This is a genomic window from Erwinia typographi (assembly GCF_000773975.1).
Classification (GTDB): domain Bacteria; phylum Pseudomonadota; class Gammaproteobacteria; order Enterobacterales; family Enterobacteriaceae; genus Erwinia; species Erwinia typographi.
Genome location: NZ_JRUQ01000014.1, coordinates 1 through 56909, shown reverse-complemented (window position 1 = coordinate 56909; position 56909 = coordinate 1). Strand labels below are relative to the sequence as shown.

The window sequence follows — 56909 nt, the reverse complement described above, 5'->3', positions numbered from 1 at the left end:
GCGCTGGCGTCCCCCTTTAAAACCCTCTCTTTTTAACGTACCGCGTCCTTCGCGGTTTTTGTGCTGGCGCTGAGCGGAAAACCGCGCATCCGGCAGGGATTCACACGCCCGTAACAGCCCTCCGGGCATCATAATGGCCATCCGAAAAAGCACCGCACCGGCGCCGTGGCCATACCTGCACAGAAAGAAAGCAGTTAAATTCGGCGCTATGGCCATACTCACACACAGGCTTCAGTTAACTTCGAAGTCCCTGCCGGTAAAAGCCCTAATTTCGAACGTTACTTCTGAACAAAACATGCCCTTTAAAAAGGGAGTACTCATGAGCCAGCCTTCGGCCTGGCATCAGGAGTAGCACCCCAGGCTTCGCCCGGGGCAAAATTATCCCTCCGGCCACCGTGCACACACTCCTGCACCGGTATGAAGTAGCTCCCCGGACGCCTCCGGGGCATCAGTCCGGCGAACATTTTAGTTACAACACTCACATGATCGCCCGATCGGAGGCTGGGTACTCTGCCGCTTATTAATCAGTACCACAGCTGAACCTCTGAGGATCTGTGGGAGTGTCGCTGTGAGAATGAAATACACGCCCGTAAGCGGCCCTGACGGCCCGCTAACGCGGAGATACGCCCCGGCTGCGGCTTCGCCTTGCCGTGACCACTCCGTCAGCGCAGATAAAGCTTCTTCGTGGCTGAAAGCGGGTCTGGCTTTGCAGGGAGTGGGCTGGGATTGGTGAAATCTATCAAGCCAGGGCGGCAAAGCCGCGTCACCGGCGACCCTTACCTTCCGGGATTCATGGAACACTTTTTGTCGCCTTCATGCGCTGACGCGCATCTCCCGGACAACAATTCCTGACGATCCAGGGGTTTGAGGCACAGTGGAACAGTAACCGCCGTTAAGCGGTCATTTTAAATAGCCAAAAATTAACCAGCCAATTTACATCGTGAATTTACAATCTTGGCTATCTCATTTGGGGTAGCCAAGTTGGCTCTACTCATCTTGGCCGTTTGCGGAGCAAAAGAGTCAGTGGGTCTCAACAGATTGATTTACCTGTTATTGACCATTCAATTGAACCGCTTAACCGTCTTTTTGGTTCCACTACTCCCCAAACCCCAAGCCGCTAAAATTTTGTGGGCTTGCCCTACGGCTCATAACAGTGGCGGGGGCGAGTTGCTCACGCATCATCTTCGCCCTTATCCTCCCTGGGGCGAAAACTATCCGGGTATTTGAATTTGAAATCACCGCTTCAGCGCTCAAAGAGCTATTGTGGATCTGTTCCACGTCCGATATTGCAAAGAATATCGGATTTTCCTCTATCAGTGGAAACTCACGCTTGATAAATGTTTTCCATCCCGACCAAAGAATAATGTTCTGTGGCGTTAAATGATCGGGTTCGACTGCTAGCAAAGTCGCCCATGCTAATAAATCCCTGCGTTCGGCATCGGTAAGCATTCCGATAAGCTGGCGAATAGTAACCGTCTGCAAGTTGTGCTTGCGTGCTGTACAAGCGTACTTATTCAAGTCTTTCATATCTTTCCCCCCGGGGCGTCAGTAAAACGTCAATTTTCACTACAAATCCAGGTTTATGGTATAGACTTTTAACGTACGGCAAGTACGTTTTTTGAGCTAAATTAATGGCTACTGATACCCGGACAGCTACACAACACCAGATATCTAAATTTTTTTCTGCTTCCCTTTTTCATTGTTTATTTTGGCTAAGGCATTGATAAAAAACATTCCAAAAATAATTAAAAAAGGACTGGACAAAAAAATCAGTAAGAGAAAATTATTACCAAAGTAATGAAATGCTAATAATCCAAATCCAATGAACAGGTTGACTACAATGAAAATGATGATTAAGTATTTTAAAATTTCTCTATCTGTCTTCATCTGAGAGCTCCTCACCAAATAAATTAAACGCACTGATAATGGAGTTTGACGCTCAACGGAACGGTTTCACACGTTAAGCCTGTTTTGTCCAATAAATCAGAACATTATGGACAGTAAATAATGCGCCAAAAACGCTGTCTTTTTAATCGGAAAATGGTATTTAACGGACACCAGTGCCCACTAATCGATTTTTCGGACGACCTTTCTCGCCTGGCGTGAGTTATCGTTCGACTGAGCATCAGACTCCTTATACATCCTCAGCGGGCTGGCTATTTTGAATCATGCGACCGACCAGCATACAGAAGTAAAACCACAACATTCCTGCAAAGAACGTCCTCACCATCGTATCCACATCCGGCGTGGTAAGGGCATGACAGATCATTGCGAAGCCTACCGCGAAAGCGATGAAAATGCGGGTACGTCTAAACATTATGTTTGTTCCTTATATGTGGGGTTCGAAGGCCAACAGTGCGAAAAACCACGCTATCGAATTAACAGTATGAATTATCAAGACTTATGAGACTGCATATTAGGGACCAAAAAGCGGTTCCTAATATCGTTTTTTGGTCATTTGAGACCGGATGGTATCAAAATCGATTTCTGATACCGCTTAACGAGGTTTTTTACATCACTGGACCTCAAACCCCGCCCTCAATCCCCTGATTTAAAAATAAAGTGTTGCGTCACTGATACCACACGCCCTGGCATAACGGGCGAGCGTTTCAAACGTTGCTGACGTTACGTTTTTTTCCATCCGGGACACTGTCGGCGGCTTGACCCCCATCCGTTCCGCGACCTGGGAACTTGTGAGGCCCGCATGATTTCGCCACTCTTCAAGTAGCGCCTGCAGGCGTTCTTTGCGTTCTTCTGCTTCATATGCTGCACGATATTCGCTGTCGCGCATCATTTCGCTGTGTACCTCAGTCAGTGACTTACCTTTCATCTTTAAAATCCTCTAATCGTTTCCAGGCTAACCTGATTTCAGTGGGCGGCGTCTTCGGGGTTTTCTTGATGAATACCCTCAGCAGGTAAATTTTACCACCCTCCTGATATACCCATAATCCCCTGGCTATATCGCCGCCTATCGTTCTGATTTCATATAGGCCACCGCTTAACGGTTTGCAGTGTGGCTCTCTGAGAGAACGCGGATCGACTTCCAGCTTCTTTAAAAGCCTCGCCATTTTTGCCCGAATGATAACCGGCAGTTCCCTGAATTCTGTTTCAGCATCATCATGAAAAATAACTTCAAACACAGTTCTTTCCTCCTGGTGGAAATAATGATAGCACCTGAGCTAATTTAGCTCAAATGCTATTATAGCGCGTAAGCTAATTTTAAGTGAGGAGACATGAATCATGGAACTTGATGGTTAGGAAACTCAATCGACCCTTATTGGGCTTCCTAACCATGAACAGTGGCAAGGAAGAACCCCATATGGTGCGGGCTGTCGCAGAGTAATGCGGAAAAATGCCATTTTTGCTGTGTTTTTACGCTAAAACCCATTTTTTAGGCGCACTTATCCAGAGCCGGGGTCTGAAGCCATCGTTTTTTCGCCATCCGGTGCAGCCTGTCAGAGAGCATTTTGGTGGCATGCTCACCCACCATGGCGCCGGCAAAACGCAGTCGGCCCTTGCACAGGATGCACTGATACGGGTCGGTGCCCAGGAACGCTTTCATCAGCACCGCGAACCCCGGCTTCTGTGGTTTTTCGCGTGGCGTCATCTCCAGTGCCTCGTAGACTTTCGGCAGCAACGAGCCACGTTTGCGGTTGGCCAGGAAGCCGTAGTAGCGCACCATTTTAAAGTGTCGTGCTGGGATATGGCTGACGTAACGACGCAGCATCTCCTCCTGGCTCAATTTCTGGCATTTGTGCTGCTGCGTGTTGTGGTCGTAGTACTGGTGCACCACCGAGCCGCCACGGTAATGACGGAGCTGCGACGCCGCCACCGGCGGCCGTTTCAGGTAGCGGCCGAGGTATTTGACGCTGCGCCAGGCACCGCGGGTCTTTTTGGCGAAGTGGGCCTTCCAGTGGCGCTGATATTGCGCCTGCAGGTAGCGCTTCCACTGTTTCTCATCGCGGATATGGCCGAGGTTGGGCAGCTTACCGGGATTGACGCGATCGTAGCTGGCACGCAGCAGACGGATAACGGCACCGCGCCAGATTTCTTCGACCTGCTGTTTTTTGAAGAACAGCGCGCGCCAGACGCCGTGTTTGACATCAAGGCCGCCACGGGTAATGGAGACGTGGATGTGCGGATGCTGACTGAGCTGGCGTCCGTAGGTGTGCAGCGCGCAGAAGATGCCGACCTCGATGCCCAGCTTGCGCGCGTGCCTGAGCATGGCGCGGGTGGCGCAGCGAAAGAGGTCATTGAGCAGTCGCCAGTTGTTGTTGAAGAACGGCCACAGCAGATGCGGCATGGTGAAGGTGATATGTTGCCAGTCGCAGTCGGGCAGGATGTGTTGCTGCCCGGCAATCCATTGCTCGGTGCCCTTGAGGCCGCAGCTGCTGCAGGCCTTGGACTTGCAGGTCTGGCAGAGAAAACGGGAGTGCGTACAGTCAGGTGAACTGCAACAATAGCGTCGTACGCCCATGGCGCAGGTGCCGCAGGCTAGCATGCGCTCGACGGAGAGTTTGGTCCAGTCAGAGAGTTGATGGCCATTTTTATCGAGGAAGCGTTCCCAGCCCTCGTCATGCTGGAACAGAAGCTTTGCAGGGCGCGGTATGTACATGAAAGACAGTATAAAATACGGCGATGAGGGTGGAAAGGACTTCGGCTGCGCAGCAGACGAGCTCACGCCGCAGGCGTGCTACCGTTCTTTCTTCCCCACCTAAAAATCTTAACTTACCAGAAAACGCCGCTTCAACGCGTTACATATCAGCGATAGCTCCGTCTCCAAGTCGCTCGGCTAAGAAGTCAATCAGTGCGCGTACCGCAGGAAGAAGCCCCCTAGATGCGGTAAATGCCAGATAAATCGTTTCTTCCGAAACCTTCCAGTCTGGCCAAAGCTGTACTAGTTTTCCGGTTTCAAGATCGGGTCGGCAAAGTTGCTCTAGCAATACTGCAACACCGACGCCATTTCTGGCGGCTGATAATACGGCCTGAACGCTGCGACACACCAGTCGTGGTTCGTGTTCAAAAGAGAAAACGGATGCAGAAGGACCGTCAAAATGCCAGGTTTTATGTGTAACCCAATCTGCCAAGGGATCGGCCATCGCAACTGTAGGCACTTTCATAAGCGATTTTATGTTGCTGTCTTTATCCAAACTTTCCGCGATTTCAGGGCTGGCGACAAGAATTTGCCGGGTTTTTCCCAATACTCTTATTTTCAGCCCCGTTTCCGTTTCATCTTCTAATTGTGTACGGGAGCGGATCGAAATATGAACCTTTTCATCTACAAGATCAACACGGCGATTGGTCGCCAGTACGTGTAATTGTACTCGGGGGTGACGTTTAAGAAATTCTGGGAGCACTGCTCCGACACGAACATCCAGTAAGCCCGTGGGACAGCTAATACGTATCGTACCTTCTGGCTCTGACTTTGCCTTGCAAACGACAGCTCTAGCGTTTTCAGCCTTCATGAGCATGATCCGACAGTGCTCGTAAAACGTTTTGCCCAGTTCAGTGATCTGAAACCGCTGAGAGGAACGTTCAATCAAACGCACGCCCAGTCGTGCTTCCAATCCTGCCACTCGGCGACTTAATTTCGACTTGGGCGTTTGTAAGGCACGCCCGGCTGCTGCATAGCCCCCGTGTGTAACCACTTGGGTAAAGTAGTAATAGTCGTTCATGACCCTGACCCGAAATCCTGCTCCATTCAGAAACAGAATTCCGGCATGATATTCACTCCTTTGAGCGGAGGTTGTGCCGATGAAAAAGTAACGATTCACTGAAGAGACAGATTGTCTTTGCCCTGAAGCAGGCTGAAACCTGGAAAGCTGTGTCCAGACGCTTTCACAGCCACGATGCCGTGGATATTTGCCATGAAGACAAATACTTCCCTGACCATCAGCAGTCTGGAAAAACTCAATTAACCATCATCCCTACCCAGTTTGAGCAGTTAGGTCAGGCAGCTTCTCCCTCCTTTGGAATTAACAAAACTGCTGCTCGAAATTGACGCCAGAACCGGTTTCAACAGTGAGTTTATACGAAATTTAATGACAAAAAATTGCCATTGATTTTCGGTTTTTTTTTAACTTTCAGGCTCCTAGTTTCCCCGACTGTATCGATTCATTTATGCGTATCAAGATATCGACACTTGTTGTCACTTCGGCAAACTCATAAGCCATAGCAGTCAACGAGATACGTTGAACATCCTCGGCACTAACCTCTCCATATCCCATATCCGGATAAGGCATGGCAGCACAAGCATCGCTCAGGGCAATCATCTTATATTCTCGATGAACACCGTCTCGAATGGTCGTCTCGCAGCAAACGTTGGTCACAGTCCCACAGACAATGAGGGTATCTATGTCCTTCATTCGCAAGATGGCATCAAGATCGGTGTTATGAAAACCGCTGTAAAACAGTTTATCCACTACAATCTCACCCTGTTGTGGAAACAGTGAATCGATAATTTCCACCGACGGGTTGTCACGCCCAAGAAGATTGTTAACATTTGGATAGAGATCCTGCATCCGCCCGGTGTCACTGCCATCTCCTCGCACGACGTGTCGGAGAAAAATAATCGGCATTTGATGATGACGCATCTGAGCGAGCAGATTTTGAATGGGTTCAATGATGTTGGCCGTACCGGGTACGTACAGGCCTTCCCCCTTTACGCAAAATACCTTCTGCATATCTACGACAATCAGCGCAGTGCGCTCGCGATTAATTGGCCAGGTGACTTTATTCATCATGGCTGCGTCTCCGTTTCAAAAGCTGGTTTGCGTAAATCGCGCACAAATACATTTATAATCAGGTTTAGACCTATCAACAAAATGATACCTACGATCATGGGTTGCACCACAATACCTTTCAAAGATAGTGGTATAAGATTTAATACTTCCGGCGGCAAATACATGCTTCCCATAGCAAGAATGAAAGCCGGGGCTGCCACTGCTAAATTCAATTCGTCCCAGTGGATACGCGACATAATCTGAATCCCGCTCAATGCAATAATACCGAAGAGTATGGAGGAGGCTGCGGAAAGTACAGGCGCAGGAAGTGAAGCCAGCAGTAACCCCACCTGCGGCATCACACCTAAAATCAGAGCAAAAATGCCGGCTGTCATTGTTACAAACCGACTGGCAACACCGGAGACACGAATAATCCCGACATTCTCAGGATAAGACGTTGTACCCAACCCGCCTGCTGCGGCCCCAAAAGCACAACCAATAAATTCGGTAAATAGTCCACGATTAACCCTTTGAGTGGTTAGAGTCTGATCACCCCACTCGGCCAGCAGAGAATACATGCCCATCGCTTCGGCAGAAGCCTGTAAAAAGGCAAGCATCATCAGTAAAACGACCGGAAGGGAAATACCAAAGCCAAAAGCAAAAAAATGCGGCAGCGACGCCAGTGGCGTACTGCTGAAATCGGGCAGATGCCAGACCGATATCAGCTTAAAGACCAGCACACCGGCCACAATTCCCCACAGCAGCGCACCTCGCTTGATAAGGTCATGACGTCCTAACACCATACACCCGATAATGGTGAGTACCGTGACCAGCGCGGCCACGAAGCTCGTGCTTAAGGTGCCACCACTGGCGGTGCTGAACCACCCTGAAGGACCAATACTCGCCAGTTGTGCACCAATGATCACCAGCAAACCACCGAAGACAATAGGAGGTGAAATATACTTAACAAGAAACCCCATGATACCCAGACGTTTAATGGGTATCGAAAGCGCTGCAAAGATTAATGCGGCGACAAACATTGAGCCAAATGTTGTTCCAAGACCAACGGTATGCGCCGAACCCAAGACGGCCATCATAAAGGCGGCCGTAGGCCCCTGAACAACTGGCAGGCGCAAAAAGCGACCAGACTGCAGTATGGTGACAATACCTGTGGTAAAAAAGCAGGCCTGAACAATCGTTCCGGTTTGCTGACTGGTCAGATTGAGTGACGCACCGATAATGACTGGGAAAACCCAGATCCCGGTAAGCGCCAGAAGGTGCTGAAAGGCAAACATCAACGTGCGGGTGGGCGATACCTTATCTTCTATTCCTACCGAGAGTGAAACAGATGTATTGAGCATGCTGATACCTTTCTATGTATTCGATTTCAGTTAGGTTGTACGTTTTCACAGGCAATAAGAGCCTGTACATAAAATTGTGTAATTGCCTGATTTTGATATGTTCAATCCAACATCAAAAGCAGGTTAATTTATGGACGAAAAACAGTTGCAGGCTCTGGCTAACGAACTGGCCAAAAATCTCAAAACCCCTGAAGATCTCAGCCAGTTCGATCGTCTGCTGAAGAAAATCAGCGTCGAGGCTGCTCTCAACGCTGAAATGTCCCACCATCTGGGCTACGATAAAAACCAGCCTAAACCGGGGCCCAATTCCCGCAACGGCTATTCCACAAAGACCGTTACCACCGGCGATGGCCCTCTGGAACTACGCACTCCGCGCGATCGTGATGGCTCTTTCGAACCGCAACTGGTGAAGAAAAACCAGACCCGGATCACCGGGATGGATAACCAGATTTTATCGTTGTACGCCAAAGGGATGACTACCCGCGAGATAGCGGCGGCGTTCAAAGAGTTGTATGACGCAGATGTCTCTCCGGCGCTGGTCTCGAAGATCACCGATGCCGTGATGGAACAGGTTACCGAATGGCAGAATCGTCCACTTGATACAGTCTATCCCATTGTTTATCTTGACTGTATTGTGCTGAAAGTCCGGCAGGACAGCCGCGTCATCAACAAATCCGTGTTCCTGGCACTGGGCATCAACATCGAAGGCCAGAAAGAACTTCTGGGTATGTGGCTGGCCGAAAACGAGGGTGCGAAGTTCTGGCTGAGCGTGCTAACGGAGCTGAAAAACCGTGGTCTGAACGATATCCTTATCGCCTGCGTTGACGGCCTGAAAGGCTTCCCGGATGCCATCAACGCAGTGTATCCGGAGGCACGTATCCAGCTGTGTATCGTGCATATGGTGCGCAACAGTCTACGGTTCGTCTCCTGGAAGGACTACAAAGCCGTTACCCGTGACCTGAAAGCCATCTACAAGGCCCCCACAGAAGAAGCGGGACAGCAGGCACTGGAAGCGTTCGCCAGTGCCTGGGACAGCCGCTATCCGCAGATAAGCCGAAGCTGGCAGACAAACTGGGCCAACCTGGCGACGTTCTTCACTTACCCGCCAGACATCCGCAAAGTCATCTACACAACCAATGCCATCGAGTCGCTGAACAGCGTGATCCGGCATGCGATCAAAAAACGCAAGGTGTTCCCGACGGACGACTCAGTGAAAAAAGTCGTGTGGCTGGCAATCCAGGCGGCCTCACAGAAATGGACGATGCCGCTGAAGGACTGGCGTATGGCAATGAGCCGCTTTATTATCGAGTTCGGTGACCGCCTGGACGGCCACTACTGAGAAAAGGCATTTACACAGAATCGTGTACAGGGTCGGCAATAAACGTGCCGCAGGACGATTCAAGATTTCAATTCTTTGAAAAACAATGTGATATTTTATTTTGTCTCAATGAGAACTTTATAAGAGCAATAAAAAAGCACCAACGCCGCGCGACGCTGGTGATATTTGTCTGCTGATAAGGTTAAACGCTTAACTGATAGCTATGCAGCCAGGAAAAATGTTTTTCGAGGCTGTTCAGTACGGCGTTACGTTCGGTACGTCCTTGCCCTGCAGGTAAATGCAGGCAGTCATTAAGGCGTCGTGAGGATGTCTGGATTTTCTCTCCACGGGCTTTGCGCTCCTGCTCATAGCGGGTCAGCGCTTCAGCTACCGAGGTCATAGAGGGATCGTTGAACAGGTGCGCCAGTGCTACAGCATCTTCAAATGAGGAGATCGCACCTTGTCCGTGATGTGGCATCATGCCGTGCGCCGCGTCACCGATCAGCACCGCTCTTCCCCGGTGCCATGAAGACATCGGGCTCACCTGGAACATGCCCCATCGTTCGTTCAGATTGACGTGGTCCAGCAACTGGCTGACAGCCGGATGCCAGCCATCAAAGTGCGTGCGAATCTCCTGCGCATCTGCCGGTATACGCCATGCTTCTTCCGTCCATTGCTCCGGGCCATCTATAAACACCACAATGGTCTGATATTCAAAGTCTCTGCCGATGGGGAAGTTAAGCACATGCATGCCATCACCCATCCAGTCTGTAAAGGAATGGGGTTCAGGCAGCAAATTGAGGTCGGCGGTTTTCGCCAATCCACGAAAGGCGCTGTTACCGGTGAAGGCGGGATTGGCCCCCGGACTGACATACTTACGCACGACTGACTTAATACCGTCGGCGCCCACCACCACATCGGCGCTGTCCTGGCTACCGTCTGCCCAGTGCAGAAGTACCTTATCGTCTGTTTCTTCAAGCGTGACCAATTGTTTGTTCAGTTGGATGATATCCCTACCAATTACCTCCAGCAGCGCAGACTGCAGATGAGTACGAAATGCGCCGTAATAGGGATAGCCATACTCACTGCGATACCAGTTTTCACGCGCGAGAAACTGTGACCCCGCCACGCTGCCATCTTCGTTTCGGAAAAATGCCACTTCGGTTTCACAGGAGCGTTCAGCCATCTGGCCGGCGATACCCATCTCGTCAAATAAACGCGTGCCATTCGCCCACAGCGATATGCCAGCGCCCAATTCAGCCAGTTCACTGGCCTGCTCATATACCGTGACCTGATGCGAGGTGTTTCTCATGACCGAGGCAAAGGCCAGACCACCCATACCTGCGCCCACCACTGCGATTCTTGCCATTTTGCTTCCCCTTATTCCTGCCCTGGATAAGCCAGATAGCTCATACCGGTAATCCACTCCGGTACCGACTCGTAAGCAACATACTCTGGACGAGCGCCTTTCATGGCGCCCATCAGCGCAACCCAGTTCAGTGCTTCATGACCGCCATGACCACCACGTTCTTCCACTTCGTCATAAGTCAGGGCCCGCATGTAGTCCACATCCCCGGCCTCGAAGCGCCCCAGCATTTCGCGATCCCACTCCTCATTAACCAGCGGATGACTCTTACCCAGCGGCCATTCCATTTTGCTCATCATGTCAATTTCATACTGGGCAAAGTCTGTGTAGAGCGTGGGGTCGGTAATCAATGCTTCTTTGCCTATGGTTTGATACACCTTCATGCGCTGGAGCAGTTCATCCTCTTCCGGTGCGCTTTCCGTCCATACTGGTGGCCAGTGCGACAGACCGCCCGTGGCGAGGAAGTGAACCCGATAGTCATCTGGCAAGGTGTCGATAATTTCACGTACTTTCAAACCAAGATCATAGGCGCGTGAGTAAGGCATCAGCGGCGGTGAAAATACGTTGATATAGACGGGCACGACAGGAATGTTGAATTCGGGGTTAATGAACACTAGCGGCATCATCAGGTTATTGCCATATTCAATTGCGCCCATCCTTGTGGCTTCAAACCCGCCATGAATCAGTTTTTCCAGCAGCAACTGACCAATGCCCGCATTGCTGGCAATGCTGTGCTGCTTATCAAACTTCAGCGCTTCCATCATGTACTCCGCCGGACCAATATTGGCGTCACTGATTGGGACACCCAGCGTTGGCATTAAATTACGGAAGTTATTTTCAAAGTGGTCATCCAAAAACGCGATAATCAGATTGGGTTTGGTGTCATCAATACACTGCTTTAAACGCGCATGTATTTCTGCCAGACGCTGACGCTGTTCTGCTGACGGGGCGTCGGCCCAGCCCAGAGCGCCAGGAACGTGGGACATGCTGATCGCACTGACAATCTTTGCCATATAAACCTCTTCAATTCATCAGATAACAGGATTGGTTAACTGCCCGATTTCGTTCATGGATACTGTCACGTTGTCTCCCTTTTTCAGGTAGCGCGGCGGTGTGAAGCCCAACCCAACGCCGGCTGGCGTACCGGTGGCGATCACATCACCAGGTAGCAGTGTGATGCTCTGCCCAAGCGTGGTGATCAATTGAGGAACTTTGAAGATAAGGTCAGCCAGCGTGGCCTGCTGTCGCAGTTCGCCATTGACGTGACAGGAAAGTATTTGGTCGCCAGGATCACCAAATTCATCAGCGGTGACCAGAACGGGTCCCATCGGGCAGAAACCATCTATGCCTTTACCCAGCAGCCACTGGCTATGCTGTTTCTGCAGATGGCGTGAAGTCACGTCGTTCACCAGGGTATATCCGAAGACAAATGACATGGGGTCCTCACCCTGAGCGAGACGACCTTTTTTCCCTAATACCACTGCCAGTTCCGCCTCGTAATCAACGGTGTCATGAGGATCCAGCGAAGTGTCAATTGCATTACCCGGGCCGCTGATTGAGGTTGACGGCTTACTGAAGATTATGGGCCTCGTGGGCACATTTCCTGCTGCGGCACTGGAGTCATAGCCGCTGTTGCCAAATTCCTCTGCATGGGCGTAGTAATTTTTCCCCACGCAGAAAATATTGCGGCGCGTGGCAGGAAGTGGTGCCAGCAGCGTTACCGCATCAATAGCCACCGCGCTCGCATCATCGCTCTCGCTACAGAGCTTGAGCGTGCTTTTCACCTCATCAAATCGTTCAATTAACACCGTCATGTCGTTGGTTTTCACGATATCGCTGATATCGGTAATTTTTCCGGAACGATTGATGACACCAATGTGTTGGCTGCCATCATACAAATAGGTCACCAGCTTCATGTATTCTCTTTCCTGAGCAGGGTAAATTAATCGCGGACGCGGGCGACCGCTTCTACTTCAATTAAAAAATCTTCTTTCACCAGTCGATCAACAACCAACAGCGTGTTGGGTGCATAGTCAGAGGTGGCAAACAGGCTGGGAAATAATTCACGTCGGTTCTTCATGAAATTATCGATATGCTGTGATGCCACCAGATAGGTGTTAAATTTCGCCACGTCATTAAAATCACACCCTACCGTAGTCAGGACGTCGCCCAGATTTTTAAACACCTGTTTGAATTGCGCATCAAAATCACCTTTTCCGACAACCTCACCGTCATAACCTACAGACAGCTGTCCAGAAATAAAATAAAGGTCCCCTGCACGTACCTTAGTCAGGTTGGAATATAGTCCCTGCGCCGGGCTGGTATTTTCTGGATTGATATATTCAACATTTGCAGACATAACAACTCTCCTTATGACAGGCTTAATAAATATTCATATTTTAAAAAATTGAGGTTTTACTACACGTTTTGACGACGAAAACGGTCGAGAATAACAGCAATAATAATGACCATACCGACGGCCAGCGTCTGGTAATACGCCGAGACCCCTACCATATTCATGACATTAGAAAGCAGCGTCAGTACCACCACGCCAGTGATGACCTGACGCAAGTTTCCTGCTCCGCCGGTAAGCGCGACCCCACCCAGCACGACAGCTGCCAGTGACTGAAGTGTCAGACTGGCCGCGGCTATCGGCTGCGCCGAACTGGTCCAGGCGGTAAGAATGATGGCTCCGGTACCGGCACAAAATCCGCTTACCATATAAACCAGTACCGTGTTGAAACGCACATTAATGCCAGATTTTTCTGCAGCCGAAACGTTTGACCCCATAGCATAAACGTAGCGGCCAAACAGCGTGTACTTCAGCAGAGCGCCTATCGCCACCGTTAATGCAATAGCGATCCACACCATCAGTGGTAATCCCAGCATCGTGCTGTAGCCGACCGCATCAATATAGGCGGCAGGTACGTCATAGATCGGTACGCCTCCCGAGAATATTAACGCTAAGGCCTGGGCGACTGACAGCATGCCAAGTGTGATAACCAGCGGTGAAGTGTTGAAAAAAGAGATCAACATGCCCGATACCGCACCTGTTATCGCGCCAACTAACAGCATGACCAGCAGTCCTGCCGGAATACCTAGGTGATTCATCACCAGTACGCCTGCTACACCGGCGAGAGACATGGCTGATGAGAGAGACAGATCCAGTCCACCCCTTATTACAGCCACCGCCTGTCCCAGCGACAAAATCAAAAGGGGTGCCAGCTGGCAGGCAAGATTGATGCCGTTGCTGACCGAAAGAAAGCGCGGCTGGATAACGCCCGTTACGGCTGCAACCACGACAATCAGTAGAGGTAGCATCCAGTCCGACATCGAGAATTTTGGTTTTTTTTCCGGCTTTTCACCGCCGATCAGGCTAGCATCCCGACTGGTATTCATTATTTCGACTCCTGGTTAACACGATTACGGGAAGAATAAAGATCCTCATCAGATGCGAGCTGCCCCACAACGTCCGCGATGATGGCGGCTTTGTCGTGTTCATCCGGGGCATGATAGGTATTGACTACAGCGCCATGAAACAGCGTCCATACGGTATCGCACAGCGACAGCGTTTCTGCGAGATCGCTGGACAGCATGATGACTGAGACGCCTGTCGCTGCCAGCGCCCTGATACGCTGATGGATTTCATGTTTCGCGCCAAGATCGACGCCGGCCGTGGGTTCTTCCAGCACCAGCAGCTTGCTGGCATTGGCCATTGCGCGTGCCAGCAATACCTTTTGCTGATTCCCCCCGCTCAGGCTGGTCAGCAGGTCACACTGATCGCCAAACTTCACGCCACAAGCTTGTAATATCTCTCCTGCGCGCATGTCGCTTTTTCCGGTATGAATGAAGCCGCCGTGTGAAAAATTTCTCAACTGCGTCATCATCAGGTTGTCGGCAATGGACAGCGTTGGATAGACTCCATTGCTCGAGCGTCCTGCAGGCAGCCAGGCCACACCGCCTTTCAGCGCCGCTGCCACGCTTGTCGGGCGCCACGGATAGCCATCGAGCTGAAAACGAACCGAGGCCTCTCGCGGAGTGGGGATGAATCCCACCAGATTCTGCAGGAGCCGGTCGCCGCCGCAGCCTACTACACCGTAAATGCCAAGAATTTCTCCGCGTCCGACACTGAATACCCGATTGCCACCGCCGCTGATCGGAAGATTCTCGAAATCGAGCAGCGGTGGAAAACTTTTGCCGCCTTTATGCGCGAAACGGTGACTACCCGGCGGTTTACCCGTTAGTCGTGACACGATGTAATCAGGGCTTGTCTCCTTACCGATGGCAAAGGCATCCACCACCTGACCGTTGCGCATAATGGTGACGCGATCGCTGACCGCTAAAACATCATCAATATGATGTGTGACCAGCATTAAAGCGATACCTTCAGTGCGCAGCCTGCGTAGCACAGCAAAGAACTTCTCTTTCTCTACTGCGCCAAGCATGGCCGTAGGTTCGTCAAAAATAATGACTTTAGGGTCAGACATCAGGGATTTGCCGATTTCAATTAGTTGCTGGATCGCCACCGGATAAGCGCTGACTGCTACCTCCATATCGATGTCAGCCAGCCCCAGTTGTTGCAGCACCTCTCCGGCGCGATCTTGTTCCTGACGGCGACGGGTGAACGAGAGCAAGCTGCGCCCACGTTCGGCTCCAAGCCACAGATTGGCACGTACAGACAAACTGGGTGCCAGCGACAGTTCCTGATAGACCATCACGATGCCGGCCGTGCGAGCCTCACGTGAACTGCTGAAGGCAACCGGTTTTTCATCGAACCAGATGCTGCCCTCATCCGCGGAGTAAAGGCCACTGACAATTTTGCCAATGGTCGATTTTCCGGCACCGTTTTCACCCAGCACACAGTGAATTTCCCCTGCGGCGACCTGAAGTGACACCTTGCTCAACGCCTGCGTTGCGCCAAAGCACTTCGACAGCCCGCTGATGCGCAGCAGCGGCGCTTCATTCGGTGCAATTGTCTGTACGTTTTGCATCTTCACGCTCCCTATATCACGTTACTGCATGGCCGGGACTTTCCAGTCCGCCGGGGCAATCTCGTAAGTTTCAAAGGGATGGGTATCCACGTTGCTCTTATCAAGCACTTTGTTAGGGACATTAAAATGGGGATAGCTGAGGCCATCTGTGCCGGCTGGCGCGAGGTTGGGCAGCGGTTTATTGTCCATGGCGCGAATGGCGTACTGCACTATCAGACGTCCCATAATGATGCCAGGTTCAGAAACCACCGCGAGCATTTTGCCCTCTTCAACCATCGGCACAGCGCGCTTGACCATTGCCGAGCTGACCACTGCCGCATCGCGATGCTGCTGGCGGATAGCCTGAACTGCCCCCATGCCGAGGGTGATTTGTGGGGTATAGATGAAGTTTATGTTGGGGTTACGCAGCATCAGGTCTGACGCTTTTGCCAGCCCCTCCTGAAGATCGATACCCCCACCAAACGCTGAATCAATGACCGTCACCGGCTTACTGCATTTCTTTGCTTCGGCTCTGAAGCCCTCGTAACGTAATCGCACCCATTCAGCGCCCGCCGGGCCGGGTATCATCGCTACGGTTTTCGGTTCGGCAGTTGCTTTACAGACCGCATCAGCCATGAGTTTGCCAATGAAGATATCATCCTGAAGAACACCAAAATCGATGTTTTTACTACTAACCGGGATACCCACTGACGCCACTTTCATGCCTGAAGCTTTGAGGGATTTAATAATGGGGTCGAAGCCGTTGTAAGCAGCAGGTGCCAGCACCGCCACATTTGCCCCGATACTTTTGAATGCTTCAAGCTGAGCGAACTGCTCACGAACATTACCGTATGCTCCGGCGACAGACACCTGAACAACGTTAACGCCCGTACGCTTTGCTTCATCGGTGATGCCGTAGATTATCCCTTTATAAAAATCATCGTTCAGGTGCACAACGGTAACGGCAAGCTTGAAGGGTTTTTCTGCTTTTATTTCAGGGATCAATCCTACCAATGGATCGTCTTCGGCTTTGACTTGCCCAGAAATAAAGGCAGAGAATACCAGGGAAGCCATTAAACAGGTCACACGTAAAGATGCAGGTTTCTTTTTAGATGTGAACAGCCAGTCCATTATTATTTCCTCGTTTGGTAAAACTCAGGCGAAAGAGACCTTATGAAAAGGCATTTCACTAATAAAAGGCGATGTATAAATCTGACGTTGTTGTAACCCGTTAATTAGTTTCCGTGATAACTCCTTTCGATTAATTGTTAATTAAAAAGATGATATGCAGCGGCGAGGAATGCATCACTGCGTTCAAACGCTACTGAATGCGAACAATGATGAAGAAGGGTTAAATCTGCGTGATTAATTTTACTTGCCAGAATCTCTGAGGTTTTAGCCGGAAACGGAATATCTTCCCGGCCATGCAGCATCACAACCGGACAAGTAATCGCAGAAAGAGTGTCATCGCTGAGTGTGGTCTGCTCAACATATTGTTCAGGATGACCGGTAAACATCTCATTAAAATAATCACCATAACCGGGTGAAAAGACAACAGGTTCACGGTTTGCAATGTAGGCCTCATCAATAATCGACCTGTCATGAATTAGAGTGCTCAGGGTGGCCACTAATTCATCACGGTTGGCCGGACTGCGCCAGACTCGTTTAGTGGCATCACTGACCGCGAAAGGTGCGCCAATAGCACCGGTTGTTAGTACGGCACGAATCCGTTGGTCAGCTGAAGCAAGTTGCAGGGCAATAGCGGCTGAAAGTGAATGGCCAATAACCCCAATCTGTGGCACATCGATCAGGTCCAGCATGGCTTTTGCCTGTCTGACCCACAACGAAAAGTCAAAATAGGGTTGAGTTGGTTTACGGTCGCTGGTACCAAATCCAACCAAATCCATTGCATAAACCCGGTAGCGCTGGCTAAGAGGCTTCAACACTTTGCTCCAGTTTCCCAGGCTGGATGCTCCCGGGCCAGAACCGTGGATCATCATTACTGGCAGCCCTTCTCCGGCGGTGAAGTAGCCAACCTTTATATCTTCAAAATCAAACGAAGAGTGCTTCAGTGAATAAGTCATACAGATTCCTGTCAGTTTGGCGTTGAAACTGATAATACGCAGGAAAAACCTTTTTTAAAGATAAAAATGGATTTTTTTGTTAAATATAGGTTTTTAGTATGAATGTCTTTTTAATAATCCTTGTGCTATGATTCAACAAATTATGGATTTATTGAACTCAATTTATTGATATAATTAAATTTTGGAGATCATCATGAAGGCTCTCAAGGAGGGTAGATCGCTTAATGAGACGATCTATGCACGTATCAGGGAACTGATTCTCACCGGACAACTCATGCCGGGAAACAAACTTAAGATTTCTGATCTGGCCCATCGATTCGAAGTCAGCCTGAATGTCATTCGTGAAGCGCTCAGCCGTCTTGCTGGCGAATTGCTTGTGGATGTTGCACCGCAACAGGGGTTTAGCGTGCGCGGACTTGATGCAGGTGAACTTCGTGACCTCACCGAGCAACGCATCGTTTTCGAGAGCATCGCGCTGCGTAAATCCATCGAAACCCACGATGTGGAGTGGCAAGCACGCCTTGTTGCCGCCAATCATCGGCTGGTAAATACGCCGCAGACGCTTATCGAAGATCCCACTAAACTTAATCCAGAATGGCACACAAGACATGAAGATTTTAACTTTATTATGATGGAGAATTGCGGCAGTAAGTGGCTGTTTCTGATTATTAAGCAACTGGCTGAAGCCTTCTCTATTTATCAACGCGTTTTGCTGCCGGTGAGCGCTGAAGAAGGACAACGTAACACCGATCATAATGAAATGTTGAAGGCAATTCTGACTAATGATGCCAATAGTGCCATTACAATATTAACGGATCATCTTCATCAAACTCGTGATGTCATGCTGGATGCTATGATTAAAGTAGCGCCAACAAGAACACTACCTAAATAACAAGAAGATTGAAGGTGGATAAACAACAGATTCAGTTACTTCGTCCCGACACTGTTCGGGAGTTACTTGAACTTTATCCACGCAGCACATGTATAGTTGTAAGGGGAGAAGAGGTGAGTTGGTTTAGCCAAACATGATTTACAGCCTAAGTAAAAGTATTTTTAAATCTTCAGGATAACCTGAAGGTTTTGGCCGGGTTTAAACTTTAAGAGATATTGAATCGCTACGGATTTATTAGATATCTCAGAGTCATTTAAACTGTATAAAAAAAGAGGCGCTCATGAGCCTTAAGCGTTATCCCGACGAGTTTAAAATTGAGGCGCTCAAACAGGTTGTTGGTCGCGGCAATTCTGTTTCCAGCGTTGCAACACGACTCGACATCACCACCCATAGCCTTTACTCCTGGATAAAGAAGTACGGTCCGGATTCTTCCACTAATAAAGAACAGTCCGATGCTTAGGCCGATATCCGCCGTCTCCAGAAAGAGCTGAAGCGAGTTACCTACGAACGGGACATATTAAAAAAACGCTGCGTACTTCGCAAGACTGTCTGACTGAGGTACTCCTTTATCCGTTACAACACCCGTTGCTGGCCTGTTCGCCTGCTCGCCTGCTCTGTCGGGTGCTGAATGTTCATCCAAGTGGCTTTTACACCTGGCTTCTGAAGCCGCATTCGCAACGCCATCAGGTAGATCTGAGGCTGACAGGAAAGCTTAAACAGTTCTGGCTGGAATCGGGATGCGTTTATGGCTATCGCCAGATCCATCTGGAACTGCGGGACACCGGGCAACAGTGCGGAGTGAACAGAGTCTGGCGACTGAAGAAACGAGTCGGGATAAAGTCTCAAGTCGATTACCGCAGCCCGCGGGCACGCAAAAGCGAGGTCAGTATCGTGTCGCCTAACAGGCTTCAGCGACAGTTCAATCCGGATGCTCCAGATGAGCGTTGGGTTACGGACATAACCCACATCAGGACCCACGAAGGCTGGTTGTATCTTGCCGTGGTTGTTGATCTGTTCTCACGCAAGGTTATCGGCTGGTCAATGCAATCCCGGATGACAAAGGACATTGTCCTGAACGCACTGCTGATGGCTGTATGGCGGCGTAATCCCCAAAAACAGGTGCTGGTTCATTCGGATCAGGGCAGTCAGAACACAAGCCATGAGTGGCAGTCGTTCCTGAAATCAAACGGCCTGGAGGGGAGTATGAGCCGTCGCGGTAACTGCCACGATAATGCGGTTGCAGGAAGCTTTTTCCAGTTGTTGAAACGCGAACGGATAAAGAAAAAGATCTACGGAACGCGGGAAGAAGCCCGCAGCGATATTTTTGATTACATCGAAATGTTTTATAACAGTAAGCGTCGGCATGGTTCTAGCGTTCAGATGTCACCGACAGAATATGAAAACCAGTATTATCAACGGCTCGGAAGTGTCTAGATTATCCGTGGCGATTCAAAAACCAGTATTTATAATTAATGGAAAACGGTTGTTGCGCATAAAAAACCAGTGCGTGGCGTGACCTTAACCATCGGCGTTTTTTTTCGACGGCAAAGGTAATAACCAAAAAATACCGCATCTCGCCTGATGCAATTCAATAAATGTAATGCTTCCCTACAGGTCATAAATCAAAAGGATGCGCAAAGTTGTGAGGACTTTCTTAAAGCCATCAATAAGGACGGCATTTCGAAAGGCAGCTGCCGAGGATATTATTCAAATATTCACTGGCTGAACTTTCTTTATAAACCGGCCAAATTTCTGTCGAAAAAACCAAACGGCCGCCCAGAGGCGAATCGCTGATCGAACTTCGATGCCAATCCGTGATCGAATAGGGCGGATTAAGCACGCGGCGAACGCCCATGAGGTGCTACGTTCAACAACAGTTAAATGATGATGGTTTTTATTATCAATATTCTTGCCAGTCTCTCATACACTAAGGCACTCTGCAGCTGATTTTCATTCAGGGATTTATTCAGATGAAAGTATTGCTGGCTGTGGGTTTCTTACTGCTCCTTTTTGCCTTGCCTTCTGTGGATGAAATATCAGAGCGTACAGTTTTGCCAATAACGCTTACTGACAGCGGATTTTTACCTAATGAGCTGACGGCTTTCGCCGGTAAGAAACTGAACATCCGGATGACAAACATAAGCAGCCGGGTTGCTGAACTGGAGAGTTATGATATGAAATTTGAGAAAATAACCCCACAGGGAAAGACTGTCTCAGTCTTTGCCGGCCCCCTTCGTCCCGGTAAATACCGTTTTTTTGATGATTACAGTCTGTCTGGTTACAGCGGATGGTTGACAGTCAGGGAGGAATAAAACTGTGCTGGCGGCGCTGGTCATTGTTTTCAGAGAGGTACTGGAAGCCGGATTGATTATTGCGGTTATTCTTGCGGCCTGCAGAGGCGTCCCTGTCCGTAAATACATTCTGGTGGGTATACTGGCTGGTGTTGGTGGGGCTGTCATCCTGGCATTATTCACCGAACACCTGGAAAGCATGCTGGACGGACGGGGACTGGAGTTATTCAGCGCCGCCGTTCTGTTGCTGGCCGTTTTAATGCTGTCGTGGCAGGTGTTGTGGATGTTTGCCAGTGGAAAACGGTACGCCGGTTTCTGCTCCCGGGAAACGGAAAGCCTGCTGGCTGAAAAAGATGGCTACTCTTCCATCGCAATCCTTGTCGCTCTCACCGTGCTTCGCGAAGGTACAGAGGTTGTTCTGTTTCTTTACAGTCTGTCTCTGACGCTCACTGGAAGTGCTGGTGTCGGTATGTTCGCCGGCGGTGTTGCGGGGGTGCTGCTTGGGGTACTTGTTTCATGGGGCGTGTATTCGGGGCTGGTTTTTATTTCCTTACGAAAACTGTTTGCTGCCAGTAACGTCCTCCTGATGTGTATTGCTGCGGGGCTTGCCAGTCAGGCTGCTGGTATTCTTGCCAGTATTGATATGTTACCGATGCTGGGATGGCAGATATGGGACACCTCATTTCTTCTTTCTGACAGCAGCTGGGCAGGAAGTCTTGCTCATACCCTTCTGGGATATACCGCATCACCATCAGGTATACAGCTTTTCGCCTGGTTGTTTGTTTTTGCCGTAATTTTTTTCCTGCGGTCATATTTTATCCGTCGGGATCAACATTAATTAATAAAATGGAGATTGTTCGCGTTATGAAAATGAAAGTAATGGCCGCAATGCTGATAATGAGTACTCTGGTTATCACAGAATGCGCTTATGCAAAAGAATATCCGGTCGGTGGCCCGGTTCAGAAAGACGGTATGGAGATAGCCGCGTCTTATCTGGTAGACATTGAAACGACTCCAATGCCTTCCTCAATGATTATGGGAAAAGATGTCATCCACCTTGAGACCGATGTTCATGCCACACAGGATAACAAGTGGGGATTCCCACAGGATGCATGGATACCGTACCTGAGTGTGGATTATGTAATTCAGAAAGTCGGTGATGGGGATTTTTTGGCGTTCGGGCAACTGCTGCCGATGTCCGCCGCCGATGGCGCGCATTATGCCCACTCGGTGAAAATGAAAGGTCCGGGGACTTATAAAGTATTCCTGAAGTATACTCCACCAGATGAGAAAGGGTATGCCCGACATATCGACAGGGAAACCGGGCTGCCCCAGTGGTTCTCACCCTTTGTTGAGCAGTTCACATTTACTTATCCCCAGAGCTGACAATACCGCCGGCAGTGATTAGAAGCATCATCGCTGCCGGGGGAGGCTTTACTGCATGCATAAAAGACATCTTCTGATTTTCGTTCTGTCAATCTCCACGGTACTTCTCTGCGGCTTTTCCGGTATTTATTACTCAACCGCTAAGTTCTCCGGGGATCAACTTCTCCTGTATGTGTCCGATCAGGTCTTGCCGTTTTTATGTGCAATAGCGCTGGGCTCGATTTATCTGTGGTAATTCACCGCAGAATTGGCACTATCACCAACAAAAATAATGTGATCTGCTGTGGATTAATTATTGCGGCGGTCACTCCGCTAAATGTGCCTTTCTGGCTGACAACGCTTGCCACCTGTGGTGGCTTTATGTTTTCCCGTCTGACCTTCAGGGCTGGCGGTATTACACATTCTCTCAATGCTGCCGTCAGTGCCAGATTGATTGTGTTCTTCTTTCGTCTGCCCCATTCAGTGGAATGGCTGACTAATGCAGGAGTTGATGGCTGGTCCGGCGCAACACCTCTGCAGGCCAGGAAAATATGCGTGGTATTACAGCAACATTGTTCTGATTATTCACTCAACGAGCTTTTTAGCGGCCGCTGGAGCGGGGCGCCGGGGGAAGTGCCTATGGCCGCGATTTTTGTGGCTGCTGTTGTATTACGAGTCTCCGGGCTGATACGACTGTCGCCGATGCTGTGGGGATTGCTGGGATTTTGTCTGGCCTGGTGTGTAAGTCAGGGGGGCGGGACAGATGCGCTCCTTCAGCATGCTCTGATGAAGAGTTTTCTTTTTGCGCTGGTATTCATGCTGCGCAATCATTTTACCGGGCAGTTGCCGGCAGGGTATCAGTGTACCCATGCATTTATTTATGGAGGGCTGTGTGTTCTGTTCAGGTGCTACGGGCCGTTTGCGGAAGGAACCCTGTTGTCGCTTATTTTCGCACAGTTGATAACGGGGATGATTATCATATTTCATCGTCATATGATACCAGTAGTCGACCCGTGAACCGTCTCATGTTATAAACGAACCCTCAGGCGGCATTGTTAAGGCTTTTTCCCGCTGCCATCACTCCCTTAAACTCACTAAATAATTTCAGGTTTAAAGTGTTGGCGGTTTCTGTGTCGATCTCCGTACAAATGACCTTGTGGATTTCGACTATCACAGGCCCTGCTAATACCTGGAGGCCTGCACGCAGCCTCTTATCCTGATACACCGATTTCAGTACGCGGGTGACGGCTTTGACTGGGCCCTTACAGGTGATAACGGCTGGAATATTTATCAGCGTGGTGAGCTTAGCACAATGCCCTCATTCTGGTTTTTTCTTTACGGCTTTCGGTACATATACCCAGGATTCAGTCATCAATTACCGTGTGAGCTGTTTATCTGAAGTTCTGTATCAAGCCACGTTTTAAAACTGGCATAGGGTATATAAACAGATACGTTTTTGTATTTTACCTTTCCGCTCTTACCGTCGTTTATTCTGTCAGCGTAACCGATTATCACGCCAGCTATCGTACCATCACTGTTGTTATAGACGGCTCCGCCGGACATGCCTTGCACTGTGCCTGCATCTGACGCGACCACCACGCAGCTTTGTTTATTCCATTTGCTCTTAAATACTGTATTTGTAAGGCTGGTCCCTTCTGATTTCACGGGCATGGCAGAAATAAAACTGTAGCCGAACAGGTTAACACGGTCACCAATATTTCCGTTGCGAAAAACGGGCGCCTTCAGATTTTTATTCTTATGATAAACAATGGCCAGGTCACACTCAGGATTGCGCGATTTTACACGATAAAGAGAATATCTGGCGACGTGGGCGGCAGTAAGACTGTATTCGTCTGTCAGTGGGATGGTTGTTCCCAGTGCGCCAGCGCCAAGAATAGTGGGCACGCCCGTAAAAGTCATGTCGACTTTTTCACGGGCTTTGTTGCTGTACTCATATTTCCCAACAGAACACCCTGTCAGTAACAATAAAAAAACAAATGCGAAATATTTCATTTTCATCTCTCATTGGGACGGATACTTATAAAACAGCCCTGCAAATAAAAGAGATATCTGATATCCGAAATGACTCATTGTTTTTTTGATGTCACACATTGATGATTTTGTGTGAAAAAAAACGCTCCTGCTCTCTTTTGTCAGTGCTGGTGCCACCGGGGACATTCTGTTGAGGTTAGCGTTTCAGGTTTCACCGCTTCGCTGTTCCCGGTTAAATTACAGGTTATTTGCAACATCTGTAAATATTGCCTTGCCTGAATTTTCGACAGGATTCTGCACCAGTTAGCTTAAATAAATCGTCAACGGTGCGGTTTGTTTGCTTTTTTGGGAATGATTTTGGTTTCTGTAGAACGAGGGCCGAAAGGGGGCGACTGATTACCTGAGACATTATACCTTAAGGTAAGCAAGCCCGATGTTCATCGTTTTAATATGCATAAATAAAATCAGTAAAACGGTTTTGTTCGCCTCACGTTGAATATCTATTCAACTATAATGAGGTATATTCCCTGCTGCATGTAGCCCGATCCGTTACGTGTGAGTTACAGTTTAATGCGTTTTCCTGTTTTTTTTCCTTATTTTCCGTCAGAGATTGCCTGCCGTTTCTGGCGGATTTTTTTCTCCAGTCCTGTTTTACTTCTCCATCATGTAATATTAATAATTCTTTAAAAGTCCGGACAGGGATCGAACCGTGAATGTGTCGGCCGCCTGTTAAGGATATTCGGCATTTTCCTGATTCTGGTCAGAATATTGCCTGATTTCTCCTTCCAGCGCGATTACTCCCGCTTCGTTGTTTTCTGGTTTAATAACGACAGGTAATCATATCCGCTCTCTTACCAATTGTCCGGGAGCATTCAGTCATGGCAGACACTCTGCGTCAGCGCACTGCAGGCCTTATACCGGACGCGGAATATACAAGGATATGTGATGTCTGATTCCTTCCAGAATGAAGTCCCGAAGGCGCGCGTTAACTTACAACTTTCACTGCATACCGGCGGCGCACAGAAGAAAACCGAGCTGCCGCTCAGACTCCTCACCGCGGGTGACTTCAGCAACGGCCGGGAAGACCGTCCCCTCTCTGAGCGGCAAAAAGTGAACGTGAACAAAAATAACTTCAACAGCGTTCTGGCTGAGTTCTCCCCGTCCGTCAGCCTGTCGGTTCAGAACACACTGGCAGGGGACGGCAGCGAGGATAACGTGAACCTGACCTTCCGCGACATGAAGGATTTTGAGCCGGAGCAGGTGGCCCGCCAGATACCTCAGCTTAAAGCCATGCTCGCCATGCGTAATCTCCTGCGTGACCTCAAATCTAATCTTCTGGACAACCAGGCTTTCCGTAAAGAACTGGAAAAAATCCTGCTTGACCCGGCGCTCAGCGCAGAACTGCGTACTGAATTGTCTGCCCTGGCCCCAAAACAGCCATAACGGCCACGAAGATTTAACGGATTAATAAGGAAGATGCTGATGTCTGTCAAAAAAGAGAATGCCGCTGCTGGCGGGAGTGTGGTGGCTGAACGTCCGGCTGCCGGTGGCGTGTACGGGGCGCTGTTTGAAAAAATCAACTTAAGCCCTGTCACCGAACTGAGCGCGCTGGATATCTGGCAGGATGCACAGGCGATGGCCGAGGCGAGCGCCGGTGAGCGCCTGACGGCGGGCATGCAGGTGTTCCTGGAATGCCTGAAAAAATCGGGTTCAAGCCCTGACCGGCTGGATAAACATCTGATTGACCACCACATCGCTGAGCTGGACTGGCAAATCAGCCGTCAGCTGGATGCGGTGATGCATCATGACGATTTTCAGGCGGTGGAAAGCACCTGGCGCGGACTGAAATCGCTGGTCGACAAAACCGACTTCCGTCAGAACGTTAAAATTGAACTGCTGGACCTGTCAAAAGACGACCTGCGGCAGGATTTTGAGGACGCACCGGAAATTGTCCAGAGCGGCCTGTACCTGCAGACGTATGTGGCGGAATATGACACCCCGGGCGGTGAACCCATTGCCGCGCTGGTCTCCGCGTACGAGTTTGACGCCTCTGCGCAGGACGTGGCGCTGCTGCGCAATATCTCGAAAGTCTCGGCCGCGGCGCATATGCCGTTTATCGGCTCTGCAGGGCCGGCATTTTTCCTCAAGGATTCGATGGAGGAGGTGGCCGCCATCAAAGATATCGGTAACTACTTTGACCGTGCCGAGTACATCAAGTGGAAATCTTTCCGTGAAACTGATGATGCCCGCTATATCGGGTTGGTGATGCCGCGCGTGCTGGGCCGCCTGCCGTACGGTCCTGACACCGTGCCGGTGCGCAGCTTCAACTATGTGGAAGAAGTGAAGGGCCCGGACCACGATAAATACCTGTGGACCAACGCCTCGTTTGCCTTTGCCGCCAATATGGTGAAGAGCTTTATCAGCAACGGCTGGTGCGTACAGATCCGTGGCCCGCAGGCCGGGGGCGCCGTACAGGACCTGCCCATTCATCTGTATGACCTCGGTACCGGCAGTCAGGTAAAAATCCCGTCTGAGGTGATGATACCGGAGACGCGGGAGTTTGAGTTCGCGAATCTGGGCTTCATCCCTCTGTCGTATTACAAAAACCGCGACTACGCCTGCTTCTTCTCGGCGAACTCCGCCCAGAAACCGGCGCAGTACGACACGGCGGATGCCACGGCCAACAGCCGCATCAATGCGCGCCTGCCGTACATTTTCCTGCTGTCGCGCATCGCCCATTACCTGAAGCTTATCCAGCGTGAAAACATCGGTACCACCAAGGACCGGCGTCTGCTGGAACTGGAACTGAACACCTGGGTCCGCAGTCTGGTGACCGAAATGACCGACCCGGGCGATGCCCTGCAGGCCTCGCACCCGCTGCGTGATGCGAAGGTGACGGTGGAGGATATTGAAGATAACCCGGGCTTCTTCCGCGTGAAGCTGTATGCGGTGCCGCATTTCCAGGTCGAAGGCATGGACGTCAACCTGTCACTGGTCTCCCAGATGCCGAAGGCAAAATCGTAGGATAAGGCAGGAAGCCGATGAAAACGGAACAACCGTTATGGGGCAGGGGCATCATGATCTCTCCCCAGCATTTCCAGCAGCAGGCCGCGTATGCGGCCTGGTCAGCAGAAGGCATCGCCCGTATGGGCCTCTCAAGGCCCTGGGGGGTGATTGAGGCCACGTTCGAACCGGAAGCGCTGAAGCTGGGCCGTCTGCAGGCCCGTCATCTGCACGTCCGTTTCCCGGACGGCACGCTGACTGACACCGACAATGCCGACGCCCTGCCACCGGCACTGCCGCTTGAGGGCGGGCCGGATGAGGCGGTGGTGCTTCTGGCCCTTCCGCTGCTGCGGGCGAACGGCGGTAACTGCCTGAAACCCGATGAAGTGGCTGAGCGGCCGGTGCGCTATCGCCAGCGCTGGCACGATGTCCGTAACGCCTTCGGGGACGATACCCGCCAGATTGCGGTGATGCAGCCGGAGCTGAGCCTGCGGTTTGCTCATCAGGACAACAGCGATTACCTGACCTGTGCTGTCGCCCGACTGCAGCAGGACTCGCAGGGCGCCTGGACACTGGACGAAACGTTTCTCCCGCCGCTCCTGACCCTGCAGGGCAGCCGCTGGCTGGTGACCCAGCTTGAACTGCTGATGACCCAGCTGCGCGCCCGTCTGAGCCGCCTGATGGCGATGCGCCGGGAAAGTAACGAGCGGATGGCGGATTTCGCCGTGGCTGACGTGTCCCTGTTCTGGCTGCTGAACGCGCTGAACAGCGCTGAGCCCGTGCTTGCGCAGTTTCAGCGCAACCTGCAAAGCCCGCCCGAGCGTCTGTATCCGGAGCTGGCCCGCCTGGCCGGCAGCCTGCTGACCTTTTCGCTGGCGCATCAGGTGAGCGCCATTCCGGCCTGGCAGCATGAGCAGCTTAACCGCGTTTTCCCGCCGCTGTTTGATTTACTGGGTGACCTGCTGGAAGCCAGCCTGCCGTCGCGGGTGGTGTCGGTGGAGCTGGAGCACGATCCGCGTCTTCACTTCTGGCAGGCCCGTCTGCATGATCCACGCCTGCGTGAGGGGGCCGATTATTATCTTTCCGTGCGATCTCCGCTGCCGGTGGCGCAGCTGCAGGAGCAGTTCCCGCGCCAGTGCAAGGTGGGCAGTCCGGATTATGTGCGGGGGATCGTCAATTCTTCCCGCGTGGGCGTGCCGCTGACGGCGCTTCGCCACGTGCCGGCCGCCATTCCGCTGCGCCTGGAAAATCAGTATTTCAGCCTCGACGTTTCCCATCCACTGGCCGCCGAAATGCTCGCGGGCGGGAGCTGCATGTTTTACGTCCCGGGGATGCTCGGCGAGCCTGAGCTTGAACTCTTTGCGGTACTGAGAACATGAGTGAGTTTACACGCGGCACCGCCGCGTCCACTGATATTGATGCGCTGCTGCAGGACACCTGGCTGCAGGTCATCAGCCTGCGCCACGGCCCGGCGTTCCTGGAAGGGGAAGGGCGGGTACTGTGGGAGCACTGTGTCGCCGGCGTGGAGCGCGTACAGCGTGAGCTGAAAGCGGGGGGACTTGATGAGGCCAGCTGTCAGCACATTCTCACCGCGCAGTGTGCGCTGCTTGATGAGGCGGTCAAAGGCCGCGGCGTGGAGGATGATGCCTGCGTGCAGTGGTATGACATCCCCCTGCAGGGGCATTTCCTCGGCACGATGGACGCCGGCGACACGCTGTGTGATCGGATGCGCGACGTGCTGCGTGAACCGGCTCCTGAGCCTGCCGTTGTGACCTGCTTCCAGCGGGTGATGATGCTGGGATTTCTGGGGAGTTTCCGCTCGCTGAACGACCCGGCGCGCCAGACGCTCGTCAGCGCACTCAGTGACCATGCCCCGCCGTTCAGTGCGCCACAGACCCGTCCGGTACTGGCGGAAAGCCCCCCGGGATGGCGAATGGGGGGCTGGCTGGGGTCATGGCCCGTACGTATTGCGCTGAGCGTGATAATGGTCGCCGCACTCTGGTGGGGGCTGAATCACTGGCTCGATCAGATACTGCTGACCCTGCTGCCGGACGCCGTGACATGAGCCCTGCACAGCAGCGGGGGCTGGCGCTGTGGGCCGCCCTGCTGAGCGGTGTGGTCTGCTTCGGCTTTCTGCCCGTGACGCGATCGGTGGCGGTGATCGTCTGGCTTGCCGCGCTGGTGCTGAGCGCGACGTTCTGGTACGCCTGCCATCGGCGCGTGGACCATGATGTCACCCTGCGTCTGGATGGCCTCCCGGACGCCTCTTACCGACAGCCCGTGGTGCTGGTCTGTGGTGATCTGCCGCAGGTCTGGCCGCATCAGTCTCCGGTGCTGACGGTCACACAGGGATGCTGGATACGCGTGGCGGACCGGCAGGATCCGGGGCAGGTGGCCCGTCAGGTGCTGTTGCAGCGTCCTGACTGGGGACGTCAGCTGTCCGTCATGGTCAGCGTCTGCCCGCAGAAGCACGCTGACAGCGGGCGGCTTACGCACCGTCTGCTGGCCCTGCGCTGGCAAATCAGCCGGCTCCGTAAGGAAACCGGCCATGCTGTGCCGCTGGTTCTGAAGGGGCAGGCCGGCAGCGCGATAACCAGCGAACCGTTCTGGCAGGTGGCGCTCCCGGGAGAAGATGTGAGGGTCTGGCAGGCGTCTTCAGTCCCGCGTTCCGTCGCGGCGTGGGTCTCCGGCGGCGGTGCGCCTGCGATGCAGCAGCAGGTGCTGATGAACGGCCTGACGGGCTGGTTTCATCAGTACGTTATCGCGTCGTTTACGGATGAGAACCCCGATGTTCCACCCGTCGCGCCCGCAGCACTGCTGTGGGGGATGGGGCCGGTTCTTGCCGGGAGTCTGTCATCGTCGGTCTGGACGGCATGGTTATCCCGTCACACCGCCCTGCAGCAGGTGGCCGGCTGGCAGCCTGCCGGCACGGACAGCCCGGCGATGTCACTGCTGCCTGATTTTATCCTTCCCCTGCTGCCTGCCGGTACGGGCGTCACGCCCCGCCAGCGCACCTGGCGCTGCGCGTCCGGGCTCTTCACGCTGGCGGCCATTGCGGCACTGCTCAGCAGTGGCTGGAATAACCGGCAGCTGTTGCACCGTCTGAGCTTCGACATTGCCCATTATGACTGCATTCCGGATGAGGACGACGGCCCGAAAGCCACTGCCGTTGCGGTACTGCGGGAGGATGCCGTTCTGCTGGATGACCTTGAGCGTAATGGCGTACCGGTCAGGATGAGCCTGGGGCTGTATCAGGGCGAACGCCTGCGCCTGCCGGTGCTGGATGCGATCCGCACGTATGTCCCTCCGCCGCCCGTACCTCAACCTGTGCCGGAACCGGCCCCGAAAATTGTGCGCCTTGACAGCATGTCGCTGTTCGCCTCCGGCAAAGCTGACCTGAAAGCGGGCTCCACCAGAATGCTGGTGAACTCGCTGGTTGGCATTAAGGCGAAGCCGGGCTGGCTGATTGTGGTGTCCGGTCATACCGATAACACCGGCAACCAGAAACTCAATCAGACGCTGTCCCTGAAACGTGCCGGAGCGGTACGCGACTGGCTGCGTGATACCGGTGACGTGCCGGAAAGCTGTTTTGCGGTGCAGGGCTACGGCGCGAGCCGCCCTGTTGCCCCTGACGACACGGCGGAAGGGCGTGCGCGCAACCGCCGCGTCGAAATCAGTCTGGTACCGCAGGCGGATGCCTGCCGGGCACCGGACGTAACCCCGGCGTCGTCGCAGGATGATGACGCTGATAACACTGTAACGGAGTGATTTTTATGGCAATTCCAGTTTATCTCTGGCTGAAAGACGACGGCGGCGCGGACATCAAAGGTTCCGTGGACGTTCAGGATCGCGAAGGCAGCATCGAGGTGGTGGCGCAGGAGCATAACCTGTACATCCCGACCGACAACAATACCGGCAAACTGACCGGCACGCGTATCCACACCCCGTTCATGTTCACCAAAGAAACCGACTCGTCCAGCCCGTACCTGTACAAGGCAGTGACCACCGGTCAGACCCTGAAATCGGCGGAGTTTAAGTGGTACCGCATTAACGACGCGGGTCAGGAAGTGGAGTACTTCAACACGAAGCTTGAGAACGTGAAGGTGGTAAAGGTGAACCCGGTGATGCATGACGTCAAGAACCCGGCCTTTGAGAAGCACAACCACCTCGAAGCCATCGAACTGCGCTACGAAAAAATCACCTGGACCTACAAAGACGGCAACATCATTCATTCCGATTCCTGGAACGAACGCGCCACCGCGTAAATCGCTTTTTATCCGTCAGTTTATTACGGCACACGCAGGTGTGCCGCTCTACAGGAGGTTTTTGTGTCTCTGATTCAGTGGGCAACACACTGGCAGAAGGATCCGCGCTTCAGCCGGAACTACACGGCGCGGCTTATTGAAAAAGCCTGCGCACTGGATGCGCAGCTTCACCGCGCGTACTGCGCGGGACAGCTGAAGGTGATAGCCGGCCCGCACCGTAAGGCCGGCCCCGGCGGAGGCGGGGATGCCCGTCTGCACATGACGCTGCAGCCAGCCGCAAATGCCAGTTGCTGGCACGTCATTCTTGATGACAGTGGAACCCGTCCCGTGAAGGTTGAAAAGCGGGAGCGTGTGGGGCAGCGCTTCTGACCGGCATCCGGCACGGCACCGGCTGCCTGTGCTGGATCAGGCCCTTTTTTTGCTGAGCGCCTGTAACCACGGGCGTTCAGCAAAGAAAGCATCACATCCCGGAAACAGACCTTATGGGCCTCGGTAACGGCCAGGGGCGGTAGCGTGTCCGAAAGGTCCCCAACAGTGAGTAAAAACAATATGGAAAACCCGGCAATCCTTCTCCGGCGTCTCAACCCTTACTGTGCCCGGGCGATGGAGGGGGCGGCTTCGCTCTGCCAGACCCGTGCGCACGCGGAAATCCTGCCGGAGCACTGGCTGCTGAAACTGCTGGAGCAGGGCGAAGGCGACCTGACGGTGCTGGCCCGTCGCTACGAGTGGGATATGGACGCCATCTGGCAGGATTTGCTCGGCTGGCTGGACAGGCAGCCGCGCTCCGTACGCCACCGCCCGCAGCTGTCTGACAACATCCGGACACTGATGCAGGAGGCCTGGCTTACAGCATCGCTTAACGGTGAAGCGCAAATCCGGAGCCTGCACCTGTTGATGGCCCTGGTGGAAAAGCAGAAGCTGGTGCGCTGCGACGGGCTGTGGCCCCTGCTGACGCCCGGTCAGAGCCAGCTGGAATGTCTCCGTCCGCTGCTGGACGCACAGTCGGACGAACGTCCGGACGTGCAGCACGAAGCCGAACTGGCGCAGAGCCACGGTGGTGAGGTGGAATTTATCGGCCGTCCTGTTGGTGCAGAACAGAAAGAGGGTGAGCTGCCCCCGGCGCTGCAGAACGCACTCGACAAATTTACCCTGGACGTCACCGCCAGAGCGAAGGAAGGCAAAATCGACCCGGTATTCGGCCGTGATACCGAAATCCGCCAGATGGTGGATATCCTCTCCCGCCGTCGCAAGAACAACCCGATACTGGTCGGCGAGCCGGGCGTGGGGAAAACGGCACTGGTTGAAGGCCTGGCACTGCGTATTGCAGAGGGTAATGTCCCGGCTTCCCTCCGACCGGTGGTTCTGCGCACCCTTGACCTCGGCCTGCTGCAGGCGGGTGCGGGCGTGAAGGGCGAATTTGAACAGCGCCTGAAAAACGTCATCGATGCCGTACAGCAGTCTCCGGTGCCGGTTCTGCTGTTTATCGATGAAGCCCACACTATTATCGGCGCGGGGAACCAGGCAGGGGGCGCGGACGCGGCCAACCTGCTGAAACCGGCACTTGCCCGCGGCGAACTGCGCACCATCGCCGCGACTACCTGGAGCGAGTATAAACAGTACTTCGAGCGCGATGCCGCGCTGGAGCGCCGCTTCCAGATGGTAAAGGTGGACGAGCCGGACGATGACACGGCCTGTCTGATGCTCAGGGGCCTGAAATCCCGCTACGCGGAACACCACCATGTGCATATCACCGACGATGCGGTCAAAGTCGCGGTCACGCTGTCCCGTCGCTACCTGACCGGCCGCCAGCTGCCGGACAAGGCCGTTGACCTGCTCGACACCGCTGCTGCCCGCGTGCGCATGAGCCTCGACACGGTACCGGAACAAATTGTGCGCCTGAACGCGCAGCTGACTGCGCTGGCACTGGAAGAGCAGGCGCTGCTGGACGATATTGCGGCGGGCGGCACCCGTCACAAAGAGCGGCTGAGTCTCATTGAACAACGGCGCAACGTCCTGGAAGAGACCCTGCAGCAGCAGGAAAATCGTACTGAAGCTGAACGCGGGATTGCCCGACAACTGCTGGCCAGCCGTCAGGGTATCAGCCGGCAGGCAGAGATTGCAGCGCTGCAGAAACAGCTGGCACAGGCACGGCAGGGCGATGCGCTGATTCAGGTGGATGTTGACACCCGCACCGTCGCCAGCGTGATTGCTGACTGGACGGGCGTGCCACTTTCATCGCTGATGAAAGACGAACAGGCAGGACTGCTGACGCTTGAAAACGACATCGGCAAACGCGTGGTGGGGCAGGACGTTCCGCTCAGTGCCATTGCACAGCGCCTGCGCGCGGCGAAGACCGGACTGACGTCCGAAAACGGCCCGCAGGGCGTGTTCCTGCTGGCCGGCCCGAGCGGCGTGGGGAAAACCGAAACCGCGCTGGCGCTGGCGGATGTGCTGTATGGCGGTGAGAAGTCGCTGATTACCATCAACCTGTCCGAGTACCAGGAGCCGCATACCGTTTCCCAGCTGAAAGGCTCCCCGCCGGGCTACGTCGGCTACGGTCAGGGCGGAATACTGACCGAAGCGGTGCGCAGGCGCCCGTACAGCGTGGTACTGCTGGATGAAGTGGAAAAGGCGCACCGCGACGTCATTAACCTGTTCTATCAGGTGTTCGACCGCGGCTTTATGCGTGATGGCGAAGGCCGTGAAATCGACTTTCGCAACACCGTTATTCTGATGACCGCCAATCTCGGCAGCGACCACATAATGCAGTTGCTGGATGAACGGCCGGATGCGACAGAAACTGAGCTGCACGAACTGCTGCGCCCGGTTCTGCGCGACCACTTTCAGCCGGCGCTGCTGGCCCGCTTCCAGACGGTGATTTATCGTCCGTTAGCAGAAACTGCCATGCGCACCATCGTGGAGATGAAGCTTGCACAGGTCAGCAGGCGTCTGAACCGTCACTACGGTCTGACCACGCAGATTGATGAAGGCCTTTACGACGCCCTGACGGCCGCCTGCCTGCTGCCGGACACCGGTGCACGCAACGTCGACAGCCTGCTGAACCAGCAAATACTGCCGGTACTGAGTCAGCAACTGCTGACCCACCTGGCCGCAAAGCAGATGCCACACGCCCTGACGCTCGGCTGGAATGAGGATGAGGGGATTGTACTGGAATTTGACCGGATACAGGGAGTAAACGCATGAGTAACATGCTGCCGTTAAGGTTCAGCCATAATCATCATCTGCTGGCGGTTAAGGGCTGTCAGTCAGCGCTGGACGTGCTGGCTTTTGAGGGCGACGAGGCCCTGAGCAGGCCGTTCAGCTACCGCATTGAATTCACCAGCGGTGACCATGCTATCAGCAAAGAGATGATGCTGATGAAGGCCGGCTCCCTGACCCTTCAGGCGCCGGTCGACCAGGGCTGGGGCACTAAAATGCAGCAGGTCGTGCGCACCCTTCAGGGGGTGGTGAGTGGATTCGAACGCCTCAGCACCTCGAAGGATGAAACCCGTTACGCCCTGACGCTCACACCGCGTCTGGCGCTGCTTGACCGTTCGCACCAGAACGCCATTTACCAGGATATGTCCGTCCCGCAAATCGTGGAAAAAATCCTGCGGGAGCGTCACAACATGCGCGGCCAGGATTTTCTGTTTTCACTGGGGCAGGCATACCCGCGCCGTGAGCAGGTGATGCAGTACGGCGAGGACGACCTGCACTTTATCACCCGCCTGCTGGGTGAGGTGGGCATCTGGTTCCGCTTTACCACCGATACACGCCTGAACATCGACGTGGTGGAGTTTTATGACGGTCAGCAGGGGTATGAGAAAGGCCTGACGCTACCCTCGGTGCCGCCATCAGGGCAGCATTCTGAGGGAAGGGATTCGGTATGGGGCATGACGAGCCACCACCGCGTGGTACCGAAACAGGTGAGCACCCGCGACTACAACTACCGCCAGGCCACGGAAGACATGAACACACAGGTGGATGTGAGCTGCGGGGATGAGACCACCTGTGGGGAGGCTTACCACTGGGGGGATAACTGGCTGACGCCGGGCAGTGCGCATGACCGCAATCCGGCACCGGAGTCCGGTGCGTTTTACGCCCGTATTCGTCACGAACGCTACCTGAATGACCAGACCCGGGTGCAGGCTATCACCAGCAGCCCGGCCCTCTCTCCGGGGCAGGTGCTGAAAGTCACCGGCGGGCACGAAGTGGCAGACGTGTTTGCTCAGGGCGTGGTCATCACGGCGATACACAGTCATGCGCGCCGTGATGAAGATTTTAGCGTCAGCTTCAACGGCATCCCGGACAGCACGGATTTATGTTTCCGTCCTGAGCCGGGAGCACGCCCGGTAATGGCCGGCACATTACCGGCCCGCGTCACCAGTACCACCGAGAATGACACCTACGGGCATATCGATAAAGACGGCCGCTATCGCGTCAACATGCTGTTTGACCGCGATACCTGGGAAACGGGTTTTGAAAGCCTGTGGGTGCGGCAGTCCCGTCCGTATGCCGGCGACACTTACGGCCTGCATCTGCCGCTGCTGGCAGGTACGGAAGTGGCGGTTGGTTTTGAGGATGGTAACCCGGACAGACCGTACATCTCCGGCGTACTGCACGACTCAGCACACGGCGACCACGTTACCATCCGGAACTACAGGCGCAACGTCCTGCGCACGCCGGCAAACAACAAAATCCGCCTTGATGACAGCCGTGACCAGGAGCATATCAAGGTCTCCACGGAGTACGGCGGCAAGAGCCAGCTGAATCTCGGTCATATCGTCGACGGCGAAAGGAAAAAACGCGGGGAGGGTTTTGAGCTCAGAACCGACAGCCGGGGCGCTATCCGTGCGCAGAAAGGGCTGTTTATCAGCGCGGACGGCCAGACAAAAGCGCAGGGGCAGGTGCTGGAGATGGAGCCTGCACTTGCAAGGCTTTCAGCGGCATTAGTCGAAATGGAATCCCTTGCCGCCAGTGCACAGCAGGCACAGGCACTGGCGGCCGATGTCAGTCGTCAGCAAACACTCCTGAAGCAGAAAATTGAACAACTGCATGAGGAGGTGATCCTGGGCAGTGCACCAAAAGGAATGGCGCTGGTCAGTGGGGAAGATATGCAGTTGTCTGCTGGCGATAATCTGACACTGACGGCTGGCAGGCAGCTGGATGTCGGAGCAAAAAAAGACTTCACGCTGGCCGCAGGTAAACAACTGAGCCTGTACAGTCGTGAAGGTGCAAAGCTGTTCAGCTCCCATAACGATATTGATATTCAGGCTCAGGGCGGAAACATCACCACGTGGTCCACGCAGGACACGCATATATCGAGTGGTAAGAAGCTGGTTGTTACGGCGCAGGATGAACTGACGCTGGTATGCGGGGGCGGCTATATCAAAATCAAAGGCGGAAATGTTGAGATTGGTGGGCCGGGCAAACTGCTCATCAAGAACACGGGCATTAAGAAAGCTGGCACCGGTAGTCTACAGGGCGTGATGAAATCATTCGAACCAGAAAGTTTTGATGAAAAATTCATTATCAGAAATGCATTAACTCAAGAACCATTACCAGGAAAGGCTTATAAAATAACCATGCCAAATGGATCAGTTGTTACTGGTATAACAGATTCATTAGGCGCAACATCACTTAACTCTTCAGATTTAATAGGTGATATATTAATGGCACTTAATGAACGTTAAGTTATTTTGAGGTGTGTCTATGTTAGGTTTGGTGTTTTTTATAATTTTTTTATACTCTGTTTTGATTGGTAGTATCTTATATATAATTGTTGGCTTTTTGCATAATCCAATTTGTGGTATATGGAAGAATATAGGTAAATGGTGTATGTGTGTGGTTTTGTCTTATGTTTTTATCTTTTTTCTTCAATCGCATGGAGTTCCAATTATTAGGTGATTTCATTTTTAATAAAATAAAAGGGCTATGTTGTTAATGAATAAAAAAGTAGAAGTAACCAGAACTTTGGATTTAAAGTATGATGATAATGGCCGCCCTTCGTGGCGTTCAAGCCCTTCACATAAAAATATTAAAGTTCGTGGTGGGTGTGACTTGCCTCCTCACCTACCGGGATTGATTATTCTCGTTCATGGTGTTAATTCAACTGGTGAATGGTATCAAAATGCAGAAGAGTCTCTCTGTAAAGGGTTGAATATTCGACTGGGACTGAAAGGAACCCCATTTTCTTTGAAACCGAACAAATATAGTACAGATAGTTCGGTTTTAGTTGAAAACGAGGGGCAGACCACTTCACCTCTGGCTCGTAGAGAACTTGTTGAAGACAATGAAAGATCGCCAATAATTAGATTCTATTGGGGGTATTCTTCTGCGAGTGGTGAAGAGGAAAAATATGTTATTCCTTTAGCTAATATTAACGGCGAAGATTTTCATCAAATGAAAAGAAAGGGTATGAAATTAGATGAAATTAGAAATAAAGGACCATACATATGGGGTGGGGGACCATTCCAAAATGGCACGAATAATTTACACTCACTTTGGAGTAACTATGGATTTGATGAAAATTTAGCAGGAATTTTCGGGGTGAAAATTCAGTATTTTAATGAAGATAAAGATAGGCTTTTGACAAATGCTCCGCCACGGAAATACTACTCCCATGCAGCTAATAGGCTCGCGAAGCTTTTAGACCGTATTAGAGATAAGTATCCAAATGACACTGTTAGTATTATATCTCATAGCCAGGGAACCATGATTTCACTAGCCGCAGTGGCATTAGCTAAAAAAGGACCAGATGCTCTCTTTATTTTAAACTCACCTTATGCAATGCATAATAGCCAACTGAATGAGTTTTCAATTCCTCAGCAAGAGAGAATTTCTCCTAATGGCAGAGAGAGTACTTTATCATCAATAATTGAAAAAATTGCAAAACAAACCTCGCATCTTTCCGCTGTCGGTTATGAAGGACTATGTGTAGGTAAGTTTTCTGATAATTCTAGCTGGAAGCCTAATGGGGAAAATGTACTTGGAAATGAAAAGATACAAGAACGCGACAATCACGGAAGAACTTATATCTATTTTTGCCCTCATGACCGAGTTATGGGTTCATTACCGCTTCGCTCAATAGGATGGCAAGGTCTACCAAATGACAAAAAAGGAAGTCCACACCCATTACTAATTAAATTTAAAAACAACTTATACCAAAGAATGTTGGCTAGAAACACACCATGTGGTTCTAATCCTGACCAATATACACCATTTGGCACATTATCTGATGGGAAGCCATTTTGGGATGATGAAGGTGATAAATATCAGAGTAGTAGTAATACATATCCTGATCCACCGAAATGGCAAACAGTGTTTGTGAACGCCGAGAAAGTTCCTGAACCAATTAATGCCAATGAGTTGGCGGATTTTGACCAAACTAGAGTAGGTAAAGAACATGGTTCAATACAACGTGATGGGTGGGGAGAGATAAACCCGAAAACTGGTAAAAAAAATGATAACACATATGATAATTACATCGACTTATATCCAAATAAAGACGTTGTCATAGGTTATAAAGAACTTCCAAGTGGTTATCAGAAAGAGTTAACAAGAAAAGAAACTTTCGAAGAAAAAGATAATAGATTACGAAGTTATGTATCTCAACCAACAGATCACAGCACACTGCCTGGAAGTAATATATTTATGTCCAGAGTGGTCGCTTATGATTTACCTATAGGTCATTGCGACGCTACGTGGGATAAAGAGTTTATTTCGGAAATTCGATATCTTGCTGATTGGACAACCGGATCTGATCCTTATATTAATTCTGGTATTGTGGAAAGTATAAATGAACCATCAATGATAAGTCGCGAAACCGGTATTGAGGAAATGATTCGTGAAAAAGCAAAGGAATACGGTTATTAAATGGGTAAGTACATAATTGTATTCGGAGATGCCACTTCACATGGAGGCAAAGTAACTTCAGCCTCGTCCAGTTTTGATATCTCAGGTAATAATGCAGCGCTTTTAAATGACACAGTGTCATGCCCTGAGCATGGCACAAATAAAATAATTGAGTGCGATGCTTCTGCATATGAAGAAAACGGGTGTGGCATTGTACTACATGGCTGCAAGACGCAGTGTGGCGCGAGTGTCATCGCAGGTATGCAGGATATGGAGGTAGGCTGATGGGATGGTCTCTGCCGGAAGTACCCGAAAAAGAGACGGTACCCAACTGGTCGCCGTGGATCTGCCTGCTGATTATTATCCTGGGGCTTTTCATTGGGTTGCTTGTTGCGGTGCTGAAATCACCTGCAACCGGCCTCCCTTCGTTGAGCAGTGGGTACTGGCTACCACTGACGATCTGGACGTTTGCTGGTATTACGGCAGCCATTACGGTTTACAGTTTCTGGTGTGAGGTGCTGGCCACCCGTGTCTGGAACTGGAATGAGTGGTGCCGGAATATGCGCCTGGCATGGCGCATACGTGCGCATCAGCACCTCGCTATTCTCAGTCATGTTTTTATCACGGCTGAGCCGGGTTTGTTGTCGCGTCTGGCTCACACGCAGGAAGAGGACCGTTCAGATACACCGCCTTTAACGCTGCTGCCGGGAGAACCGCTCACCCCCGGAATTTCACGTTTTGAGCAGCTACTCCGCCATCTCATTTCCCGGATAACGCCCTCACTTCTGCGGCGATATCCCTCGGGTCCGTTACAAATTATTGTTCAGACCAACGGGGGCGATAAAGACCGTGAATCTCTGTCATTCCATCGTATCTGGACAGCTGCCCCCCTGCCCTGGAAAGCCGGTATTCATTTTCAGGATGCGGGCGCGTCTTTTGGTGACTGGAATCAGTTTGTGGGAGAAATAAAGCGGCCCGTACTGGTACTGGCGATGTACTACCGGGTGCCTGACGATGTCATGCCGGAATTTGCCTGCGCGTTATTTTTGATGCCGCCGTCGATGCTGGAGCAGGGCGAACACAAAAATGCGCTGCGGCTGTTTCGGGCGATGCCGCTCAGCACCCGCATGCTTGCAACTGAACTCAGTGAATTACGGGATATGGCCCTGACGCCGGCCACCCGGAAGCATCTTGTCTGGCACTGCGGGCTGTCAGATGCACCACGGCAGTCAATGAGCAGGGTGCTGAATGACCTGTCGGTCCCTTTGTATGAGGGTATTGGTACGGGGGGCGTCATTGACTATGACAGCGCATGCGCCCGTTATGGCGGTCTTGCTGGCTGGTCAGCCATCGGGGCGGCCGCTGATATGGCCGCATATGGCCCCGTCTGTCAGTGGCTTTTTATCGGAGGGGAACATGACGCCTGGGCCGTGACTCTTGGAAATGCCGCGCCTGCTGTCGGGCATGATCACTACGTTGTTCCGGCCCCTTTTCCCGGGGGCTCTGTTTTGATGGCATTACTGCTGAACACCGGGCTGTACAGCCTGATGCTCCAGTGTTTCCCTTCAACTGCATTATCCTGGCCGGGGATAACCCTCCTGCTGCTGTCACTGACAGTGACATTGCCCGGGGGTGCCATTTTGCTTCGACGGGCAACGGCCCGTCTTCAGCGCCCCGTATTTATCAGGGCTGCCCGACAGTCAGGAAAGGAATAACCGGCATGAAAAAGGTTTCGAAGCCCCTGGGGGCAGGGCTGCTCATCGTGGCCGTCCTGTTTATGGTGCTTTTTGCTCTTGCACAGACAACACATTTGCCCTCCGGAAAAGGTAACGATAATTTCTGGTATGTGCTGGCAGGTTTCATCACCCTCACTGCTGCGCTGTGTACCCTGGTTTTTTTTACTTTGTCCGGGCAGAAAAATCTTTCTCCCGTTACGCCAGATCGCGAAAGTGATGGGAGTGATGAAAAAACACCGGATCAGTATGATTTATCAGCACTCAGCAGCCATCTCAGAAGACGGTATTCGCTGTTGTGGCGGCGTAAAGTCCGTCTGCTGCTTGTCACTGGCGATGAGGCGGCGATCGAACAGCTGGTACCTGGCCTGCAGGAAAACCAGTGGCTTGAAGGCAACAGCACCGTTCTGATTTACGGCGGCAGACTGACAGCAGATCCTGACGTCGAAAAATACACCGCGCTGCGTAAACTGCGCCGTGGCTGTCCACTGGATGGGATTGTCCGGGTGATGCCGCCTGCACTGAACCTCACACCACAAATCAGCGACAGCGACCTTCGCGGACTGGAAAAAATCAGCGAACGGCTGCGCTATTCCGCCCCGGTCTGGCTGTGGCAACTGTGTGACAGTCAGTGGACACAGACGACGCGTACTGAGCAGACGACAGGCGCGATCTTCCCGCTGCGCGCAGAACCTGACGATATCACCCGTCAGCTTGAACAGATGCTGCCGGTACTGCGGGCGCAGGGCGTGCAGCAGGTGATGGCGAACAACCGCCACGATTTCCTGCTGCGTCTGGGCCAGTCCCTGAAAGAGGGCGGTATTGCCCGCTGGACTCAGCAACTGGTGCCATGGCTGTCTGTATCACAACAGCATGTTCCGCTGCGTGGCCTGATGTTCAGTCTGCCGGCGCCAGTATCGGTGGACACGTCTGAGGATAAACCGTCTCCGGATGACCGGGAGACATACGTTCCTGAATCCCTGCGCCATGCGCTGACCCTGCCCGCGACCTGGCAGGGCATCACTGACGACTGCACCCGTATACGCGGCCGCCGTGTGGGTATGGCCCGGGAGCAGACGCTCGCCCGGGCCCTGATGGCCATTATCTGTTTATGGGGTGCGGGAACACTGCTGTCTTTTGCGGTTAACCGCCAGCAGATAGTTTCTGTCGCGCAGCAGGCTCATGCCCTGGTGGAGCACCCTTCCGTGTCGGATTACCAGTTGATGGCCCTGCACACCCTGCGTAATGACGCCGGTCATCTGCAGCACCGCATTCAGGAAGGCGCCCCGTGGTATCAGCGTTTCGGCCTGGACCATAACCGGTCGCTGTTTAACGCGATGCTGCCCTGGTATGGCGTGGCGAACAACCGCCTGATACGCGACCCGGCGAATGAGGCGCTCATGCAGAAGCTCAGCGTGCTGGCAAACTCTGCACCGGACAGCGACAGACGGGCAAAGCTGGCCAGGCCGGGCTATGACCAGCTGAAAGCCTGGCTGATGATGGCCCGACCGGATAAAGCCGACGGCGCATTCTACGCGCAGACCATGAAAACCGTTCAGCCGGTGCGGATGGGTATTTCCACCGGCCTGTGGCAGAGCCTGTCACCGGATTTGTGGGCCTTCTGGATTGGTTTATTACCACAGCAGCCACAGTGGAAAATCACGCCGGATACGCAACTGGTGAACCAGAGTCGTCAGGTGCTGTTGCAGCAGATTGGTCGCCGTAACGCAGAAGGGACGCTGTATGAAAACATGCTTCTGTCCGTGCGACGTAATTTTGCCGATGTCTCTCTGGAAGACATGACCGGCGGTACCGATGCCCGCAGCCTGTTCACCACAGGGGCTGTGGTACCGGGCATGTTCACGCGCCAGGCATGGGAAGGGAGTATTCAGCAGGCAATTGATAAGGCCGCCAGTTCACGCCGGGATGAAATCGACTGGGTGCTGAGCGACAGCCGCAGGGCAGTATCGGCAGACCTGTCGCCGGAAGCGCTGAAAGCCCGCCTGACTCAGCGCTACTTCACCGACTTTGCCGGCAGCTGGCTGAACTTTCTCAACAGCCTGTGGCTGAATCCTGCGCACAATATTGCCGATGTCACCGATCAGCTGACGCTGATGAGTGATGTGCGTCAGTCGCCGCTGATTGCCCTGATGAACACTCTTGCCTGGCAGGGACAGACCGGCCAGCAGCGTGAAGGTCTTTCAGACTCCATCATCAAATCAGCTAAAAACCTGGTGGGCGGAAAAGACAAGCCCGTGATTGACCAGTCTGCGTCAGGCCCGCAGGGGCCTCTGGATGAAACCTTTGGCCCGCTCCTGGCGCTGATGGGGAAAAACAGGGGGAGCAACGTGATGTCGGCAGATAACTCGCTGAGCCTGCAGACGTACCTTACCCGTATCACCCGCGTGCGTCTGCGCCTGCAGCAGGTGGCCGCCAGCACCGACCCGCAGGAGATGATGCAGACGCTGGCGCAGACCGTTTTTCAGGGCAACAGTGTGGACCTAACGGACACCCGGCAGTACGGCAGCCTGATTTCGGCAAGCCTCGGCGAAGAATGGAGCGGTTTTGGCCGTACGATGTTTGTGCAGCCGCTTACCCAGGCCTGGGAGACCGTGCTTCAGCCGTCGGCGGCGAGCCTCAATGACAAATGGAGCCGCTCGGTGGTGACGAACTGGCACACCGCCTTTGACGGTCGCTATCCGTTTGCTGCGGGTAAAAGTGATGCTTCCCTGCCGATGCTCGCCGAATTTGTGCGCCGGGACAGCGGACGCATTGAGCGCTTCCTGACGACGGAACTCAGCGGTGTGCTGCACAAAGAAGGCAGCCAGTGGGTACCGGATAAGGTCAACGGCCAGGGGCTGAGCTTTAACCCGGCCTTCCTGCGGGCCGTTAACCAGCTGAGCCAGCTGTCGGACATTCTGTTTACCGACGGCAGCCAGGGGATCAGCTTTGAGCTGCAGGCCCGGCCGGCACCGCAGGTGGTGGAAACCCTGCTGACCATTGATGGCCAGCAGCTGCGTTACTTCAACCAGATGGCCGGGTGGCAGAGTTTTCGCTGGCCGGGCGAGACGTACAAACCCGGCACCATGCTGACCTGGACCTCTGTCAGTGCCGGTGCGCGACTGTTCGGGGACTACGACGGGACCTGGGGCTTTATTCGCTGGCTGGAGCAGGGCACGCGTCAGCAGCTTGACCGAAGTCAGTGGATGATGAGTTTCACCGCCCCGGATGGCAGAACCCTGCAGTGGGTTCTGCGCTCCCAGCTCGGAAGCGGCCCCCTGGCGTTACTGGCCCTGCGCGGTTTCACGCTGCCGGAGCAGATATTCAGCGTTGACAGCGCCGCCACGGCGCAGGCACTGATGGCAGGCAACGGGAACAGTGACATGGACGGGATGGAATAATGAATACGCTGCAGAATCTGGTTACCGCCTGTCAGGCGGATGAATCCCTGCTCAGAGAGCAGGCGCAGTCACGCACTGAATACTGGCAGCTCTGGCTGGCCCCGGTCAGCGATATCCTCCCTGCCGGAGAAGACCCGGGATACGACGATGATTTCCAGCGTATCCGCGAGGAGGTCAACAGGCTCTCCGGCACCGATACTGCGCTGATTTGCCAGCTGGCTGAAAAACTGCTGACCACGGCGACCAAGGATATCCGGGTTGCCACTTTTTACTGCTGGGCGCGTCTGCACCAGGACGGTGAGGCCGGCCTGGCTGAAGGGCTTGAACTGCTGGCGGGGTTGCTGCAGCGCTATGGCGGGCAGCTTCATCCGCAGCGCGCCCGCAGCCGACGTGCCGCGCTGGAGTGGCTGGCCGGCGCCCGCGTCCTGGACAGCCTTTCTCTGTATCCGGAAGTTGTGCCTGAGGATGCACAGCGAACCGCCGGGGCGCTGCTGCTCATCCGTGACGGTCTGGCGGCTGAGCCGGAAGCATCACGGCCCGCGCTGAATGCGCTGTACAGCGCACTGGCATCCCGTCTGATGAACGGCGGAGGTGTGGATGCCGTTGTGCCGCAGAACGCCGGTTGCGGGGCGCAGCCGGCAGAGCATGTTGCACCGGCGCTCTGCCGCATCACGTCCGGTCAGGATTTGCTGGCTCAGGCCCGCGCCCTTACCGGGTATCTGCGTGAACAACCGGATGGCTGGCTTGCCGCCCACCGGCTGATGAAAAGCCTGCGTCATGACACGCTGAGCGCCATTCCGGCGCCGGATGCGCAGGGGAAAACGCGTATCGAACCGCCGCGGGCCGACCAGCGGGCGATGCTCAAACGGCTGTACCTGCAGCAGAGCTGGCCGGAGATACTGGAACAGGCGGACAGCACTTTTTCGCGCGGTGCCAATCACCTCTGGCTTGACCTGCAGTGGTATATCCATCAGGCGCTGGTGAAGTCCGGGCAGGACGTGCTGGCCGGCATCATCATCGCCGACCTGAAAGGGCTGCTGTGTCGCCTCACCGGGCTTGAAACGCTGGCGTTTAACGACGGTACTCCCTTTGCCGATGAGGTCACGCTGAACTGGATAAAACAGAGCGTGCTGGATGACATGTCCGGCTGGCGGGATGAACCGGTCAGTGCCATCATCCCGGCTGACAACGATGTTCTCGCACTTGAACCGGAAGCGCTGGCAAAAGCGGACAGCGAAGGGCTTGAAGCCACGCTCCACTGGCTGCAGACGCGCCCGGGAATGGATACCACGAAAGACAAATGGCTGCTCCGCCTGCTGATGGCCCGCGTGGCGGAACAGAAGGGTAAGAATGAGCTGGCGCTGCATCTGCTGGGTGAACTTGACGGTGCAGCGCAGTCTGTCACTCTCACGCAGTGGGCGCCGGCACTGTTGTTTGAAGTGAAATCACGGCGGTTCAGACTGCTGCGCATGAAAGCCTCCCGCAGCGACACCGGTAAATCCCGGCTTCAGCCGGAGATGGATCAGCTTCTGGCAGGGCTCATTGCGCTCGATCCGGCCGGCAGTGCGGTGCTTTGCGGGTAACCCCCCCGGCCTCCCTTAAAACACTCATATTCAGGTTCTTATGGACGATTTAACGCTGCGCTATTACGACGCCGAAATGCGCTATCTGCTTGAGGCCGGCGAAGAGTTTGCCCGCGCTCACCCGGAACAGGCGGCAATGCTCAACCTTGATAAAGCGGGCGCGCGCGACCCGTACGTGGAGCGTCTGTTCGAGGGCTTTGCCTTTCTTATGGGACGTTTGCGTGAAAAACTTGACGATGACCTGCCGGAGCTGACCGAAGGGCTGGTCAGCCTGCTGTGGCCGCATTACCTGCGCACCATTCCCTCAATGTCAGTGGTGGAGTTCACCCCGGACTGGCGTGAAATGAAAGAGCCGGTGCGTATTGTCAAAGGCTTCGAAGTGAATTCGCGGCCGATTGGTGAAAAAGGCACGCGCTGCCGGTACACCACCACCCGGGATATCGCCCTTCAGCCGCTGTCGCTCGAACGTGTCCGTCTGGCAACCGATCCGGATGGCCGCTCGGTTATCACGCTGCGCTTTCACTGCAGTCCCCTTGCGGACTGGAGCCGTGTCGATCTCAGTGAGCTCCCGTTCCACTTCAATGCCGATGCGCCGCTGGCCTGCGCGATGCATGAAGCCTTTACCATGAATATCGCGCGCCTGTGGCTGCGAATGCCGGGTGACACGGACAGAAGACCGCTTGACGGGTATTTCACTGCCCTGGGATTTGGTGACGATGACGCACTTTGGCCGAAGGGGGACAGTCGTTTCAGTGGCTACCAGTTGCTGCTGGAGTATTTCACCTTCCGCGAGAAATTCATGTTCACAGGCCTGCGTGGGCTGGAAACAGTGGATTTCCCGGCTGAAATTCCCTGGTTTGAAATCGACGTGGTGCTGGCGGCGCGCTGGGAGCATGACTTCAGCTTTACCGGAAAACATCTGCGCCTGAACTGCGTGCCGGTCATTAACCTGTTCCCGCTGGAGTCCGACCCGCTGACGCTGAACTCCCTGCAGACCGAATACCTGCTGCATCCGATGCGCGTACAGGATGGCCATACCGAGATTTACGCCGTGGACTCGGTGATGTCCTCCGGTCAGCAAACCTGGGTGCCGTTCTCAAGCTTCCGCCACAAGGGCGGCATGATGCGTCATGAGGCCCCGGAATATTACTGGCACACCCGCATGCGCCGTGGCCCGTCCGGACTGCACAACACCTGGTTTATCCCTGGCGGCGAAGCGTTTGATAACCACACCGTGCCGGAAGGCGAAAGCCTGTCGCTCACGCTCACCGGCACCAACGGGCAACTGCCACGGCGTGCGCTGCAGAGCACCGTACTCGATACGGTAATGAAAACCACCTCCACCCGTATTGCCGTGTGCAACCTCTGTGCGCCGACTCTGCCCTGTTATCCGCCCGCGCAGGACCGCTTTCACTGGCGCGTGCTGAGCCACCTCGGCAGCGGATTCCTGTCCATGATGGATAACGCCGACGTGCTGCGCGGTACGCTGGCGCTGTATGAGTGGACCGGCAGCGAAATGAACCGCCGTCGCCTCGACGCCATCACTGACGTGAAGCACAGTGAAGCGGAGCGCTTCGAGCAGGGGTATCTGGTGCGCGGCGTACAGATTGAGGTGACGCTGGACAGTCATGGCTTTGCCGGCCACGGTGATATCTGTCTGTTCGGCGAGATGCTGAGCCGTTTTTTCGCACTTTATACCGACATCTATCTGTTTAACCGCCTGATTATTATCCTGCAACCGACCGGAGAGCGCCTGGAATGGGAAGAGAAGCACAACCGCCGCATTCCCGGCTGACCCCGCGGCTGGCCGCAGACCTTCACCGCATGAACTTTTACCGCCTCTGTCAGCTGCTGGAGAAGATGAATCCAGACCGGCCACCAATGGGCTCAACCAGCCACCCCGCAGACGACCCGGTGCGATTTACGCCGCATCCGGGGATGGGCTTCCCGGTCAGTGAGTTGAAGGCGGTGGAGTACGATGAGGACGATGACGGCAGGCCGCCGGTTATCCGGACCACCTTTATGGGGATGTACGGCGTGGATTCGCCGCTGCCGACCGCGTATCTCGATGACATCACCCAGCGCCGGGAAGGCCACGAGGCGCTGCAGGGCTTCCTGGATATTTTCAGCCACCGCATTCTGACGCAGTTTTACCGCATCTGGCGTAAATACTCTTACCCGGCCTCGTTTGAGCCCGGAGGCACCGACAGCATCTCGCAGTCACTGCTGGGCCTGGTGGGGCTGGGGATCCCCGGCACGGCCAGCCACATTGCCACTCCGGTATCGCGCTTTCTGGCGCTGCTTGGCGTTCTGCGTCAGCCGGGCAAAACGCAGGAAGGTATGCAGGCACTCGTGACCCTGCTGGCTCCGGAGACCACCGTAACGGTCAGTCCGTACTGCCTGCGGCCGGTGGCGGTCAGTCAGCCGCCGGGTTTTTACGGCGATAACGATTTTCTGCTGGATGGCAACACGCCTCTGGGGGATGAGGCGATGGATGCCGGCAGCCAGTTGCTGGTTGCCCTCTCGACGGATAACCAACAGGATGTGCAGGGCTGGAAGCCGGATGGCCTGTTGTATCAGGATTTCCTGGTCCTGCTGCGGGTATATCTGGGCTGGCGATTTAAGGCAAAAATTACCCTGACCACCGCAACCCGGTTGCTGGCCGTGCCTCCACTGGGCGACGCCCCTTTCTGGCTGGGTATGAACGGCGTACTGGGTATCGAAGGCGACGACTTCCCGGACGATACCCCTCAGACCTTTACAACAGAACTGGGTTATTACACCGGGCTGACGCCTGCGCATCCACAACAAGGAAACCTACGTGTTACGTACAAGTTTGACTAAAACCGCCTGCTGGCTGTTGCCGCTGCTGACCGTCAGTCTGGTTGGCTGCGGGGTGACGCAGGACGTCACCGACGGTACCGAATCGGCCCTCAGCGCCATATTTTACAAAAAGATTAAGGTTCTGCATCTGGACTTTACGGCGCGGGAAGCGCTGAACACCGACTCCCGAGAAAGTAACCCGCTGTCTGAGCCGGTGGTTATTCGTGTCTGGCAACTGAAAGACCGTAAAACCTTCGACAAAACGGTTTACCCGCAGTTGCTGAAGGATGGCGACACCCTTCTGAAGGCTGATTTGCTGGTCAGCCGTGATGTGGTGGTGAAGCCTGGCGGGGATGCCAGCCTCAACATGCCGATGGAGACCGGCGCGCAGTTTGTGGCGGTGGTGGGGCTGTTCCGGCATCCGGATATGGTCAGTAACACCTGGAAGCGGGTCATCAGGCGTAACGAGCTGGAACCGGATAAACCCCGCATTCTGGAAGCCGGTGACAATCATCTGACGCTGCAGCCGCTTAAGGACAACTGATGCCCCGTGGACATAACACGCCTTCGCTGTATGAAATACTGACCGGCCACTTTTCCGGAGGGCTGGCGCTGCAGCAGGTAAATGAAGAGAACCAGGTGATCCTGTCCGTTCTCGACAATATACAGCGCATTCTTAACTGTCGCGCCGGTACGCTGGCGCATCTCCCGGATTATGGTCTGCCGGATATGACCCGGCTCCTGCAGGGTATGCCGGGGACCGCCCATGAACTGATGGGGATCCTGTCGGGCGTGCTGCTCAGATACGAACCGCGGCTGAAGAAAATTGACGTGGTGCTTCTTGAACAGGACATCCCGGGCGAACTGCGCTATGCAATTGATGCTGAGCTTAAAGGGATTGGTCTGGTGCGCTACGGCACGGAATTTATGCCCGAAGGGCGCGTGCTTCTTCGCCATTTTAAACGGCAGTATCCTGACGCCGGTCCTCACTTCTGACCTTACTTCGTAGAGGGAAAGCATGTCAGCAAAAGCCCTTTTTCTGAAAAAATTAAAGAGCCTGAAGCCCGGCGGTACTTCCTTTGATTCCAGGGCGGCGGCAGATATGGCGGCATTCTGCCAGCGAATAATGCAGTTGCAGGATACCACGGTGACCTGGCTTGCCGGAATGGAGGTACAGGTAAGTGACGGTTACTGCACCCTGACGAAATGCTTATCAGCAACACCGCGTTCACGGTGCCCTGTTTTGAACTTCATTATGAGAACCGGGTGGTGAAATTCACCCCGGCGTTTTTATACGGCCAGGGCGTGACGGGATGTGTGGACGTGACCCTTGTTATCACCGGAGAGGTGCGGGCGCTGTGCCGGTTGTTTATGCGCACTGCTGAAAGCCAGTACTGGACGTACACGCCTGCTAACCTTACTTGTGGCCAGCGACAGACGCTCGATGAAGAAGCTTTTTTTACGGTGATTGCGCCCCTGCTGCCTTAAGAGACATCAGGGGATAACGGCCGGCGGGAGAGCCGACTACCGGCGCAACTTATTCCCCCATATATTGCGACTGATAAGTCGGGCATTTCCTGGCTTTCCTTTCCGGCCGCCTTTTTCTCTGCCTGATCTTTACCCCTTATACCTGATGGACATTTCTGATGACACGACATGGCCTCATGCCACAGTCCGGTGCAGACCCGCGCCGGCTCGCGGATTATGCTGCCCTGCAGCATGAAATAACAAAGCTGTCTCATTCTCACGGCCCGCAGCCGGACTGGTCCCGCGTCAGCTCGCTCAGCGTGAGCCTGCTTGCCCACGGCGAACCTGACCTGCAGGTGACGGCCTGGTACACGCTGGCCCGCACGCACCTTGCCGGGCCAGCCGGTATGAATGAGGGACTGGTAATGCTGAAGGTGCTGCTGGCCTGCCAGTGGGACATCTGTCAGCCGGTGTCGCTCACGGCGAAACTGGCGGTGCTGACGTCACTGGTTTCTCAGCTGCAGCGTGCCCTGAGCGGGAACGAGCCCTGCATGAGTGTCCGGCCATTACTGCACCGGGCCGGCTGGCATGCCGCTGCCCTGGATGGTCTGCTGCTGCGCCGTATGCATCAGCAGGCTGCCGGGCCTTTTGCCCCCCTGCGTCACACGCTGCAGACATTGTGCGGGGTGACGCCCCGGAGGGCCGTCAGATGGTCAGCACCTTCCCGCAGTGAACCCGACCGGCGCGCGGTGCGTGTGGCGGCGGCCAGGCGCTGGCTGGTCCGGATGCGCCCGCGCCCGGGGGCCGGGCTGTTGATGCTGATGAGCGGGGCACTGGTCCTGTGGGGGGCCAGCACCCTGCGGGGTATATCCCTGGCTCCCGGTTCACCTGTCTGGCCGGATACTCCCGCACAGACCGCTCCGTCCTGGCCGGAAGATAATGATGGCTGGATGTATCTGGTTAACGGTGTATCAGATGGCACCGTTTCCCCTGATTCCCGTCCTGTTGAGGTGCTCTGGCCTGATTCTCCGGATACGGTGGTGGCCGGCTGGCAGCAGGGGCTGGCCCCGCTGCAGGCGTTGTCTGTCCGCCTGAATGCGCCGGAAGCGTCACAGGGAAAGGCCCCTTCAGCGGATGAGATGCGACTGCCCGTGTACGCGGCGCTGCAGTCACTGTACCGCGTTGCGCCGCCGGAAATCCGCCCCCGGGTGAAGGCCCTGCCCGTGCCGGATAAGGCTGTGTATGGTACCCGGCTGACTACGGCACCACTCCGCAGGACGGGCGGTGGACGATGACCTGCGTCAGAGTGACTAACCGGATACAGCCGGTCCGCGTATCCGATGAGGAGGCGGAGCGACTGGAAGCCGCAGGGTTGTGGCGCAGGGCTTCTGCCCGCTGGCTGACGGTACTGATGCAAAGGGACATGACGCACGGTCAGCGGGAGTGGGTGTCCCTGCGGCGTGCCTGCCTGGCCTGCCGCCAGCGCCACCGCTGTAGTAAGTGCCGGGCGCGGCCGGCCTGTGTTGAGCGGTCGTGATGACTGCGCCAGCGTGACGCTCCCCTGGCCTGAGCGTCGCTATGTCTGCCCCGGTTTTTTCTTTCTGATTTCTGACCAACGTATTCGTGAGACTGCATGATGACTTTATCCGGACGCTTCCTGCGCCCCGGCGGTGACCCGCGGACGCTGCCTGACTATACCGCCCTGTGCGGTGAGATGAATAAACTGGCACACCCGGCGCGACCGGACGTGAACTGGCTGCTGGCCGAAACGCGCTGCCTCAGCCTGTTCCGCCATAACGGCGCGGACCTGCAGACGGCGGCGTGGTATACCCTGGCGCGCACGCAGCGCGGCGGGCTGACAGGCATGAATGAGGGGCTGGCGCTGCTCTCATCGCTGATTAACCGTCACTGGCCGGCGCTGTGGCCGCTACAGGCGCATGCACGCATGTCGGTTCTGGGGGCGCTCAGCCGCCGGTTGCAGCAGCATCTGCGTACTCTGACGCCGGGTTATGCAGATCTGCCCGCGCTGTATCAGGCGGAAGGTCACCTGGATACCCTGGGGGATGCCCTGCGCCGGCTGGAGCTTCAGCATCAGGCCGGACTTCTTCCCCTCCGGGAGCTGGTTCACCTCGCCGCTGTGCGACTGGAAGCCGTAGCGGATGTGTCCGCCACCCCGGCTGACGCAGCGCTCCTGCAGCGTGATAAGGCCTCCGCAGCCCCGGAAACCCCGATATCCGGCCGGCGCCCCGCGCTGCTGCGGGATACCGCTGTCACTTCACCTCCCCGGCAACCCGTGATGCCGGTATTGAAGCCTTTTCTTGCCGGCGTGCTGGTAACGGTCGTGACGCTGACCCTGGTGCTGTGGGCAACACATCCCCGTACGGACCGTGCTGAGGGGCGCCTGATGGCCCCACTGGCGCAACTGCCGGCATCGTTGACTGACAGTGAACTGCAGTCCCTGCGACAGAAAGGTCTGCCGGACAGTCACATGCGTGACGTCTGGTTTTCGCGGGCCCGGGCGCAGATGGACCGGCTTGCCGCGCTGTCACCGGTCTGGTCCCAGGCGTACGCCGGCGCGCTGGTCCGTCAGGCACAGGCCCTGTGGCCGGCCACGCCGGAAACCGCCGCCCTTGACCGTCGCTGGACGCAGACCCTGAATGCGGCCGCGCTGCCCCCTGAGGATATTAATGGCTGGCAGCAGGGTATGACGCAGCTGCAGGCGCTGGCGGACAGGCTGAACGGTCTTGACCCGAAGAAAGGAGAGTACATGACTGTGAGTGAACTCAAGACCCAGGTTTTTGCCATCACGCAGGCTCTCAGCCGGACGGTGCCGGCTGAAGAGTACCTTCGCCGGCTGGCGCAGCATCCGGGTCCCTCAGCCTCTGCTGCCGCGTTACGTACGCAGGCAGAACGTCACCTGGCGCAGCTGCAGGCGCGCTATGCGTTGCTGGCACAGATGGCGACAGCGTATCCGGAAGCGACCGTTCCCCCGCAGGTGCCGTCCGCAAAGGGAGGTCAGGATGGCTTATAAGCGTCGTCACGGTACGGGGTACCCGATCCGCCGTTCGCGCCGGACGCTGCGGGAGATACGTTACATGGCGCAGCACTGCGGTCCGGCAGATCGGCAGACTTGCCTTCATGGCGTTTGCCAGTCCTGTAAAAATCAGGAGGGCAGTAATGGACTCTGCTGACGAAGCACAGGCGTGTGAGGACATTCTCCTTCGGGCTGCCTTTGCGGCCAGGAAACCTTCACTGACCAGTCCGGATGGCCGTTGCCTCTGGTGTCATGACCTGCCGGTCTTCAGTGGCACGGCGTTCTGTTGTGCCGCCTGCGGTGAAGATTACGCGAAATACGAAAGAACCCGGCATCACCGCTGTTGTGAGTGATGCTCCTGCTGCCTCCCGGCAGCGCACCGCTGTGCACAGACCTGACAGGCATGACGCCATTCAGGGCTGTGCCCGGCATTCCATCTGAAACCACAATGAGGTTTACCATGAAACAGAACGACGCCTGTTGTCACACCACCCGCCGCGGCCTGCTGCAGAAAACCCTGGCGCTTTCCGCGCTTGCTGTGACCGGCGTGGGAGGCCTGACGCTGCCGTCCCTTTCCTTTGGTGCGAGCCTGACTCAGGCCGACCGTGACCGGATGACGCCGGATGACGTGATTGCGCATTTTAAGGAAGGTAACCTGCGTTTTCGTGAGGGGCGCCCGGCACCACATGACTATCTGGCTCAGAAGCGCAGCAGTGCCGCAGGTCAGTTTCCGGCTGCGGTCATCCTGAGCTGCATTGACTCCCGTGCGCCGGCGGAAATCGTGCTGGATGCAGGCATCGGTGAAACCTTTAACGCCCGCGTGGCGGGGAACATCAGCAACAGTGACATCCTGGGCAGCATGGAGTTTGCCTGTGCGGTTGCCGGCGCGAAGCTGGTGCTGGTGATGGGGCATACGGCCTGTGGGGCCGTAGCCGGCGCGATAGACGGTGCTGAGCTTGGCAACCTGACGGGGCTGCTTAAGCACATTCGTCCGGCAATTGCGAAAACGGAATATGACGGCGCACGTAAGGGCAGTAACCCTGAGTTTGTGGATGCTGTTGCACGTATGAACGTGGCGCTTACGGTGGATAACATCCGTAGCCAGAGTCCGGTACTGAAGAAACTTGAGGATGAAGGAAAGATTAAAATCACCGGTTGTATGTATGCACTGAATGACGGACAGGTTGATTTTTTGTAACGCCACGTCCTGCAGCCGCGCGGGGTGCTCCGGATATACTCCGTCATCCTGCCCGGCTGGGGGGAAAAACTGCGGCGGGTTGCCTTTTCGTTTAGTCGCAGCCCGGTATAACTCAGGATGCTGACAGAGAGTCAGCGTCCTGTAAACTGAACAGTAAAGGGAAGTAAAAAATGAAGAAAATCACAGCCGCCCTGGCGCTCTCACTGTTGCTGTCCGGCTCAGCGCTGGCGGTGGACGTGGTGTCGGATGCAAATCTTGCGGGTTATACCATAAAAGACCGCATCTCTATTTTTGGCGTGCGTGGCGGTAAGTCTCACGCGGTGAATGCGCTGAAGGCTGAAGCCGGGAAGAAAAACGGCGAGTATATTTATATCACTTCGCTGAGTCAGGCGGGGGACTCGAGTCACTGGCGTGGAACCGCGCTGGTTCTTGAAAGAGACGCGGAGTGAGTCACAGGTTTGCGCAGCACAGAGATAAGGGAAGACCAGGTACCAGAAACGGGTAAGGGAAAGGAAGAGATGGACGCAGGTTATGTCTGTGACGGAACAGCACAGATGCTGGAGAATGCCGGACTCTGGCGCCGGGCCTCTGCTCGCTGGCTGGATGTGATGATGCAATCCGGGCTGAGCCCTGCCCAGCGTGCGTGGATATGTAACCGGCGCCGTTACTGCCAGACCAGGCTCCCTGCCGCCCCCATACCTGAGAAGCCGAGTCTGGTGGCCATCAGTCGGGCTGCGTCAGTAACTCTTAAGCGTATGGGGCAGCATCAAAAGTCGTAAGGCGAGTGGCCCCCAGTCACACAGTCCAGGAAGGAACAAAAACAGTCATCCTTGTTGCTGCGCTGTTGATGCTGCAAACGCCTGCTTTATTTGTATAAAACCCTTCTGAGTGTTTGCTGACGTTACACTTTTTTTATCAGGACAGCGACGTGTTGGCTGGTTGCAGGGCATATTTTCTGTGCCACCTGTCATATCACGAACTGAAAGTTTTTTCACGGTGTGAAAGGCATCAGTAAACGTTTGTAAGTCAATTTAGGTTTAGTTCTTTATATGAGGGTTGTTACAGGCATGAGGTGGTGTCGTATCCTCATTAAATATCACTAATTCTTTTTTATAAATGAAGGGTGAGAAAATGGAAAACAGAGATTTGCAGTCCATATTCCTGGCGTCAGGACCTGCCAGGGCGGGGGATGTTTCGGCTGATAACGTGGAATTGTCAAGCATGCAGTCTGAATTTATCAATATTATATTGAAGTTGCAGTGTCAAAGTGTTGAGTTAATTAAAGCTGTCAGTGAAAATAAAAGGTGCCTGGAACATGCCGAAGGTAAACTGATAAAGTTAGAACGTGTTATGTCAGAGTTTAAGCGAGGGTGTAATATCATCGGCGGTGCTGTATATGAGCGTGAAGCTGGCAGCCTGAACGTACTGGGTGATAAAGCGAAAGATTCAAATGCAGTTCTCTGTAAGCTTTGCCTGAAAAACGGGCAGAAAGTTAATGTTGTATATAAGGGTAAAGGTAAGGCATGGTGCCCTGTCTGCGGGATCAGCTGTCCGGAGAGTGATTGAATTTGAAACATGAAAATTCCGTCACCTCGTCTAGTTGGAGTATGGTAATTGCTTATGGCAAGAAATTGTTGAAATCTTCAGTGTTACAGGGCTTTAATTAACTGTATTTATTGTAATTTCACTGTGCGTGTAATGTAATACTTTCATGTCAACTTTTATATTTATCTAAGCCCAGTGTTATGGTTTATTGTTCATATTGTCCATTTCCCATATATGCTTCTGGGTGAGTTTTTACACAGTCGCCGACACGGCTCTGCCAACCGTAAGGGGTATTGCCAGAACGATTAATGCTGTCATCGACATAGTTCATGGTTAAGAGACAGAATAGCGCCTGAACATGAATATCAGCGCGGCACATCGCTTTTATGACACTGCTCAGCGTAAGTATATGTATGAAAATGCCATTTTTTCCGTATCTCAAACCCGAGATACATTTTAAGTCGCACTGATCCAGAACCGGCATCGGTAGTCATTGCTTTTCCTCCATTTCATGCAGCCTGTCCGACAGCGATTTCGTTGCATGCGTGCCGGCCTGGGCGTCAGAAAATGCAACCGGTCGCCGCACCAGATGTATTTTAAATGGAACCATACCACTAAACCTTTCATCAGCACCGCAAATCC

51 protein-coding genes and 2 pseudogenes are annotated in these 56909 nt (G+C 54.0%); 35 read left to right on the top strand and 18 right to left on the bottom strand.

What is annotated here, in order from left to right; genetic code table 11:
• Positions 1-1095: 1095 nt before the first annotated feature.
• From NG99_RS03255 to NG99_RS03225, 7 genes are all read right to left on the bottom strand, one after another.
• Positions 1096-1527 carry a hypothetical protein gene (locus tag NG99_RS03255; RefSeq protein WP_034888362.1) on the bottom strand — a complete coding sequence of 144 codons (432 nt, stop codon included), beginning with the start codon at positions 1525-1527 and terminating at the stop codon, positions 1096-1098.
• 144 nt (positions 1528-1671) lie between these two features.
• Positions 1672-1887, bottom strand: a complete 216-nt coding sequence (locus NG99_RS03250; RefSeq protein WP_034888361.1) for a hypothetical protein — start codon at positions 1885-1887, stop codon at positions 1672-1674.
• Between the two features lie 247 nt (positions 1888-2134).
• Positions 2135-2317, bottom strand: coding sequence for a hypothetical protein (locus NG99_RS03245; protein ID WP_034888360.1), 183 nt, complete (start codon positions 2315-2317; stop codon positions 2135-2137).
• Between the two features lie 234 nt (positions 2318-2551).
• On the bottom strand, positions 2552-2830 hold the full coding sequence (locus NG99_RS03240; RefSeq protein WP_034888359.1) for a helix-turn-helix domain-containing protein: 279 nt from the start codon (positions 2828-2830) through the stop codon (positions 2552-2554).
• Complete coding sequence (locus NG99_RS03235) at positions 2820-3140, bottom strand: type II toxin-antitoxin system RelE/ParE family toxin (protein ID WP_034888358.1); 321 nt, start codon at positions 3138-3140, stop codon at positions 2820-2822. The genes NG99_RS03240 and NG99_RS03235 overlap by 11 nt, the downstream gene beginning before the upstream one ends.
• A gap of 251 nt (positions 3141-3391) precedes the next feature.
• Positions 3392-4615 carry an IS91 family transposase gene (locus tag NG99_RS03230; protein ID WP_034888378.1) on the bottom strand — a complete coding sequence of 408 codons (1224 nt, stop codon included), beginning with the start codon at positions 4613-4615 and terminating at the stop codon, positions 3392-3394.
• 139 nt (positions 4616-4754) lie between these two features.
• Complete coding sequence (locus tag NG99_RS03225; protein WP_034888357.1) at positions 4755-5675, bottom strand: LysR substrate-binding domain-containing protein; 921 nt, start codon at positions 5673-5675, stop codon at positions 4755-4757.
• A gap of 128 nt (positions 5676-5803) precedes the next feature.
• Between NG99_RS03225 and NG99_RS30315 the strand changes: the two are divergent.
• Positions 5804-6029: pseudogene (locus NG99_RS30315) on the top strand (hypothetical protein); the annotation flags it as partial.
• Positions 6030-6083: 54 nt separating this feature from the next.
• Here NG99_RS30315 and NG99_RS03220 read toward each other — a convergent pair.
• The gene (locus tag NG99_RS03220; RefSeq protein WP_198138723.1) at positions 6084-6743 is read right to left on the bottom strand and encodes a cysteine hydrolase family protein; all 660 of its coding nucleotides are present in this window, start codon (positions 6741-6743) and stop codon (positions 6084-6086) included.
• Positions 6740-8083 (bottom strand): uracil-xanthine permease family protein, encoded by a 1344-nt coding sequence (locus NG99_RS03215; protein WP_034888356.1) that lies wholly within the window; start codon positions 8081-8083, stop codon positions 6740-6742. The genes NG99_RS03220 and NG99_RS03215 overlap by 4 nt, the downstream gene beginning before the upstream one ends.
• A gap of 130 nt (positions 8084-8213) precedes the next feature.
• Between NG99_RS03215 and NG99_RS03210 the strand changes: the two genes are divergently transcribed.
• The gene (locus tag NG99_RS03210) at positions 8214-9422 is read left to right on the top strand and encodes an IS256 family transposase (RefSeq protein ID WP_034888354.1); all 1209 of its coding nucleotides are present in this window, start codon (positions 8214-8216) and stop codon (positions 9420-9422) included.
• A 181-nt stretch (positions 9423-9603) separates the two neighbouring features.
• On the opposite strand, the gene NG99_RS03205 is transcribed toward NG99_RS03210, so the two are convergent.
• The 8 genes from NG99_RS03205 to NG99_RS03170 all read right to left on the bottom strand — a co-directional run bounded on the left by NG99_RS03205 (position 9604) and on the right by NG99_RS03170 (position 17821).
• Positions 9604-10770, bottom strand: coding sequence for an FAD-dependent oxidoreductase (locus NG99_RS03205; protein WP_052130534.1), 1167 nt, complete (start codon positions 10768-10770; stop codon positions 9604-9606).
• 11 nt (positions 10771-10781) lie between these two features.
• Positions 10782-11780: a DODA-type extradiol aromatic ring-opening family dioxygenase gene (locus tag NG99_RS03200; protein WP_034888352.1), complete on the bottom strand. Its 999-nt coding sequence runs from the start codon at positions 11778-11780 to the stop codon at positions 10782-10784.
• An 18-nt stretch (positions 11781-11798) separates the two neighbouring features.
• Positions 11799-12683 (bottom strand): fumarylacetoacetate hydrolase family protein, encoded by an 885-nt coding sequence (locus NG99_RS03195; protein ID WP_034888350.1) that lies wholly within the window; start codon positions 12681-12683, stop codon positions 11799-11801.
• Positions 12684-12709: 26 nt separating this feature from the next.
• Entirely contained in the window at positions 12710-13126 is a 417-nt protein-coding gene (locus tag NG99_RS03190; protein ID WP_034888349.1) for a RidA family protein, read from the bottom strand.
• 59 nt (positions 13127-13185) lie between these two features.
• Positions 13186-14166, bottom strand: a complete 981-nt coding sequence (locus NG99_RS03185) for an ABC transporter permease (protein ID WP_034888347.1) — start codon at positions 14164-14166, stop codon at positions 13186-13188.
• Positions 14166-15758, bottom strand: a complete 1593-nt coding sequence (locus NG99_RS03180; RefSeq protein WP_052130533.1) for a sugar ABC transporter ATP-binding protein — start codon at positions 15756-15758, stop codon at positions 14166-14168. The genes NG99_RS03185 and NG99_RS03180 overlap by 1 nt, the downstream gene beginning before the upstream one ends.
• Before the next feature lie 21 nt (positions 15759-15779).
• A complete protein-coding gene (locus NG99_RS03175) occupies positions 15780-16868 on the bottom strand; it encodes a substrate-binding domain-containing protein (protein ID WP_034888344.1) in 1089 nt (362 codons plus the stop codon).
• A 137-nt stretch (positions 16869-17005) separates the two neighbouring features.
• The gene (locus tag NG99_RS03170) at positions 17006-17821 is read right to left on the bottom strand and encodes an alpha/beta fold hydrolase (RefSeq protein WP_052130532.1); all 816 of its coding nucleotides are present in this window, start codon (positions 17819-17821) and stop codon (positions 17006-17008) included.
• Between the two features lie 193 nt (positions 17822-18014).
• Here NG99_RS03170 and NG99_RS03165 point away from each other — a divergent pair, with 193 nt between their 5' ends.
• The 6 genes and pseudogenes from NG99_RS03165 to NG99_RS27930 all read left to right on the top strand — a co-directional run bounded on the left by NG99_RS03165 (position 18015) and on the right by NG99_RS27930 (position 23386).
• Complete coding sequence (locus NG99_RS03165; RefSeq protein WP_034888371.1) at positions 18015-18713, top strand: GntR family transcriptional regulator; 699 nt, start codon at positions 18015-18017, stop codon at positions 18711-18713.
• 280 nt (positions 18714-18993) lie between these two features.
• Positions 18994-20147: pseudogene (locus NG99_RS03160) on the top strand (IS3 family transposase).
• Positions 20148-20683: 536 nt separating this feature from the next.
• On the top strand, positions 20684-21025 hold the full coding sequence (locus NG99_RS03150) for a cupredoxin domain-containing protein (RefSeq protein ID WP_052130531.1): 342 nt from the start codon (positions 20684-20686) through the stop codon (positions 21023-21025).
• A gap of 4 nt (positions 21026-21029) precedes the next feature.
• Positions 21030-21842: an FTR1 family iron permease gene (locus NG99_RS03145; protein ID WP_034888340.1), complete on the top strand. Its 813-nt coding sequence runs from the start codon at positions 21030-21032 to the stop codon at positions 21840-21842.
• A gap of 26 nt (positions 21843-21868) precedes the next feature.
• Positions 21869-22390, top strand: coding sequence for an iron transporter (locus tag NG99_RS03140; protein WP_034888338.1), 522 nt, complete (start codon positions 21869-21871; stop codon positions 22388-22390).
• Between the two features lie 198 nt (positions 22391-22588).
• Positions 22589-23386, top strand: a complete 798-nt coding sequence (locus NG99_RS27930) for an RnfABCDGE type electron transport complex subunit D (RefSeq protein ID WP_072017523.1) — start codon at positions 22589-22591, stop codon at positions 23384-23386.
• A 354-nt stretch (positions 23387-23740) separates the two neighbouring features.
• On the opposite strand, the gene NG99_RS03125 is transcribed toward NG99_RS27930, so the two are convergent.
• Positions 23741-24382, bottom strand: a complete 642-nt coding sequence (locus NG99_RS03125; protein WP_034888368.1) for a serine protease family protein — start codon at positions 24380-24382, stop codon at positions 23741-23743.
• Between the two features lie 924 nt (positions 24383-25306).
• Between NG99_RS03125 and tssB the strand changes: the two genes are divergently transcribed.
• From tssB to NG99_RS03000, 27 genes are all read left to right on the top strand, one after another.
• Positions 25307-25804 carry a type VI secretion system contractile sheath small subunit gene (tssB, locus tag NG99_RS03120; RefSeq protein ID WP_034888332.1) on the top strand — a complete coding sequence of 166 codons (498 nt, stop codon included), beginning with the start codon at positions 25307-25309 and terminating at the stop codon, positions 25802-25804.
• Between the two features lie 33 nt (positions 25805-25837).
• Positions 25838-27385, top strand: coding sequence for a type VI secretion system contractile sheath large subunit (gene tssC, locus NG99_RS03115; protein ID WP_034888330.1), 1548 nt, complete (start codon positions 25838-25840; stop codon positions 27383-27385).
• 17 nt (positions 27386-27402) lie between these two features.
• Positions 27403-28743 carry a type VI secretion system baseplate subunit TssK gene (tssK, locus tag NG99_RS03110; protein ID WP_034888327.1) on the top strand — a complete coding sequence of 447 codons (1341 nt, stop codon included), beginning with the start codon at positions 27403-27405 and terminating at the stop codon, positions 28741-28743.
• Positions 28740-29429 (top strand): type VI secretion system protein TssL, short form, encoded by a 690-nt coding sequence (gene tssL / locus NG99_RS03105; RefSeq protein ID WP_034888325.1) that lies wholly within the window; start codon positions 28740-28742, stop codon positions 29427-29429. The genes tssK and tssL overlap by 4 nt, the downstream gene beginning before the upstream one ends.
• Positions 29426-31132 carry an OmpA family protein gene (locus tag NG99_RS03100; RefSeq protein ID WP_034888323.1) on the top strand — a complete coding sequence of 569 codons (1707 nt, stop codon included), beginning with the start codon at positions 29426-29428 and terminating at the stop codon, positions 31130-31132. Before tssL ends, NG99_RS03100 begins: the two co-directional genes overlap by 4 nt.
• A 5-nt stretch (positions 31133-31137) precedes the next feature.
• Positions 31138-31629 carry a type VI secretion system effector Hcp gene (gene hcp / locus NG99_RS03095; RefSeq protein ID WP_034888367.1) on the top strand — a complete coding sequence of 164 codons (492 nt, stop codon included), beginning with the start codon at positions 31138-31140 and terminating at the stop codon, positions 31627-31629.
• A gap of 63 nt (positions 31630-31692) precedes the next feature.
• Positions 31693-31998: a hypothetical protein gene (locus NG99_RS03090; protein WP_034888321.1), complete on the top strand. Its 306-nt coding sequence runs from the start codon at positions 31693-31695 to the stop codon at positions 31996-31998.
• A 180-nt stretch (positions 31999-32178) separates the two neighbouring features.
• Positions 32179-34833, top strand: a complete 2655-nt coding sequence (gene tssH / locus NG99_RS03085) for a type VI secretion system ATPase TssH (protein WP_034888366.1) — start codon at positions 32179-32181, stop codon at positions 34831-34833.
• Positions 34830-37322: a type VI secretion system Vgr family protein gene (locus tag NG99_RS03080; RefSeq protein WP_034888319.1), complete on the top strand. Its 2493-nt coding sequence runs from the start codon at positions 34830-34832 to the stop codon at positions 37320-37322. The genes tssH and NG99_RS03080 overlap by 4 nt, the downstream gene beginning before the upstream one ends.
• A gap of 250 nt (positions 37323-37572) precedes the next feature.
• A complete protein-coding gene (locus NG99_RS03075; protein WP_034888317.1) occupies positions 37573-39504 on the top strand; it encodes a T6SS effector phospholipase Tle3 domain-containing protein in 1932 nt (643 codons plus the stop codon).
• On the top strand, positions 39505-39768 hold the full coding sequence (locus NG99_RS03070) for a PAAR domain-containing protein (protein ID WP_034888315.1): 264 nt from the start codon (positions 39505-39507) through the stop codon (positions 39766-39768).
• Positions 39768-41198: a hypothetical protein gene (locus NG99_RS03065; protein ID WP_034888312.1), complete on the top strand. Its 1431-nt coding sequence runs from the start codon at positions 39768-39770 to the stop codon at positions 41196-41198. The genes NG99_RS03070 and NG99_RS03065 overlap by 1 nt, the downstream gene beginning before the upstream one ends.
• Before the next feature lie 5 nt (positions 41199-41203).
• Positions 41204-44617 carry an ImcF-related family protein gene (locus tag NG99_RS03060; RefSeq protein ID WP_034888310.1) on the top strand — a complete coding sequence of 1138 codons (3414 nt, stop codon included), beginning with the start codon at positions 41204-41206 and terminating at the stop codon, positions 44615-44617.
• On the top strand, positions 44617-46200 hold the full coding sequence (gene tssA, locus NG99_RS03055) for a type VI secretion system protein TssA (RefSeq protein ID WP_034888308.1): 1584 nt from the start codon (positions 44617-44619) through the stop codon (positions 46198-46200). The genes NG99_RS03060 and tssA overlap by 1 nt, the downstream gene beginning before the upstream one ends.
• A gap of 40 nt (positions 46201-46240) precedes the next feature.
• Positions 46241-47995, top strand: coding sequence for a type VI secretion system baseplate subunit TssF (gene tssF, locus NG99_RS03050; RefSeq protein ID WP_034888306.1), 1755 nt, complete (start codon positions 46241-46243; stop codon positions 47993-47995).
• The gene (gene tssG / locus NG99_RS03045; protein WP_034888304.1) at positions 47959-49044 is read left to right on the top strand and encodes a type VI secretion system baseplate subunit TssG; all 1086 of its coding nucleotides are present in this window, start codon (positions 47959-47961) and stop codon (positions 49042-49044) included. Before tssF ends, tssG begins: the two co-directional genes overlap by 37 nt.
• Positions 49022-49567 (top strand): type VI secretion system lipoprotein TssJ, encoded by a 546-nt coding sequence (gene tssJ, locus NG99_RS03040; RefSeq protein WP_034888302.1) that lies wholly within the window; start codon positions 49022-49024, stop codon positions 49565-49567. The genes tssG and tssJ overlap by 23 nt, the downstream gene beginning before the upstream one ends.
• A complete protein-coding gene (gene tssE / locus NG99_RS03035; protein ID WP_034888300.1) occupies positions 49567-50019 on the top strand; it encodes a type VI secretion system baseplate subunit TssE in 453 nt (150 codons plus the stop codon). Before tssJ ends, tssE begins: the two co-directional genes overlap by 1 nt.
• Positions 50020-50041: 22 nt before the next feature.
• On the top strand, positions 50042-50296 hold the full coding sequence (locus tag NG99_RS29065) for a hypothetical protein (protein ID WP_157032540.1): 255 nt from the start codon (positions 50042-50044) through the stop codon (positions 50294-50296).
• Positions 50293-50511: a hypothetical protein gene (locus tag NG99_RS28780; protein WP_157032539.1), complete on the top strand. Its 219-nt coding sequence runs from the start codon at positions 50293-50295 to the stop codon at positions 50509-50511. The genes NG99_RS29065 and NG99_RS28780 overlap by 4 nt, the downstream gene beginning before the upstream one ends.
• 158 nt (positions 50512-50669) lie before the next feature.
• Entirely contained in the window at positions 50670-51785 is a 1116-nt protein-coding gene (locus tag NG99_RS03025) for a type VI secretion system ImpA family N-terminal domain-containing protein (RefSeq protein ID WP_084110375.1), read from the top strand.
• Positions 51782-52027, top strand: a complete 246-nt coding sequence (locus tag NG99_RS27920) for a PerC family transcriptional regulator (protein ID WP_072017522.1) — start codon at positions 51782-51784, stop codon at positions 52025-52027. The genes NG99_RS03025 and NG99_RS27920 overlap by 4 nt, the downstream gene beginning before the upstream one ends.
• 96 nt (positions 52028-52123) lie before the next feature.
• Positions 52124-53521, top strand: coding sequence for a VasL domain-containing protein (locus NG99_RS03020; RefSeq protein WP_084110373.1), 1398 nt, complete (start codon positions 52124-52126; stop codon positions 53519-53521).
• A 463-nt stretch (positions 53522-53984) separates the two neighbouring features.
• Entirely contained in the window at positions 53985-54722 is a 738-nt protein-coding gene (locus NG99_RS03015) for a carbonic anhydrase (protein ID WP_034888364.1), read from the top strand.
• Positions 54723-54892: 170 nt separating this feature from the next.
• A complete protein-coding gene (locus NG99_RS03010; RefSeq protein ID WP_034888296.1) occupies positions 54893-55171 on the top strand; it encodes a YdgH/BhsA/McbA-like domain containing protein in 279 nt (92 codons plus the stop codon).
• Between the two features lie 69 nt (positions 55172-55240).
• Positions 55241-55501 carry a PerC family transcriptional regulator gene (locus NG99_RS03005; RefSeq protein WP_034888282.1) on the top strand — a complete coding sequence of 87 codons (261 nt, stop codon included), beginning with the start codon at positions 55241-55243 and terminating at the stop codon, positions 55499-55501.
• 352 nt (positions 55502-55853) lie between these two features.
• Positions 55854-56288: a hypothetical protein gene (locus NG99_RS03000; protein WP_034888280.1), complete on the top strand. Its 435-nt coding sequence runs from the start codon at positions 55854-55856 to the stop codon at positions 56286-56288.
• The last annotated feature ends 621 nt before the right edge of the window (positions 56289-56909 follow it).

Excerpts from the sequence above, each read along its gene's own strand:
- NG99_RS03255 (WP_034888362.1), bottom strand. The coding sequence starts at position 1,527 with ATGAAAGACTTGAATAAGTACGCTTGTACAGCACGCAAGCACAACTTG.
- NG99_RS03250 (WP_034888361.1), bottom strand. The coding sequence starts at position 1,887 with ATGAAGACAGATAGAGAAATTTTAAAATACTTAATCATCATTTTCATT.
- NG99_RS03245 (WP_034888360.1), bottom strand. The coding sequence starts at position 2,317 with ATGTTTAGACGTACCCGCATTTTCATCGCTTTCGCGGTAGGCTTCGCA.
- NG99_RS03240 (WP_034888359.1), bottom strand. The coding sequence starts at position 2,830 with ATGAAAGGTAAGTCACTGACTGAGGTACACAGCGAAATGATGCGCGAC.
- NG99_RS03230 (WP_034888378.1), bottom strand. The coding sequence starts at position 4,615 with ATGTACATACCGCGCCCTGCAAAGCTTCTGTTCCAGCATGACGAGGGC.
- NG99_RS03225 (WP_034888357.1), bottom strand. The coding sequence starts at position 5,675 with ATGAACGACTATTACTACTTTACCCAAGTGGTTACACACGGGGGCTAT.
- NG99_RS03220 (WP_198138723.1), bottom strand. The coding sequence starts at position 6,743 with ATGATGAATAAAGTCACCTGGCCAATTAATCGCGAGCGCACTGCGCTG.
- NG99_RS03215 (WP_034888356.1), bottom strand. The coding sequence starts at position 8,083 with ATGCTCAATACATCTGTTTCACTCTCGGTAGGAATAGAAGATAAGGTA.
- NG99_RS03210 (WP_034888354.1), top strand. The coding sequence starts at position 8,214 with ATGGACGAAAAACAGTTGCAGGCTCTGGCTAACGAACTGGCCAAAAAT.
- NG99_RS03205 (WP_052130534.1), bottom strand. The coding sequence starts at position 10,770 with ATGGCAAGAATCGCAGTGGTGGGCGCAGGTATGGGTGGTCTGGCCTTT.
- NG99_RS03200 (WP_034888352.1), bottom strand. The coding sequence starts at position 11,780 with ATGGCAAAGATTGTCAGTGCGATCAGCATGTCCCACGTTCCTGGCGCT.
- NG99_RS03195 (WP_034888350.1), bottom strand. The coding sequence starts at position 12,683 with ATGAAGCTGGTGACCTATTTGTATGATGGCAGCCAACACATTGGTGTC.
- NG99_RS03190 (WP_034888349.1), bottom strand. The coding sequence starts at position 13,126 with ATGTCTGCAAATGTTGAATATATCAATCCAGAAAATACCAGCCCGGCG.
- NG99_RS03185 (WP_034888347.1), bottom strand. The coding sequence starts at position 14,166 with ATGAATACCAGTCGGGATGCTAGCCTGATCGGCGGTGAAAAGCCGGAA.
- NG99_RS03180 (WP_052130533.1), bottom strand. The coding sequence starts at position 15,758 with ATGCAAAACGTACAGACAATTGCACCGAATGAAGCGCCGCTGCTGCGC.
- NG99_RS03175 (WP_034888344.1), bottom strand. The coding sequence starts at position 16,868 with ATGGACTGGCTGTTCACATCTAAAAAGAAACCTGCATCTTTACGTGTG.
- NG99_RS03170 (WP_052130532.1), bottom strand. The coding sequence starts at position 17,821 with ATGACTTATTCACTGAAGCACTCTTCGTTTGATTTTGAAGATATAAAG.
- NG99_RS03165 (WP_034888371.1), top strand. The coding sequence starts at position 18,015 with ATGAAGGCTCTCAAGGAGGGTAGATCGCTTAATGAGACGATCTATGCA.
- NG99_RS03150 (WP_052130531.1), top strand. The coding sequence starts at position 20,684 with ATGAAAGTATTGCTGGCTGTGGGTTTCTTACTGCTCCTTTTTGCCTTG.
- NG99_RS03140 (WP_034888338.1), top strand. The coding sequence starts at position 21,869 with ATGAAAATGAAAGTAATGGCCGCAATGCTGATAATGAGTACTCTGGTT.
- NG99_RS27930 (WP_072017523.1), top strand. The coding sequence starts at position 22,589 with ATGTGCAATAGCGCTGGGCTCGATTTATCTGTGGTAATTCACCGCAGA.
- NG99_RS03125 (WP_034888368.1), bottom strand. The coding sequence starts at position 24,382 with ATGAAATATTTCGCATTTGTTTTTTTATTGTTACTGACAGGGTGTTCT.
- tssB (WP_034888332.1), top strand. The coding sequence starts at position 25,307 with ATGTCTGATTCCTTCCAGAATGAAGTCCCGAAGGCGCGCGTTAACTTA.
- tssC (WP_034888330.1), top strand. The coding sequence starts at position 25,838 with ATGCTGATGTCTGTCAAAAAAGAGAATGCCGCTGCTGGCGGGAGTGTG.
- tssK (WP_034888327.1), top strand. The coding sequence starts at position 27,403 with ATGAAAACGGAACAACCGTTATGGGGCAGGGGCATCATGATCTCTCCC.
- tssL (WP_034888325.1), top strand. The coding sequence starts at position 28,740 with ATGAGTGAGTTTACACGCGGCACCGCCGCGTCCACTGATATTGATGCG.
- NG99_RS03100 (WP_034888323.1), top strand. The coding sequence starts at position 29,426 with ATGAGCCCTGCACAGCAGCGGGGGCTGGCGCTGTGGGCCGCCCTGCTG.
- hcp (WP_034888367.1), top strand. The coding sequence starts at position 31,138 with ATGGCAATTCCAGTTTATCTCTGGCTGAAAGACGACGGCGGCGCGGAC.
- tssH (WP_034888366.1), top strand. The coding sequence starts at position 32,179 with ATGGAAAACCCGGCAATCCTTCTCCGGCGTCTCAACCCTTACTGTGCC.
- NG99_RS03080 (WP_034888319.1), top strand. The coding sequence starts at position 34,830 with ATGAGTAACATGCTGCCGTTAAGGTTCAGCCATAATCATCATCTGCTG.
- NG99_RS03075 (WP_034888317.1), top strand. The coding sequence starts at position 37,573 with ATGAATAAAAAAGTAGAAGTAACCAGAACTTTGGATTTAAAGTATGAT.
- NG99_RS03070 (WP_034888315.1), top strand. The coding sequence starts at position 39,505 with ATGGGTAAGTACATAATTGTATTCGGAGATGCCACTTCACATGGAGGC.
- NG99_RS03065 (WP_034888312.1), top strand. The coding sequence starts at position 39,768 with ATGGGATGGTCTCTGCCGGAAGTACCCGAAAAAGAGACGGTACCCAAC.
- NG99_RS03060 (WP_034888310.1), top strand. The coding sequence starts at position 41,204 with ATGAAAAAGGTTTCGAAGCCCCTGGGGGCAGGGCTGCTCATCGTGGCC.
- tssA (WP_034888308.1), top strand. The coding sequence starts at position 44,617 with ATGAATACGCTGCAGAATCTGGTTACCGCCTGTCAGGCGGATGAATCC.
- tssF (WP_034888306.1), top strand. The coding sequence starts at position 46,241 with ATGGACGATTTAACGCTGCGCTATTACGACGCCGAAATGCGCTATCTG.
- tssG (WP_034888304.1), top strand. The coding sequence starts at position 47,959 with ATGGGAAGAGAAGCACAACCGCCGCATTCCCGGCTGACCCCGCGGCTG.
- tssE (WP_034888300.1), top strand. The coding sequence starts at position 49,567 with ATGCCCCGTGGACATAACACGCCTTCGCTGTATGAAATACTGACCGGC.
- NG99_RS29065 (WP_157032540.1), top strand. The coding sequence starts at position 50,042 with ATGTCAGCAAAAGCCCTTTTTCTGAAAAAATTAAAGAGCCTGAAGCCC.
- NG99_RS03025 (WP_084110375.1), top strand. The coding sequence starts at position 50,670 with ATGACACGACATGGCCTCATGCCACAGTCCGGTGCAGACCCGCGCCGG.
- NG99_RS27920 (WP_072017522.1), top strand. The coding sequence starts at position 51,782 with ATGACCTGCGTCAGAGTGACTAACCGGATACAGCCGGTCCGCGTATCC.
- NG99_RS03020 (WP_084110373.1), top strand. The coding sequence starts at position 52,124 with ATGATGACTTTATCCGGACGCTTCCTGCGCCCCGGCGGTGACCCGCGG.
- NG99_RS03015 (WP_034888364.1), top strand. The coding sequence starts at position 53,985 with ATGAAACAGAACGACGCCTGTTGTCACACCACCCGCCGCGGCCTGCTG.
- NG99_RS03010 (WP_034888296.1), top strand. The coding sequence starts at position 54,893 with ATGAAGAAAATCACAGCCGCCCTGGCGCTCTCACTGTTGCTGTCCGGC.
- NG99_RS03005 (WP_034888282.1), top strand. The coding sequence starts at position 55,241 with ATGGACGCAGGTTATGTCTGTGACGGAACAGCACAGATGCTGGAGAAT.
- NG99_RS03000 (WP_034888280.1), top strand. The coding sequence starts at position 55,854 with ATGGAAAACAGAGATTTGCAGTCCATATTCCTGGCGTCAGGACCTGCC.